The organism is Bradyrhizobium monzae, from assembly GCF_021458635.1.
In the GTDB taxonomy this organism is placed as follows: domain Bacteria; phylum Pseudomonadota; class Alphaproteobacteria; order Rhizobiales; family Xanthobacteraceae; genus Bradyrhizobium.
In genome coordinates, this window is the sequence record NZ_JAIRDQ010000001.1 from 897954 (window position 1) to 954639 (window position 56686).

The 56686-nt window shown below is 63.8% G+C and carries 53 protein-coding genes and 1 pseudogene (2 of these 54 only partly in view); 28 read left to right on the forward strand and 26 right to left on the reverse strand.

All coding sequences use genetic code 11. The features are described from left to right. On the forward strand, nucleotides 1-52 hold the end of the coding sequence (locus K3F49_RS04435) for a hypothetical protein (RefSeq protein ID WP_452100402.1). Its footprint begins 170 nt before the window's first position; only the last 52 of its 222 coding nucleotides appear in the window; its start codon lies off the left edge, out of view; it ends in the stop codon at nucleotides 50-52. A gap of 17 nt (nucleotides 53-69) precedes the next feature. Here the strand turns inward: K3F49_RS04435 and K3F49_RS04440 are convergent, their stop codons facing one another. Beyond that, nucleotides 70-2814, reverse strand: a complete 2745-nt coding sequence (locus tag K3F49_RS04440) for an EAL domain-containing protein (protein WP_234679678.1) — start codon at nucleotides 2812-2814, stop codon at nucleotides 70-72. A gap of 59 nt (nucleotides 2815-2873) precedes the next feature. Then, nucleotides 2874-4076, reverse strand: coding sequence for a FecR family protein (locus K3F49_RS04445; RefSeq protein WP_234679679.1), 1203 nt, complete (start codon nucleotides 4074-4076; stop codon nucleotides 2874-2876). Nucleotides 4077-4204: 128 nt separating this feature from the next. Here K3F49_RS04445 and K3F49_RS04450 point away from each other — a divergent pair, with 128 nt between their 5' ends. Together K3F49_RS04450 and K3F49_RS04455 are read left to right on the forward strand one after the other, a co-directional pair. Continuing rightward, entirely contained in the window at nucleotides 4205-6001 is a 1797-nt protein-coding gene (locus tag K3F49_RS04450; RefSeq protein WP_234679680.1) for a ShlB/FhaC/HecB family hemolysin secretion/activation protein, read from the forward strand. Nucleotides 6002-6143: 142 nt separating this feature from the next. After that, nucleotides 6144-6974 carry an alpha/beta fold hydrolase gene (locus tag K3F49_RS04455; protein WP_234679681.1) on the forward strand — a complete coding sequence of 277 codons (831 nt, stop codon included), beginning with the start codon at nucleotides 6144-6146 and terminating at the stop codon, nucleotides 6972-6974. Nucleotides 6975-7437: 463 nt separating this feature from the next. Here K3F49_RS04455 and K3F49_RS04460 read toward each other — a convergent pair whose 3' ends face one another. Together K3F49_RS04460 and K3F49_RS04465 are read right to left on the reverse strand one after the other, a co-directional pair. Further along, nucleotides 7438-7779: a phasin gene (locus tag K3F49_RS04460; RefSeq protein WP_194481422.1), complete on the reverse strand. Its 342-nt coding sequence runs from the start codon at nucleotides 7777-7779 to the stop codon at nucleotides 7438-7440. Between the two features lie 148 nt (nucleotides 7780-7927). Then, complete coding sequence (locus K3F49_RS04465; protein WP_234680571.1) at nucleotides 7928-8113, reverse strand: hypothetical protein; 186 nt, start codon at nucleotides 8111-8113, stop codon at nucleotides 7928-7930. 696 nt (nucleotides 8114-8809) lie between these two features. On the opposite strand from K3F49_RS04465, the gene K3F49_RS04470 reads away from it, so the two are divergent. Further along, nucleotides 8810-9166 carry a hypothetical protein gene (locus tag K3F49_RS04470; protein WP_234679682.1) on the forward strand — a complete coding sequence of 119 codons (357 nt, stop codon included), beginning with the start codon at nucleotides 8810-8812 and terminating at the stop codon, nucleotides 9164-9166. Between the two features lie 48 nt (nucleotides 9167-9214). Here K3F49_RS04470 and K3F49_RS04475 read toward each other — a convergent pair whose 3' ends face one another. Together K3F49_RS04475 and K3F49_RS04480 are read right to left on the reverse strand one after the other, a co-directional pair. Beyond that, the gene (locus K3F49_RS04475; protein ID WP_234679683.1) at nucleotides 9215-9778 is read right to left on the reverse strand and encodes a hypothetical protein; all 564 of its coding nucleotides are present in this window, start codon (nucleotides 9776-9778) and stop codon (nucleotides 9215-9217) included. A gap of 40 nt (nucleotides 9779-9818) precedes the next feature. After that, nucleotides 9819-10352: a GcrA family cell cycle regulator gene (locus K3F49_RS04480; protein ID WP_234679684.1), complete on the reverse strand. Its 534-nt coding sequence runs from the start codon at nucleotides 10350-10352 to the stop codon at nucleotides 9819-9821. A 163-nt stretch (nucleotides 10353-10515) separates the two neighbouring features. Here K3F49_RS04480 and K3F49_RS04485 point away from each other — a divergent pair, with 163 nt between their 5' ends. Together K3F49_RS04485 and K3F49_RS04490 are read left to right on the forward strand one after the other, a co-directional pair. Next, the gene (locus K3F49_RS04485; RefSeq protein WP_148753441.1) at nucleotides 10516-11124 is read left to right on the forward strand and encodes a S24 family peptidase; all 609 of its coding nucleotides are present in this window, start codon (nucleotides 10516-10518) and stop codon (nucleotides 11122-11124) included. A gap of 101 nt (nucleotides 11125-11225) precedes the next feature. Continuing rightward, nucleotides 11226-11501: a hypothetical protein gene (locus K3F49_RS04490; protein WP_234679685.1), complete on the forward strand. Its 276-nt coding sequence runs from the start codon at nucleotides 11226-11228 to the stop codon at nucleotides 11499-11501. Between the two features lie 36 nt (nucleotides 11502-11537). Here the strand turns inward: K3F49_RS04490 and K3F49_RS04495 are convergent, their stop codons facing one another. After that, complete coding sequence (locus tag K3F49_RS04495; protein WP_234679686.1) at nucleotides 11538-12512, reverse strand: quinone oxidoreductase family protein; 975 nt, start codon at nucleotides 12510-12512, stop codon at nucleotides 11538-11540. A 226-nt stretch (nucleotides 12513-12738) separates the two neighbouring features. Here K3F49_RS04495 and K3F49_RS04500 point away from each other — a divergent pair, with 226 nt between their 5' ends. The 3 genes from K3F49_RS04500 to K3F49_RS04510 all read left to right on the forward strand — a co-directional run bounded on the left by K3F49_RS04500 (nucleotide 12739) and on the right by K3F49_RS04510 (nucleotide 15420). After that, the gene (locus K3F49_RS04500) at nucleotides 12739-12939 is read left to right on the forward strand and encodes a hypothetical protein (RefSeq protein WP_234679687.1); all 201 of its coding nucleotides are present in this window, start codon (nucleotides 12739-12741) and stop codon (nucleotides 12937-12939) included. A gap of 147 nt (nucleotides 12940-13086) precedes the next feature. Beyond that, nucleotides 13087-14034, forward strand: coding sequence for an AAA family ATPase (locus K3F49_RS04505; protein ID WP_234679688.1), 948 nt, complete (start codon nucleotides 13087-13089; stop codon nucleotides 14032-14034). Between the two features lie 6 nt (nucleotides 14035-14040). Beyond that, a complete protein-coding gene (locus K3F49_RS04510; protein WP_234679689.1) occupies nucleotides 14041-15420 on the forward strand; it encodes a vWA domain-containing protein in 1380 nt (459 codons plus the stop codon). 27 nt (nucleotides 15421-15447) lie between these two features. Here K3F49_RS04510 and K3F49_RS04515 read toward each other — a convergent pair whose 3' ends face one another. Then, nucleotides 15448-15624, reverse strand: coding sequence for a hypothetical protein (locus tag K3F49_RS04515; RefSeq protein WP_234679690.1), 177 nt, complete (start codon nucleotides 15622-15624; stop codon nucleotides 15448-15450). A 352-nt stretch (nucleotides 15625-15976) separates the two neighbouring features. Here K3F49_RS04515 and K3F49_RS04520 point away from each other — a divergent pair, with 352 nt between their 5' ends. Beyond that, nucleotides 15977-16198, forward strand: a complete 222-nt coding sequence (locus tag K3F49_RS04520; protein ID WP_234679691.1) for a hypothetical protein — start codon at nucleotides 15977-15979, stop codon at nucleotides 16196-16198. Nucleotides 16199-16206: 8 nt separating this feature from the next. On the opposite strand, the gene K3F49_RS04525 is transcribed toward K3F49_RS04520, so the two are convergent. From K3F49_RS04525 to K3F49_RS04535, 3 genes are read right to left on the reverse strand one after another with little or no spacing between them, the layout of a single operon-like run. Then, the gene (locus K3F49_RS04525) at nucleotides 16207-17598 is read right to left on the reverse strand and encodes an NCS2 family permease (RefSeq protein WP_234679692.1); all 1392 of its coding nucleotides are present in this window, start codon (nucleotides 17596-17598) and stop codon (nucleotides 16207-16209) included. A 13-nt stretch (nucleotides 17599-17611) separates the two neighbouring features. Beyond that, a complete protein-coding gene (locus K3F49_RS04530) occupies nucleotides 17612-19477 on the reverse strand; it encodes an adenine deaminase (protein ID WP_234679693.1) in 1866 nt (621 codons plus the stop codon). A gap of 8 nt (nucleotides 19478-19485) precedes the next feature. After that, entirely contained in the window at nucleotides 19486-20154 is a 669-nt protein-coding gene (locus K3F49_RS04535) for a TetR/AcrR family transcriptional regulator (protein ID WP_234679694.1), read from the reverse strand. Between the two features lie 232 nt (nucleotides 20155-20386). Here K3F49_RS04535 and K3F49_RS04540 point away from each other — a divergent pair, with 232 nt between their 5' ends. Both K3F49_RS04540 and K3F49_RS04545 read left to right on the forward strand, forming a co-directional pair. After that, nucleotides 20387-21400: a formamidase gene (locus tag K3F49_RS04540; RefSeq protein WP_234679695.1), complete on the forward strand. Its 1014-nt coding sequence runs from the start codon at nucleotides 20387-20389 to the stop codon at nucleotides 21398-21400. A gap of 85 nt (nucleotides 21401-21485) precedes the next feature. Further along, a complete protein-coding gene (locus K3F49_RS04545) occupies nucleotides 21486-22805 on the forward strand; it encodes a dicarboxylate/amino acid:cation symporter (protein ID WP_234679696.1) in 1320 nt (439 codons plus the stop codon). Between the two features lie 8 nt (nucleotides 22806-22813). Here K3F49_RS04545 and K3F49_RS04550 read toward each other — a convergent pair whose 3' ends face one another. Further along, nucleotides 22814-24187, reverse strand: a complete 1374-nt coding sequence (locus K3F49_RS04550; protein WP_234679697.1) for a hypothetical protein — start codon at nucleotides 24185-24187, stop codon at nucleotides 22814-22816. A 99-nt stretch (nucleotides 24188-24286) separates the two neighbouring features. After that, on the reverse strand, nucleotides 24287-25546 hold the full coding sequence (locus K3F49_RS04555) for an allantoate amidohydrolase (RefSeq protein WP_234680572.1): 1260 nt from the start codon (nucleotides 25544-25546) through the stop codon (nucleotides 24287-24289). 405 nt (nucleotides 25547-25951) lie between these two features. Between K3F49_RS04555 and K3F49_RS04560 the strand changes: the two genes are divergently transcribed. Genes K3F49_RS04560 through K3F49_RS04585 form a run of 6 tightly spaced genes read left to right on the forward strand, consistent with a single transcriptional unit; the run spans nucleotide 25952 to nucleotide 31824 of the window. Then, nucleotides 25952-27064: a BMP family ABC transporter substrate-binding protein gene (locus tag K3F49_RS04560; RefSeq protein WP_234679698.1), complete on the forward strand. Its 1113-nt coding sequence runs from the start codon at nucleotides 25952-25954 to the stop codon at nucleotides 27062-27064. Then, complete coding sequence (locus K3F49_RS04565; protein ID WP_234679699.1) at nucleotides 27061-28173, forward strand: ABC transporter permease; 1113 nt, start codon at nucleotides 27061-27063, stop codon at nucleotides 28171-28173. The genes K3F49_RS04560 and K3F49_RS04565 overlap by 4 nt, the downstream gene beginning before the upstream one ends. Before the next feature lies 1 nt (nucleotide 28174). After that, nucleotides 28175-29101, forward strand: coding sequence for an ABC transporter permease (locus K3F49_RS04570; RefSeq protein WP_234679700.1), 927 nt, complete (start codon nucleotides 28175-28177; stop codon nucleotides 29099-29101). 11 nt (nucleotides 29102-29112) lie between these two features. Beyond that, nucleotides 29113-29796 (forward strand): biuret amidohydrolase, encoded by a 684-nt coding sequence (gene biuH / locus K3F49_RS04575; RefSeq protein ID WP_234679701.1) that lies wholly within the window; start codon nucleotides 29113-29115, stop codon nucleotides 29794-29796. Then, nucleotides 29793-31325, forward strand: coding sequence for an ABC transporter ATP-binding protein (locus K3F49_RS04580; RefSeq protein ID WP_234679702.1), 1533 nt, complete (start codon nucleotides 29793-29795; stop codon nucleotides 31323-31325). Before biuH ends, K3F49_RS04580 begins: the two co-directional genes overlap by 4 nt. 13 nt (nucleotides 31326-31338) lie before the next feature. Further along, on the forward strand, nucleotides 31339-31824 hold the full coding sequence (locus K3F49_RS04585) for a nucleoside deaminase (protein ID WP_234679703.1): 486 nt from the start codon (nucleotides 31339-31341) through the stop codon (nucleotides 31822-31824). 185 nt (nucleotides 31825-32009) lie between these two features. Here K3F49_RS04585 and K3F49_RS04590 read toward each other — a convergent pair whose 3' ends face one another. After that, nucleotides 32010-33116 carry a hypothetical protein gene (locus K3F49_RS04590; RefSeq protein ID WP_234679704.1) on the reverse strand — a complete coding sequence of 369 codons (1107 nt, stop codon included), beginning with the start codon at nucleotides 33114-33116 and terminating at the stop codon, nucleotides 32010-32012. Between the two features lie 571 nt (nucleotides 33117-33687). On the opposite strand from K3F49_RS04590, the gene K3F49_RS04595 reads away from it, so the two are divergent. The 4 genes from K3F49_RS04595 to K3F49_RS04610 all read left to right on the forward strand — a co-directional run bounded on the left by K3F49_RS04595 (nucleotide 33688) and on the right by K3F49_RS04610 (nucleotide 38394). Further along, nucleotides 33688-35259 carry an ABC transporter ATP-binding protein gene (locus tag K3F49_RS04595; protein ID WP_234679705.1) on the forward strand — a complete coding sequence of 524 codons (1572 nt, stop codon included), beginning with the start codon at nucleotides 33688-33690 and terminating at the stop codon, nucleotides 35257-35259. Further along, the gene (locus tag K3F49_RS04600) at nucleotides 35243-36334 is read left to right on the forward strand and encodes an ABC transporter permease (protein WP_234679706.1); all 1092 of its coding nucleotides are present in this window, start codon (nucleotides 35243-35245) and stop codon (nucleotides 36332-36334) included. Before K3F49_RS04595 ends, K3F49_RS04600 begins: the two co-directional genes overlap by 17 nt. Continuing rightward, on the forward strand, nucleotides 36321-37238 hold the full coding sequence (locus K3F49_RS04605) for an ABC transporter permease (protein ID WP_234679707.1): 918 nt from the start codon (nucleotides 36321-36323) through the stop codon (nucleotides 37236-37238). Before K3F49_RS04600 ends, K3F49_RS04605 begins: the two co-directional genes overlap by 14 nt. A 79-nt stretch (nucleotides 37239-37317) precedes the next feature. Further along, nucleotides 37318-38394, forward strand: coding sequence for a BMP family ABC transporter substrate-binding protein (locus K3F49_RS04610; protein ID WP_234679708.1), 1077 nt, complete (start codon nucleotides 37318-37320; stop codon nucleotides 38392-38394). A 100-nt stretch (nucleotides 38395-38494) separates the two neighbouring features. Here K3F49_RS04610 and K3F49_RS04615 read toward each other — a convergent pair whose 3' ends face one another. Further along, nucleotides 38495-39844, reverse strand: a complete 1350-nt coding sequence (locus tag K3F49_RS04615) for an 8-oxoguanine deaminase (protein ID WP_234679709.1) — start codon at nucleotides 39842-39844, stop codon at nucleotides 38495-38497. Nucleotides 39845-39997: 153 nt separating this feature from the next. Here K3F49_RS04615 and K3F49_RS04620 point away from each other — a divergent pair, with 153 nt between their 5' ends. Together K3F49_RS04620 and K3F49_RS04625 are read left to right on the forward strand one after the other, a co-directional pair. Continuing rightward, a complete protein-coding gene (locus K3F49_RS04620; RefSeq protein WP_234679710.1) occupies nucleotides 39998-40825 on the forward strand; it encodes an FAD binding domain-containing protein in 828 nt (275 codons plus the stop codon). After that, nucleotides 40822-43548 (forward strand): molybdopterin-dependent oxidoreductase, encoded by a 2727-nt coding sequence (locus tag K3F49_RS04625; RefSeq protein ID WP_234679711.1) that lies wholly within the window; start codon nucleotides 40822-40824, stop codon nucleotides 43546-43548. Before K3F49_RS04620 ends, K3F49_RS04625 begins: the two co-directional genes overlap by 4 nt. Here the strand turns inward: K3F49_RS04625 and uraD are convergent. From uraD to K3F49_RS04670, 9 genes and pseudogenes are all read right to left on the reverse strand, one after another. Next, nucleotides 43545-44432 carry a 2-oxo-4-hydroxy-4-carboxy-5-ureidoimidazoline decarboxylase gene (gene uraD / locus K3F49_RS04630; RefSeq protein ID WP_234679712.1) on the reverse strand — a complete coding sequence of 296 codons (888 nt, stop codon included), beginning with the start codon at nucleotides 44430-44432 and terminating at the stop codon, nucleotides 43545-43547. The genes K3F49_RS04625 and uraD overlap by 4 nt on opposite strands. Before the next feature lie 7 nt (nucleotides 44433-44439). After that, nucleotides 44440-45369 carry an allantoinase PuuE gene (gene puuE, locus K3F49_RS04635; protein ID WP_234679713.1) on the reverse strand — a complete coding sequence of 310 codons (930 nt, stop codon included), beginning with the start codon at nucleotides 45367-45369 and terminating at the stop codon, nucleotides 44440-44442. Further along, entirely contained in the window at nucleotides 45370-45783 is a 414-nt protein-coding gene (locus K3F49_RS04640) for a DUF3830 family protein (protein WP_027531871.1), read from the reverse strand. 97 nt (nucleotides 45784-45880) lie between these two features. Next, nucleotides 45881-46165 (reverse strand): hypothetical protein, encoded by a 285-nt coding sequence (locus K3F49_RS04645; RefSeq protein WP_234679714.1) that lies wholly within the window; start codon nucleotides 46163-46165, stop codon nucleotides 45881-45883. A gap of 969 nt (nucleotides 46166-47134) precedes the next feature. Further along, nucleotides 47135-47524 (reverse strand): hypothetical protein, encoded by a 390-nt coding sequence (locus K3F49_RS04650; RefSeq protein ID WP_234679715.1) that lies wholly within the window; start codon nucleotides 47522-47524, stop codon nucleotides 47135-47137. A 127-nt stretch (nucleotides 47525-47651) separates the two neighbouring features. Next, nucleotides 47652-48971 (reverse strand): alpha/beta hydrolase, encoded by a 1320-nt coding sequence (locus K3F49_RS04655; RefSeq protein ID WP_234679716.1) that lies wholly within the window; start codon nucleotides 48969-48971, stop codon nucleotides 47652-47654. Nucleotides 48972-49100: 129 nt separating this feature from the next. Then, a complete protein-coding gene (locus tag K3F49_RS04660) occupies nucleotides 49101-50888 on the reverse strand; it encodes a chloride channel protein (RefSeq protein ID WP_234679717.1) in 1788 nt (595 codons plus the stop codon). Between the two features lie 12 nt (nucleotides 50889-50900). Continuing rightward, entirely contained in the window at nucleotides 50901-51554 is a 654-nt protein-coding gene (locus K3F49_RS04665; RefSeq protein WP_234679718.1) for an L-fuculose-phosphate aldolase, read from the reverse strand. A gap of 193 nt (nucleotides 51555-51747) precedes the next feature. Further along, a pseudogene (locus tag K3F49_RS04670) lies at nucleotides 51748-51961 on the reverse strand (MarC family protein); the annotation flags it as partial. 104 nt (nucleotides 51962-52065) lie between these two features. On the opposite strand from K3F49_RS04670, the gene K3F49_RS04675 reads away from it, so the two are divergent. From K3F49_RS04675 to K3F49_RS04690, 4 genes are all read left to right on the forward strand, one after another. Next, the gene (locus K3F49_RS04675; RefSeq protein ID WP_234679719.1) at nucleotides 52066-52635 is read left to right on the forward strand and encodes a YciE/YciF ferroxidase family protein; all 570 of its coding nucleotides are present in this window, start codon (nucleotides 52066-52068) and stop codon (nucleotides 52633-52635) included. Nucleotides 52636-52823: 188 nt separating this feature from the next. Next, entirely contained in the window at nucleotides 52824-53207 is a 384-nt protein-coding gene (locus K3F49_RS04680; protein ID WP_234679720.1) for an Hsp20/alpha crystallin family protein, read from the forward strand. A gap of 8 nt (nucleotides 53208-53215) precedes the next feature. Further along, nucleotides 53216-55597 (forward strand): endopeptidase La, encoded by a 2382-nt coding sequence (gene lon, locus K3F49_RS04685; protein WP_234679721.1) that lies wholly within the window; start codon nucleotides 53216-53218, stop codon nucleotides 55595-55597. Nucleotides 55598-55602: 5 nt separating this feature from the next. Next, the gene (locus K3F49_RS04690; protein ID WP_234679722.1) at nucleotides 55603-55758 is read left to right on the forward strand and encodes a hypothetical protein; all 156 of its coding nucleotides are present in this window, start codon (nucleotides 55603-55605) and stop codon (nucleotides 55756-55758) included. 71 nt (nucleotides 55759-55829) lie between these two features. On the opposite strand, the gene K3F49_RS04695 is transcribed toward K3F49_RS04690, so the two are convergent. Beyond that, nucleotides 55830-56132, reverse strand: coding sequence for an HU family DNA-binding protein (locus K3F49_RS04695; protein WP_008139488.1), 303 nt, complete (start codon nucleotides 56130-56132; stop codon nucleotides 55830-55832). 281 nt (nucleotides 56133-56413) lie between these two features. Continuing rightward, nucleotides 56414-56686, reverse strand: partial view of an acetyl-CoA C-acetyltransferase gene (locus K3F49_RS04700; protein ID WP_234679723.1) — the 3' portion only. Its footprint extends 960 nt past the window's final position; the window shows 273 of its 1233 coding nt (coding positions 961-1233); the start codon falls outside the window, past its right edge — the gene reads right to left on this strand; its stop codon occupies nucleotides 56414-56416.

Here is a 56686-nt window from a genome sequence, read left to right on the forward strand (position 1 = left end):
CAGCCTGTTTGTCGCTTTCCTCTTTGGCGTAGCGGTTGCGCGCCGGCGCTAGAACCAGAGCAGGCGCGCTTAGGCAGCGCTGACAGTTTCCAGCTCGCCCGTGAGAAATTGCCTCTCGAACGCGTCGGCAGGCATCGGACGGCCGAAGAAGTAGCCCTGCCCCTCCTCGCAGCCCATGCTGACCAGGAAGTCGGCGGTCGCGCGATTCTCGATGCCTTCGGCGACAACTGTGAGACCGAGCTGCTTGCTGAGGCCGATGGTCGAGCCCACGATCGCGGCGTCGTCGGAATCTGCGAGAAGATCGAGCACGAACGAACGGTCGATCTTGAGCCCGTCGAGCGGAAACTTCTTCAGGTAGCTCAGGCTTGCATAGCCCATTCCGAAATCGTCGAACAAGATGCGGACGCCGAGTTGCTGGATTCGCTTGAATATGTCGAGCACCCGGCCCTCGTCGTGCAACAGGATGTTCTCGGTGACTTCGATCTCGAGCAGCGATGGGGTCAGCCCTGTCGTTTTCAGCAAGTCCGAAACCGAATGCGCGAGATCGCCGGAGTCGAGCTGCGACGGCGAGAGGTTGATTGCGACGCGGACAGCGTTGCCCGACAATTCCCACGCACGCGCCTGGCGGCCGGCGGTCTCCATCACCCAGTTCGCGATCCGCTCGGACAGCGCCGAGGTGTTGACCACCGGCATGAACTCTCCGGGCGACACGTAGCCGCGCACCGGATGCCGCCAGCGGATCAGCGCTTCGGCCCCGACCAGGCCGCCATCGATCAGGCGGACCTGCGGCTGATAAAACAGCTCGAACTCGCCGCGATCTGCGGCAAGCGCCAGTTCACTCTCAAGCGTCAGCCGATTCTCCAGCTCCTGCCTGATCGCATTCTCGAAGATCACGTGGCCGCCACGCCGGGTCGCCTTGGCGCGGCTCAGCGACAGATGGCCGTTGCTCAGGAGATCATCCGCGCCTTGTCCGCCCTCCGGATAGACGGCGACGCCGATGCTGATCCTGACGCGGTGCTGGCGCGTGGCTGTCACAAGCGGCGCCTCGAATGCGCGCGCAATCCGATCCGCGAACACGGCGATCGGCTCGTCGCTCCCGGCGCAATCCAGCGCAATCGCAAACTCATCGCCGCTGAGCCGGGCGACCACCGCCTTGCCATCGACCTCGGTTCGCAGACGTTCGGCGACCGCCCGCAGCACGAGGTCGCCGGCCGAATGTCCAAGCATGTTATTGATCTGCTGAAAGCCGTCGAGCCCCAGCACGAGCAGTGCGATCTCGGAGGACCGCCGCTGCGCCACGGTGATCAGGCTGGCAAGCCTCGCGTGGAGCGTATTGCGGTTGGCAAGGCCCGTCAGCGCATCATACTCGGCGAGATATCTGACGCGTTCGGCCTCGCGCTTGCGGACGGAGATGTCGCGGAGGATCGCGCCGTATTGGAAGCCCTCCGTCCCCTGCCAGCCGGAGAAGCTCGCCTCGACTGGAAAGGTTTCGCCATTCTTGCGCCGGCCCTCGAACTCGACGACCACGGCACCGCCCGGGACCAGCAGCGCCTGGCGCGCAGCGTCACGCATGGCGAAGGTTTTCGCGCCGCCTTCTGTCGGTACCGCGCAAAGCGCTTCGAACGGGCGACCGATCATCTCGGTCGGCATATAGCCAAAGATCGCGCTCGCGCCTGGATTCCAGACTGTGATCCGGTGGTCTTCGTCGGTGCAGACCAGACCATCGCCGAGCGACATCGCGATGCGGTGAAAGCGGCTTTCGGCGATGCGACCCAGCAGGCCGCGAAAATCGATCTCGTCCAGCGCGATCGCCGTCAGATAGGCGACGATCGCGATGTGAAACAGCGATGTGTCGATGACGAGCGGCCAACGTTCCTGCACAAGGACCGCGGTCAGTTCGATCCCTGCTCCGGCCGCAATCAGAATAGCGACGCGGACACCCGGCGAAAGGCGGCGCCATGAATACACCATCACCAGGCAGATCACGGCGAGACCAGCGGCCATGCCGACACTGGACGTCCAGCGCAGCATGCGGTTCTGAAGAACCGATTCTGCCGCCAAGGCCTGGAGGACGGGCCCCGGGACGATACGGCCATTTGGGACGCTGAACCGGTCGCCCAGTTCGAGTGCTGTGGCACCAACGATGATCTTCTTGCCCCTCAATTTGTCGAGCGCCGCGGACTCGCCCCTCAGCACGTCAACATAGGAAACGCTGGGAATAGTTGCCGCCCGAATGCTGAAGTCGATCAGGAAGGGCGACCGCCGATTGGCGTCCTGTCCGGCCATCACGATCGCCATCGAGGGGATCTGGGCATCGCCAAGCTTCTCGCTGACCGGATAGCGGCGAACGAGCCCGTCGGATTCGACCGCGACATTGACGACGGCCGGCCACGACTGGTTGCTAAAGGGCTTCAGGGGACGATTGATGTGAGCCGCGCCGCCATTTGGCATGGGCTGCTTGAAGGACGGCAGGATCGTCGAGCCCCCGACCTCGCGAAGCGCCGTGACGAAGGCCTCGTCGGAGGCCGGATCAGACGGGGTGCTGAAATCGATGTCGAAGGCCACGTCCTGCGCGCCGGCAGCCTCGAGCCTATGCAGGAGGTCGGCATGCAGGCTGCGTGGCCAGGGCCACACGCCGATCTGGTCGATCGAGGGCGCGTCGATCGCCACCACGACGACGTTACCGCTGGCGGAACGCGACTCCCAGGCGAACCGGAGATCGGTGAGCGCGTTGCGAAGCGAGCCGTGCCATCCCGTGGATAGCACGACTGCCAAAGCGATCACGACAAGGATATGTGGCCGATAGCGTTTCAACTCGCTCCCCCCGCACTGACGACGCTCGCCGCCAAGTGCCCCCTTATGACGGCATGGTCCTAATGGTGCTTGTACCAACCGTAGTGGTTGCCATTATTGCCGTGGTTACCGTTGCCGCTATTACCATTGCCGCTGTTGCCGCTTCCGGTCGCGCCTGTCCCGCTGCTTCCGCTTCCGGAGCTGACACTGAGCGCATCACTGGTGGACCCGGCGGTGGTCGCAACGGTCGTCGTCGCACTCGATGAGGTCGATGTGGCACTGGAAGCAGATGCGCTGCTGCTCACGGTAACCGCCGTGGCGGTGGAGCTATTGGCGGCCGTGGTCGTCGTGCTCGACCTGCTATCGCTCCAGACCGTGTCGGTGCTGGTGCCGGTATTAGCTGCGTTGCGGCCCCGTCCCGGCGCGACTGCACCGTGAGCGAGACCGTTCGTGACCTTGTGGAAGTTCAGCTTGACCTCGCCGAGCGAACTCGAGATCCGCACGACGCCGGACTTGGGCGCGTGAATATCGCTCGCTTGATGCGATTGCGTCGGCGCACCGGCCGTCCTGGTGCCCTTGTCGATCGTACCAAGCGCATGGATCGCGTGACCGTTCGCCGTATTGCGCAGCACCGACAGGCCCGACTTCGGCACCGGCACACGCTCGATCGTCGACGCGCGCGGCTTGCCTTGCTCGATCGGATTGAACGTACCGGCACCGCTCAGGCTGAGACCGGGCTTGCCGTGCTCAAAGACGGTGGCCACTTGTCCCGGCATGACTTGGGCGATCTGGCCGGTCCTGAAATCGGAGACTTCAAGCTGGCCGCGGAGCACGCCAACCTTGGTGCTGCCTGCGCCCACCGTGACGCTGAAATGCGTGCCCTTGACCACAGCAGCGAGATACGGCGTCTCGACCTCGAAATGCTTGACGTTGCGCTTCTCGACCTCGAGCAGGATCGAACCGGCCTGCTGGACGATGGTGGTCGAAAGTCCCTCCTTCTTCTCGGCCGGCACACCAACCACCGAGTTGGGAGAGATCAACATCGTCTCTTCGCCACGAACGAGCAGCACGCGCCCGTTCCGCCCGGTGCGGATAGTATCGCCCGGCTTCAAAGTCTCTTGCTGATTCAACGAGACCTGCTGGGCGCCGCTGGTCGCGAGCCAGACCTCGCCCGATGACTTGCTGACCGACCAGATGCCGTCATCCGCGGCGGATGCGGCGGACGCCGTTCCCAGTACCAGCGCGACCATCAAGGCGCGCCGAAATTCAATTCTGCCTGGCATGACAATCCTCAGTCCGTTCAGCCGGAGCCTGAGGTGTATCCGAAACCACTCAACATCCCATTAGTCGGAACGGGCAAACCTAACGGCCCCATTAACCTTTCATTGACCATAAAAAACTAAGAAAAATCATGCGGCTAACGATTCCTTACGTGCTCCGGCGCACCTCTCCGTTGAACTACGGAGAATGCCCCTCGCGAGCCATGGCGGGACGGTATTTCGCGACAGCGCTCCTGCTTTTCGGAGCGACATTTACGGGAAACTCGCAAGCGCTCGCGCAGCAGGCGAACCAGCCGGGCTTCGATCCGCGCCAGCCCGAGAAGTATTTTGAAAACCAAGCCGATCAGGAAACGCTGAGCCGGCCTCCGGTAAAGCTGCCCTCGGTCGGTCAACCGAATACCGGCGGGGACACCAGGCCGCAATTCGTGCTGCGCGGGATCAACGTCAGCGGCGCCCAGGCCATTCCCCATGACCGCATCGCCGCGGTCTACCAGCCCTACCTCGACAAGAAGGTCTCGCAAGCCGACCTCGCCGCGATCGCCGGCGCGATCAGCGAACTCTACCGCGCCGACGGCTTCCATCTCAGCCGCGCCATCGTGCCGCCACAAGACATCGGCGACGGCCGCGTCCAGATCCGCGTGATAGAAGGCGCAATCGTGCAAGCCGATCTGAAGGGCGATGGCGCCGAGCAGTTCGGCGTGAGGCCGATGCTCGGATCGGTCCTGGCCGAGCAGCCGTCGCGCCTGGCAACGCTCGAACGCCAGCTCTTCCTGATCAACGGCCGGCCGGGGATTCGCATCACCGATACCGCGCTGGAGGAGATCGGTGGTGCGACTGGTCGCTTCCGCCTCACCGTCTATCTGAAGACCTGGCACGTCTTCACCTCGTTCGGCCTGGACAATCTTGGCTCGTCGTCGGTCGGACCCTGGCAGACCTACGCGACGGGCGCGTTCAACTCCTACCTCACGCCCGGCGACACGCTCGCCGTCAACCTGTCGACCATCGCCAGCGATCCGCGCGAGCTCGGCTTCGCGCGACTGTCCTATGACGCACCGGTCGGCGTCGACGGCGTACGCCTCGGCGCCTCCGTCCTCTACAGCGCAGTCCGGCCGGGCGACGCGCGCCGCCTCGACAGCGACATCACCACGACAGAGGCGTTCGAGGTGCGGGCGAGCTCCGTGCCATTCATGTCGCAATCGTCCGGACTGACGCTCACCATGGCCGGGACCTTCAGCAACGTGTCGGAGCACGATCTGCTCGGCCCGTACTACAACGACCACATCAGGACCGCGAGCCTCACCGCCGATTACCGCCTCCAGGATGGTTTCGGCGGCACCAACTATGCAACGCTGACCTTCCGCCAGGGCCTCGATATCTTCGGCGCCTCGCAACTCAACGACGATTTGCTGTCGCGCGACGGCGCCTCCTCGAACTTCTCCGTGCTGAACCTCTGGTTCACCCGCTACCAGACCCTCAACGACGCCTGGTCGCTCAAGCTCTCCGCGGCGAGCCAGACCGCGTCGCGGCCGCTGTTCACCTCGCAGCAGTTCTATCTCGGCGGCGCAGCCTTCGGCCGCGGATATGGTGCGGCCGAGATCAGCGGCGACAACGGTCTCGCCGGCTCGCTCGAGCTGCGCTTCGACCAGAAGCTCAATTTCCGTTACTGGAGCGGCTACCAGCTCTACACTTTCGGCGACGCCGGCGCAGTCTGGAACGACTGCTACCGGCTCAGCGACGGCCTGTCGCTCACGTCGGCCGGTGCCGGCGTGCGGTTCTTCCTGCCGGAGGATTTCCAGGCGGATCTCGGCGTGGCCGTGCCCTTGAGCTATCGGGCGCCGGACAATGAGCGCCGCAGCCCGCGCTTCCTGTTCACCCTGTCGAGCGCGTTCCGGCTTTGCCCCGAGCGAGGCCGAGGCGGCTGCCTCTAGCTGCGCGATCTTCGCCTCGATGCGGCCCTTTTGGGACCCTTCTCACAGACTTGCCTAAATTTAATCCCGTATCGTGCTCACGATCGCTCGATCGGAGCGTTTTCAATAGCCATGTTCAGTCAAAAGTGATTGAGACGGAACCATGAAAAGGGTGTTTGCAATCTTGGCCTTTCTCTGCGTCCTCGCGGCGGGGCAATATGTCGTTGTCAGCAAGTTCGCGATCCGTCACGAGATGCTGTCCTTGTTCGACGCTGCGCGACAGCGGCCGATCTTGGTCGACATTGCGGTGCGGCGCGACTACGAGACCAAGGCTAATCTCGGCCTCTGGAAGCTTCCGGTCGCCATCATCAGCAATGGCAACACGGTCAAGGCCACCGAGTATTCCTTCCTCGCCAACGTGCTTGCCGCACGCGGCTATCTCGTCGCCAGCATTCAGCAGGACCTGCCGAGCGATCCGCCGCTGATGACCCGTGTCGGCCAGCAATATGTCGGCCGGCGCGAGGTGTATATGCGCTGCGAAGCCAACATCCTCTACGTGCTGAACACGTTGAAGGGGCGGCAGGAGAACGCTGATTACGATCACATCACGCTGGTCGGTCATTCCAATGGCGGCGACGTCTCGATGTATGTCGCCCAGCAGCATCCCGAACTCGTGTCGAAGGTCATCACGCTCGACAATCTAAGGGTACCCTTCGTGCTCAACGACCGCATGAAGATCCTGTCGTTCCGCTCCAAGGATCCGCATTTCCAGACCGATCCCGGCGTGCTGCCGACGCCGGAGGAAGCCAAGGCGCGCGGCATCGACATCATCCATACCGGTGCGCAGCATACCGAGATGAGCGATCGCGGGCCCGACTCGGTCAAGGAGAAGATCCAGGCGACACTTGACCGCTTCCTGCGCGACAGCGCCAGCAGCGCGCTCGCGCCGGCCGATACGACCTCCCCGATGATCATGAATCCCGGCGACTACTAACCGGGATCCTTTGCGGCAGATCAATGCAGCTCGATGCCGGCTACGATAGAAGGGCGGTACAGCATGGGAGAGGCACGTGTCCCACCACATCGAAAGGCTTGATACGCCGAGCCTTGCTACAACGAGTCTTGGCCTGCCCCCGGCGCGGGTACCCGGGTTGGTACGCCATCTCTATCGCTCGGCACGCAGGCTGCTGCGGTCGATCATCGCCCGCATCGACCTCTCGCAATTTCCGGGATCGTGCTGCGGCTGAGCTTTGCGCCGGGCGCAAACAATCCCTCGAAATGCAAATCCCTGCCGGGTGAACCGACAGGGATCAGCAGAAAGGATGACGGACGGCGAATGAGGTTCATCCGGTGGCCCATCATGGACCTGCACGCCAATTGAAATGCGTAGCGCGTCACTGCGCAAGATCAATCTGTAGGCACGCGGCCGTGCTGAGGCAAACCAGAACTTTCCCTTGTCAGGATTTGCCCTTGCCCGGTTGCATGAAGTTGCCGGTCATCTGGCGCATGTGATCGCCGGCATTGGTGAACTGGCTTCGCAGGAACTCGGACTGGATTCGCATCGCTTCCTGAAGGTCGGTTGCGTGAACCAGCTTGCGAGCGTGTTCGAATGCCGCCTTCATGTTCTGCTCGGTGAAGGCGAGCGCCTGCTTGGACACGTCCGCGCTCGCTCCGGGAACGGACGACATCGATTTGGTGGCGGCATCGAAAAACATGCCGAATGCCTTCTCCGCCTGGTCGATGGTTTTCTCAGCCAGATCGCGCAGTTCGGCCGGAACTTCGAGCTTCGGTTCGATCATGGTCGCACTCCTCCCTCTTTTTCCTGACTGATTACCACATTTGTCGCACCGCCTTCCAGCAGCCAAGCACCGGCAACGGACCCCCACTTGGCGGTCCGCTTTCCGGTCTGAAAGGTGGACAAAGCGTAATGTCGGCCCGTTGCCGGGCTCAAGACAGCGGATGCTCGGGGATGGTTTCGTCGGTGACGAGGTCTTCGACAAGCTTGATGACCTCAAAGCGCTGCCGGGGAGCGAGCTTGAGGAAGGCGCGCAGCAGGCGGAGACTTTCGACGGTACTGTTCGCGGGTGCGCCGAGCTTAAGATGCAGTTCAGCCGCGAAATTGAGGTTTTTCATCTCGCACCTATGACAGGACTCGGCCCCCAAGGGGTCGGGCATCGGGAGCCCGATCGAGAACCGCACCGTTACCGAACACCATGCGACGGCGAACTCCAGGTCGGAACACCCCAGCAGATTGGCATGCTGAGCTGCAGATCTTGAGAGACTCGGCCCGACCCGATAAGTTGCAATTATGGCAAGGAACAACCCCTCGAGCAAGCCAAACCGTAAGTCTAGCGATGCTTCGCCGACATCATGCTACGGCAATTCCGGATAACAGGAATACGCGCTGCCGTCACCCACCTGCGTCAAGAAGCAGCAATCAATCACCACACGGCCCCGATTGCTGTCAATTCGACCAACGTTTCGCGTTGTTTCCGGTGTGATCGGAAATTGACAACCACGGACTGGCGCTTCTTCAGCGTATACAGGCAGTCGTTGAGCCCGATTTCGGCCGTTGCATCGTCCACGAAATGAACGTCGATCTCGCAGCCGGTCTCCAGCGTCCCGATATGGGCCCCGGCGAAGCCGAGCGAAGCAGCAAGGGCTTTGGCCGCCCCTCGCCGGGGTTCATCGCTCCTGATATTTCCAGCTCCGTGAACCGTTGTTCAAGATCGTACGACCAAGCGGTTGTGAAACAGCCACGCAGATCACGAGCGCCACGGCTGAGGGACTGTTTGATTCGGGCGCGCGTCAGCACCAAAGGACGACGGCATGCTTTCTCGCTGCGATCTCATCAAGGGCGCCGCGGTTGCGCTTCTTACACTCTCGGCACAGGGCGCACGGGCACAGGAGACCAAAATGAACCTCTTCAAGATCGTCACGATCAAGGACGAGATCATCATCGGACTGTCGCCCGAGGAGCTGCATGCGCTCGGCGGCAATGACGCAAGCACGGTCGCGCACGCACTGGCGCAAAAGGGCGACCTTACCGTTTGGCAGTACAATGTGCATCGCGGACAGAACGGTGAGATGCAGCAGGCGCCCACGGCCAAGATCGGGCTGCTGGCCAACGCCTCGCTCCGCGTCGAGCCCTACACCACGCCCTACCAGATCATGCCACATCCGTGACAGACGACAGAGGACGCGCCGACGGTGAAAGCCGCCGGCCCGCCTCATTCAACGGCGCCGCGCCCTTGCATCCGTCGCAAAGCCGTAGACCAGCGCCAGCCGGTCGAGGCACTCGCGAAAGCGCCGGGCGAAATAGTCGTTCCAACGCTGGGTGCGGACGGCGCGTCGCTGCCCGATCTGGTCCATGGTCAGGCCGAGCACCAGTACGTCATGCACCAGCGCGGCACCGTCGGTACCGAGCTCTTGTTCGACCCGATTCAGCCGCAACACAGCCTGACACTGGCTCTCGGTAATGGGCTCGCGGGAGCGCGTGCCGTCGACATATTCGCGGGTCGGATCCATGGCCTGGGGGCCCCGCTCCGCCCGCTCCCAGTCGTTCTGGTAGGCGCGGCCACCCCGATATTGCGCCTCGTCGATCTGGTGGTGCGCGTGCAGCCGGCCGAGCGGATCGTTGCGGATCGACCGCATCGCCACGATCTTCTCGTCCGAATCGAGCGCCAGGGGATTGTCGACCTCGATCTCCGCGAATTCTGCATTGAACGGCAGGTCACGCGATCGGCGGTCGTGAAGCCCGGTCAATTTGTAAGACATGTTGCGTCTGGCGCGTGCCACTCGAAAACTCCTTGCAAACTGAATTGAGAAAGGGTGCCGGTCAGGCGGCGGAGACCAGCCTCAGCACGACGGCAGCGGCGGTACGGCCGGACACCGCTCCGGGACCGCGGGTCAGATGCGCATGCGGCGCGCAATAGCTCGAGCCGGGCTGACGCGGGTGACCGCAGAAGCTGATCTGCTCTCCCTCCCCGTCACCGCCATAGGGATAGCGGCAATCGCCTCGCTCGAGTTCGAGCAGCGTGATCAATCGCGGCCGGACGCCGACGCAGCGCAATTTGACCGGATTGGCCGGCTTTAATGCCGATGGCGGCGGAAGATTCAGGCCGGGTATTGCAACCCGCGGCGGCGACAGCGGACCGGGCTCGCCCGGCAAGGACGGCACGATCGACGGACTCGTCATCCGGTCGGGCGCGGCGAGCCCGAGCCTCTTGGCGCGACCGACTACCGCATTGCGCGTGTAAGTCGTTCCAAACCTTGCGTTAATCTCCCTTCCGATCTCCGCATATGACAGTCCCTTGAAAAAATAGTCGCGAAGCGCGTCGGAATGCTCCGACGACCAATGGCCCGGTTCCATGCTGCTGTCCTGTGATGCGCCCCGATCGCACGATCTGGAGGCGGAACACACATTCCGTTATTCCGAATACAAAGTCAAGCACGAATTCTGATATTCATAATTGCATCAATTCCGAATTTCGGATTACAAGAGGCAGGGCCAATGGGCAATCGAGGGAATCACCATGTTGGACGTTGCGATGATCGAGCGGGGCTTGGAGAAGACGGGCAAGAGCAAGGGCGGGCTGGCCGCTGCCATGGGCGTTCGCCCGGGCGCGGTGTCGGAGATCCTCGGCGGCGAACGCCTGGTGAAGGCCTCGGAAATCATTCCGATCATGGAATATCTCGAGCTGAACCTCGCGCCGATCATGGGGCGCGTCGGTGCCGGCGCCGTGATCGAGCCGGATTTCGAGCAGGTCCCGCCCGAGGGGCTCGGCGATATCGCGCTGCCTTTCCCGATCATGGAAGAGACCGTCGCCTTCGAGATCGTCGGCGATTCGATGCTGCCCAAATACGAAAGCGGCGACGTGATCGTGGTCTACAAGGACCAGCGTCATCCGCTGTCGAGCTTCTATGGCGAAGAGGCCGTGGTCCGGCTCAAAACCGGTGAACGCTATTTGAAGACCATCGAACGCGGAAAAACTCCCTCCGTCGTCAATCTCAACAGCTTCAACGCCAAGCCGATCGTCGGCGTCAAGCTCGACTGGGTCGGAGAGATCTGCCTCTCCATGCCCAAGGGCCAGCTCGAGCGATTGCGCGCCAAGTCGGCCCGCCCCCGCAAGAAGGGCCGGTAAGCCCGCGATTTCCGATTTTTGGAAATCCAGCTTGACTTAATTCCGTTTTTCGGAAATACTCTGCCGCGCACCCAGCCTTGCGGGCGCGGCAGGATCGTTTCATGCAGTATTTCGTAGTGATGATCGACTACGGGCGGCGCGGTCGCGAGGCGATCGTCGACCCCGAGATCACAAGGCGCGAGGTCATTTCCCGCGTCACCTCCGGCGAGTACCAGAACATCTCGTTCATCCACGAAGTCGCAGAGAATTCGATCGAGGACGTGACCGAGGCCATCCTGGCCGAGGCCGCCCTTCCCCAGATCCCGCCTGAAGATATCGACCTCCAGGCGATTCAGCACGATCACGCTCGCGACCTGCGCAAGCACGAAAAGGCGTGACGCAGACTCAGGCAGCCTGCGTCACTAAATCTGAGATCACACCGTCAGAACGGTCGATCCCGTGGTTTTGCGCGCGGCAAGGTCGGCGTGCGCCTTGGCAGCGTCCTTCAGCGCATAGGTCTGGTGCACTTCGATCTTGACCGCACCGGACTTGACGACGTCGAACAGCTCGTTCGCCATCGCGACCAGGCTCTCGCGCTTGGCGGCGTAAGTGAACAGGGTCGGACGGGTGACGTAGAGCGAGCCCTTCTGGGCCAGCAGGCCGAGATTGAGCGGCTCGACCGCACCGGAGGACGCACCGAACAGCGCGGCAACGCCGAGCGGCGCGAGGCAGTCCAGCGACTTCAGGAACGTGTCCTTGCCGACGGAATCATAGACCACCGGCACCTTCTTGCCTCCAGTGATCTCGTCGACGCGCTTCACGAAATCCTCGCGCGTGTAGATGATGACATGGTCGCAACCATGCGCCTTGGCGAGTTTTGCCTTCTCGTCGCTGCTGACCGTGCCTATCACGGTCGCACCGAGATGTTTTGCCCACTGGCTCAGGATCAGGCCGACGCCGCCTGCCGCCGCATGCAGCAGAAGGGTGTCGCCAGCCTTCACGCGATAGGTCTGCCGGATCAGGTACTGCGTGGTCAGCCCCTTCAGCATCATTGCAGCCGCGGTCTTGTCGTCGACACCATCGGGCAGCTTCAACAGTCGGTCGGCCGGGATCAGCCGCGCCTCGGAATAGGCGCCGAGCGGTGATGCACCATAGGCGACGCGATCGCCCGGCTTCAGATCGGTGACGCCTGGCCCGACCTCCTCGACAACGCCCGCGGCCTCGCTGCCGAGCCCGCTCGGCAATGGCGCGGGATACACGCCCGCGCGGTTGTAGATGTCGACAAAGTTGAGACCGACGGCAGTGTGGCGGATGCGCGCCTCGCCCTGCCCCGGCTTGCCGACATTGACCTCCTCCCAGACCAGGACTTCCGGACCACCGGTCTTGTGAAAACGAATGGCATGAGTCATGGGCGTTGCTCCCTTATCGTTGCGTTGATGGTCCGAGAAAGACGGATCGGCCCGAGAAATAGGCATTTTGTCCGCCTGTTACAGTACAGAGACGTAACAAGAATGTCACAGCGAACAACAAACCCACGCCGTTCCGTCTCTGTTCGAAAGAGTTGATGACGGCATCGACGCAACCGGCAGTAGCCTTTGCGCGGGGTTTGGTGGTCGCCTGCGAAGGAGAACCAAGATGCCAGCTTATGTACAGCATCATCTGGATATCGAAATCGCGCCCGTGATTTGCCCGACATGCATGGGGTTCCTGCCAATGTATGTGCGCGAGGTCGAGCCGCACTGGAGCCTTGCCAAAATCGACTTCGTCTACGAATGCGCCGATTGCGGCGCCGAGGTCCGACAGACCATCCGCAAGCCGGAGCTGCTGCGGCACTGACCGCACCATAAGTCGCCCGCTAAGTATTTGCGCTGAACGGAAAAAGCAGCCGTCAGCGCGGATCAGGCCCGTCCCAAACGAGGCTTGTTCTTTGCCGGGAACGCAGGCAGAACAAGCCTCAAGCAAGACCTTTGGGAGCGCCCTTTCGTGGCTGAACAGAAGGCCTCGACCTCGATCGAGGCAGTGGAGAGCGGCCTCGCCGCGCAGGGCTATATCGCGAGCCGGCAGATCGCGACCGCCGTCTATTTGTCGCAACAGATCGAAAAGCCGATCCTGGTCGAGGGACCGGCAGGCGTCGGCAAGACCGAGCTTGCCAAGGCGATTGCCGCCTGGCGCGGCATGAAGATGATCCGCCTGCAGTGCTACGAAGGCCTCGACGAGGCCAAGGCGCTCTATGAGTGGAAATACGCCAAGCAGCTGCTCTACACGCAAATCCTCAAGGATAAGCTCGGCGAAGTCCTTGGCGGCGCGCAGACGCTGCACGCCGCGCTCGAACAGCTTCATGATTTCGGCGACGTGTTCTTCTCCAAGGAATTCGTCGAGCCGCGTCCCCTGCTCCAGGCGCTGGAGCAGCCAGGCGGCTGCGTGCTCCTGATCGACGAGATCGACAAGTCGGACGCCGAATTCGAATCGCTGCTGCTGGAAATCCTCTCGGACTTCCAAGTCACGATCCCCGAACTCGGCACCGTCTCGGCGATCACGCCGCCGACGGTGATCCTCACCTCCAACAGTGAGCGTGACCTCGGCGACGCCTTGAAGCGGCGCTGCCTGCATCTGCATATCGGCTTCCCCGAGCAGCGGCTGGAAGAGCGCATCGTCGAGAGCCGCGTGCCGAACATCTCTCAGACCCTGCGCCGGCAGATGGTTGGCTTCATCCACGAGATCCGCTCGCTGGATTTGAAGAAGCTGCCCTCGGTCAGCGAGACGATCGACTGGGCGCGCGTTCTGGTGCTGCTGCAGGCCGCCGAGCTCGACACCGAGATCGTCAAGGACACCCTCAACGTGCTTCTGAAATACGAGGCCGACATCGAGGCTGCTCACCCCCAGATCACGACTTTCATTGCCAAGGCAGCACGATCCAACGTCTTCGGTTGACGCCCGATGCGCGAGAACCTCCATCGTTTCTTTCGGGCGGCGCGTGGGGCCGGCGTCCATGTCTCGCCCGCCGAAAGCATCGATGCGATGCGCGCCGTCGCGCAGGTCGGTCTCACCGACCGTGCCATCCTGCGCGACGCCCTCCTCCTGACCCTCGCCAAGTCGCAGGACGAGAAGCTCGCCCTCGGTGACTGCTTTGATCTGTTCTTCAGCCAGCCCGAGCCGCGACAGGATCAACCCGAGGCCGACGACAGTGACGAGGCTTCGCAGGACCCGGATCAATCACCCTCTTCAAGCTCGGCCAGCGAAGCGGGCGAAGGGCAGCCTCCCGAAGGATTGGGTCCACTTGCACAAATGCTGATGTCGCAGGATCGCAACTCGATCGCAGCGGCGATTGCCAGCGCATCCGGTGCAGCTTCGCTCTCGGACATCCGCTACTCCACCCAACGCGGCATCTTCTCCAGCCGCATCCTCGACGCCATGGGCCTTCAACGCCTGCGCGACGATCTCGACGAACTGACATCAACCAATCCAGCGCTGGCCGAGCGCCTGCGGGCCGCGCTCGATGCCCTGCGTGAGGCGGTGCGTGATACAGTCTCACAAGGGCTTGCGCTCTATGCCCGCGAGGAGGCCGAAAACCTCCGCAACGAAATCCTGCGCAACGCGCCGCTGGCCCGTATCGAGCGGCGCCAGGTCGCCGAGATGCGGGCGCTCATCCGCCAGATCGCGCGCCGCCTGCGTGAGCGCTATTCGAAGCCGCGCAAGCGTCAGCGCCGCGGTCATCTCGACGTCCGCCGCACGCTGCGCCGCAACGCCGCCTGGGGCGGCGTGCCTTTCCTCACCGCGTGGAAACGCAAGCACCGCGACCGGCCAAAGATCGTGGCGATTTGCGACGTCTCCGGCTCGGTTGCGCAAGTCTCGGATTTCTTCCTGCTCCTCATCCACTCGCTGCATGAGGTTGTGGACGACGTCCGCTCCTTCGCATTCTCGTCGCATCTGATCGAGGTCAGCGAGATCCTGGAGAAGAAGTCGCCCGAAGAAGCAATGGCCGAGATCATGTCCAAGGTCGGCTTCGGCTCGTCCGACTACGGCTCTTCGCTGGTTGACTTCGAAAAAGACTTCATGAGTGCGCTGACGCCGCAGACCACGGTGATCGTGCTCGGCGATGCCCGCAGCAACAATCTCGACCCACGTGCAGACATCCTGCGCCGCGTCTCCGAACGCTCGAAACGACTGGTCTGGCTCAACCCCGAAGGACGGCTCGCCTGGGGCTTTGGCGACTCCGAGATGCCGCGTTACGCGACCTTTTGCAGCGTGGTGCGGCAATGCGCCACCGCGCAGCAGCTCGAACGCGCGGTCTCCGATATCGTTGCGACTTACCAGTAGATCCTCAGTTCGCGGCCAACGTCAGCTTCACGCAAGCTCCACGTGCGCGACGTTGCATTCACGAAAGTGGTAGACAATTTCGTCAAGGGCGCGCTGTTCCCATTCCTGGGCTTGCGCAAGCCAGAAAACCCGACGCTCAAAATCGAGCGACGCACGCTCACGGCACAGGGATTCCTGACTGCGAATTTCCACCAGCCTGTTCATGCACTCACACTCCTTGTCGTGTGAAGCCATTCCCTAAGAACCAGCGTAGCAGAATCGCCCAGCCAGCGTCTCACCATTTCTGTGCATATCGCGACGCAGAATGAGACAGCAGCGCTTCCCGTGCACTGCGGTCGTCGCAACGCAACATCAAGTGAAGATCATCAATTAGTGATCAGCAGTCAGGACGATAATCGTGTCCGAGCGATCTTAACCATTGTGAGGCAACAGACTGCGGCAATTCGTGAAGAGAAGTTCTAAACAGCTCACCGAATTCCCGACTCATTGTCGTCGCATGGTCTTCATGCAGCGTCGCTAACAGGGGCGCTCGAACGTGACTACCGCTTGAGGCAACATGAACGACGATTTCGAATTCGATCTTTCGCCGGATCAATGGGCAGCGCTGCGCACACTTCGTAACCCCGTAGCGAACAATCGCCTCTCGAAGGCTTATCTCATCGACAGCCTCGTCAAGCTCGGTCTCGTTGTCATTGAAGAGGGCGTGCCTGCGATGACTCCCATCGGACGCAAGGTGCTGGTGCGCGGATCGTGCCGATTGCTGGACCTCGCAGCCTAACCTACGCGTCAAAAGATCTGTGCGATCACGATCGCGTATGCGACGAACACGACCCCGAGTCCCCACACCATTGCCGGAATCTGCGGCCGCCGACCGACTGCCACTTCGAGAGCGATGTAGCTCAGCGTCCCCAGCGCCATTCCGTTGATGAGATTATTGGTCAGCACGGTGACCAGCAGTGTCAGCACGATCGGAACCGCGTTGGCGAGATCGGTCATGTCGATGCGGGCAAGTCCTTGCATCATGAGCACGCCGACGAGCACCAGCGCGGGCGCGGTCGCTTGCGGCGGGATGATGACAAAGATCGGCCAGAAGAACAGCGCAAGGAAGAAGAATCCCGCGACGGTCAACGAAGTCAGGCCAGTGCGACCGCCGGCCTGCACGCCGGTGATGGATTCGATATAGGCCGTGACGACGGAGGTTCCGAGCAGCGGCCCGACGATTGAGGCCGTCGCATCGGTCGCAAACGCCGCGGTGGCATTCGGGATAGAGCCGTCTGGCTTGCGTAAATTGGCGGCCCCGGTGACGCCGATCAGCGTGCCGAGAGTCGAGAAGAATTCGGCGCACAGGAAATAGAACAGCAGCGGCAGCGCGACGACGAAATGGCTGAAGAGATAGCCGATGTCGAGCGCCATGAAGGTGCTGGTCGGCCAGCGCGGCCACGCCATGATGGCTGATGGAACTGATGTCACCATCTTTCCGTTAGCGGCTGGAACGAAGAAGCCGATCAGCGTGAGCACCGCGATCGACAGGATCAGCGCCGCCGGCACCCGGCGCACCACCAACACCGGCGTGAGCAGGAGACCGAACAGCGTCAGCAGCACCGGCGGGCTGCGCAAGGAGCCCATGGCGATATAGGTTGACGGATTCTGGACCACGAATCCGGCGCCCCGCAGCGCAATGAAGACGATGAGGGTACCGACCGCCGCCTGGATGCCGATCTTCAGTGCTTCCGGCACGTCCTTCGCGACTTTCTCGCGCAGCTTCGACAGGCTCAGGATCAGGAACAGCACGCCTGTGAAGGCGACCATGGCGAGTGCGCCCTGCCAGGGCATGCCCATCTGCTTGACGATGACATAGGTGAAGATGACGTTCGAGCCCATCGCGGGCGCCACCGCAAGCGGCAGATTGGCCCACAGTCCCATCATCACCGAGCCGACGATCGCGGCGAGCGCCGTGGCGCTGACAAGATCGGCACGGTCCATCCCGGCGTTGGACATGATCGCGGGATTCACCGCGATGATATAGGCCATCGCCGCGAACGTCGTCGCGCCGGCCATCACCTCGCGGCCGACGCTGGTGCCACGCTCGGTGAGGCCGAAAGTGCGATCAAGCAGCCCCGAGGCTGTGGGTGATGCTGGCTCGGCGGGAGCGGCTTGCGGCTTCGTCATCTCGTCCATCCCAGTCCTCCCCCTACCAGACCACCGGATGCGCTTCGCCGGTCTGCACGTTGATGAATCCAAGCGGCGCTTGCTCGCACGGTGCCACCAGCACCCAGCTCCAGGGCGCACAGGTCAGCGTCGCAAACATGAGCCTCTCCGGGAATCCCGGATACCAGCGTGGCCGGAACGTCGGCTCGTACATCCAGTCGACCTTGCGACCTTCCGCATAAAGCGCCTGCATCTCGGCATCGAGGGCTTGCGCCGAACGACAGCTCATCAGCCCGCCGACCTCGAAACGTACGGTGGCAACGAGCTCGCCCTCGCGCACCAGCGCCCAGCCGCCCTGAAGCTCGATCAACGCGTTGACCGCCTTTGCCATCGCCGCGTCGGACGAGCCGACCACCCAGATGTTGTGCTTGTCGTGCGCCACCGAGCAGGCAACTGCCGTCTCCGGCGTGCGCGGGCCACAGCCGCGCCAAAACATCTTTGCGACACGCCCATCGCCGGAAAAGCGATCGACGATGGCGAATTTGGTGATGGCCTCGCTCTCGTCGCGCTGCACGGCACCGTCGCGCACCGGCAGCTCGAGGGTGTAGAATTCGGGATGCCAATGGAACGGACGGATCACCGCCGCCTTCATCGTGGTGCGGCCGGGCGCGGCCGACAGTTCGAAATCCTGAGGCTTGATCGAGCGCTGGATGTTGACCGTCTTGGTTGCCCAATCCGGCCACTGGATTTCAGGCACCTGACCAAGATAGCGCTTGCCTTCGGAGACCTGTGTGCCATCGGCCCACACTTCGGCAATCGTAAGCTTGGCGACGTCCGAGAGCAGCACGACATCGCCGAAACGCCCTGGAGCCAGACTCCCGACGAACGGCGTGATGCGCATGTGCCGCGCCGGGTTGATGGTGAGACACTGGATTGCGATTTCAGGCGCAAGACCGGCCTCGATCGCGACCCGCGCATTATGATCACTCGCGCCAAGCTCGAGCGTGTGGCTGGCACTGCGGTCATCGGTCGTGAAGGCGATCTGCGACCAGTCCTGCAGACCCTTCGCGAGCAGCCATTTCACGATCTCATCCATCGCGTAGACACGCAACTCGACGAACAGGCCGCGGGTGAGCTTGTCCCAGGTCTCCTCCGGCGTCTGCACTTCATGATCGGAGGCGAGCCCCGCCGCGGCAAACGCGTTGATGGAGGGCAGATCCCGCAGGCCGGAGGCGTGGCCTTCGACGACGCCGCGCGCTGCGAACGTCGCCTCGATCATGCCCCAGAGCCGCTTGTAGGAGGGATTGTCGGGATTCCACACCGCCGGCCAATCCATGACTTCGTCGAGACCGGTGACCATCAGGCTTTCGCCCATGAAGCGCGCCTGCTCGTCGTGGCCATACCAGCCGCCGCCCCATTCGTAGGCGGTCGGCGGCACCGCCGATCCCGGCTGCGGAAATATCTTGAGCGGCGAACCGCGGCGGCGTGCCTCGAACCAGAATTCGAGATTGCGCGCGCCGTTGACGTTGGAGAACTCGTGGCTCGCCTCGCAGGTCCAGGTATTGCCATGCGGCAGCACCAGCGCCGCCTCCCATTCCGGCGTCAGATGCGAGCTCTCGATGTGCTTGTGCACCTCGCCGAAGCCGGGGACGGCCGCAAGATCCGGCCGATGCACCCGCTCGCGGACCTCGCCGGGATAGCTACCGGCCGGCCCGACCCAGGCGATGCGTCGTCCTTTGAAGACGATCTCCTGGTCCTCGCTCCAGGTGCGGCTGTGCACATCGAGCAACCGGCCGACCCGCAACGAGCGATCCGCCGGGCGCCGTCCGAGCGCCGTCAGCACCAGGTCCTGCCGGATGCGGACTTCGTCGGGCGCGTTGATCAGGAGGTCGTCGGGGATCGCATTCATGGCTTGCCTCACTCTACGCCGGTGCTTTCGCGCGCAGTGGTTCGCTTCTGCGGCGATTTGCCAGCCTTGCCGCTACGCGCCGCAGCGGCGTCGCGCTGACGGACATCATTCAAAAGGGTCGTGAGCGCCCACTCGACCGTGTCGGCGATCTCGGCGCTGGACATGCCAAAGTCCTCACGCATCGCATTCCAGGCCAGCACGTTGTTGAGATAGGACGCGAGCGCCTCCGCCTGCCGGACCTGCTTTGCGGGGAGATGCCGCACCAGCGGCGCCATTGCCTTGCGATGCTGGTCAATCAGGTGCCGCCGGAAGCCGGCGCGCACCCGGCGGCCCGCTCGCGTCATCGCAATGGCACGCGCCAGATGCGGATGACGGTCGAACCGCTTGCACAGCTTGCGGAAAATATTCGGCAGCTCATCGGGCGACCTGAAGGGAATGTAGCCGAAGACGTTGTCCTCGATCCACTCGCCGGCCGCCGCAAACAGCTCAGCGCGGGTCTTGAAATGCCGATAGATGGTTCGCTCGGCCACCTTTGCGCGCTTGGCTACGGCGGCCATGGAAATGTCGTCGGCCGCCTCGTCCTCCAGCGTCTCGACAAAAGCCGCGACGATGCGCTGCCGCGTCATCTCGGCATATTCGTCGCGAAGGTTGGCGATATGTCGCTTTGCTGTACTCATGTCATAAGTCTGACATCCGGCAAATTGGAGGGTCAAGCCGAGAGTTGAGGCAGGCCGCGCCGCAACAATGGGCGTCCGTGTACTCTGGGGCCCGGCACCCAAGCGCGCACGACTGTTGCCTGCCGCCTGAAAAATGGACTTTTGCGCGTTGCCAAAATCGGGTTTGCTCCGCCGAGAACTGCGCGCAACGGCGTCGCGCGGACGGCAAGGGAGCCGACGGAGGGAGCTGATCATGAACGGGCTTGGCGGGCTGAACAAATCGCCTGAGGGCGTGGTCATCGGACTGGTTCAATTGCAGTTGCCGATCGTCGCGACCAAGGCCGATCTCGCCAGGCAGACCGAGCGTATCGTCTGGATGGTCGGCAAGGCGCGCCGCAATCTCTCCACCATGGACCTGGTGGTGTTCCCCGAATACTCGCTGCACGGCCTCTCGATGGACACCAATCCCGAGATCATGTGCCGGCTCGACGGGCCCGAGGTCGCGGCATTCAAGAAAGCCTGCATCGACAACAAGATCTGGGGCTGCTTCTCCATCATGGAGTTCAACCCGCACGGTAATCCCTACAACTCGGGCCTGATCATCGACGACCATGGAGAGATCAAGCTCTATTACCGCAAGCTTCACCCCTGGATTCCGGTCGAGCCGTGGGAGCCGGGCGACATCGGCATTCCCGTGATCGAGGGCCCGAACGGCGCGAAGATCGCGCTCATCATCTGCCATGACGGCATGTTCCCGGAGATGGCGAGGGAATGCGCCTACAAGGGCGCGGAGATCATGATCCGGACCGCCGGCTACACGGCGCCGATCCGTGACGCCTGGCGCTTCACCAACCAGGCCAATTCGTTCCAGAACCTGATGGTCACCGCGAATGTCTGCATGTGCGGCTCGGACGGCTCGTTCGATTCCATGGGCGAAGGCATGATCGTCAATTTCGACGGCAGCGTGCTGGCGCACGGCACTACCGGTCGCGCCGACGAGATCATCACCGCCGAGGTCCGGCCCGACCTCGTGCGCGAGGCCCGCATCAACTGGGGCGTCGAGAACAACATCTACCAGCTCTGGCACCGCGGCTACGTCGCGGTGAAGGGTGGCGCAATGGACTGCCCCTACACCTTCATGCAGGACATGGTCGCCGGCACCTACCGGCTGCCATGGGAAGACCAGATCAAGGTCACCGACGGCACCTCCTGCGGCTTCCCGGCACCAACACGGATGTTTGGGAGGACGGCAAAAGCAGCGGAATAGGCCGTTTTTGGCTCAAACCGCGACAATCTGGCACGGTAGTTGCTACTTTTGACGATCAAGGCGTCGTCAAAACGGGGGAGTTACCATGTCGACCATTGCCGCGGCCCCGGCCGCAGAGCGCAAGCCACTCTACGCCTCGCTGTTCGTCCAGGTCCTGGCGGCGCTGATCCTCGGCATCATCCTCGGCGTGGTCGCCCCGGACTTCGCCATCAGCCTCAAGATCCTCAGCGACGCCTTCCTGAAGCTGATCTCGATGATCGTGGCGCCGATCGTGTTCTGCGTCGTAGTGCACGGCATTGCCGGCGCCGGCGATCTCAAGAAGGTCGGACGCGTCGGCGTCAAGGCGCTGCTTTATTTCGAGACGATGACGACGGTGGCGCTCGTGGTCGGCCTCATCCTGGCTTACGCCTTCGGTCCTGGCCACGGCATGAACATCGATCCCTCGACGCTCGATGCCAAGGCGCTCAACACCTACGCCGACAACGCCCACAAGCTGCAGGGGGCCGGCATCGGCGCCTTCCTGCTCAACGTGATTCCGTCCACCTCCTTCGACGCGCTGTCGCGCAACGACGTGCTCCAGGTGCTGTTCTTCGCCGTGCTGTTCGGCGTCGGCCTCGCACTGGTCGGCGGCGAAAAAGGCGCGCTCGTCACCTCGATCATCGATGCGGCCTCCACCGTGCTGTTCCGTGTCATGGGACTTATTGTTCGGGTTGCTCCGCTCGGAGTACTCGGCGCGGTCGCCTACACCGTCGGCAAATATGGCGTCGGCTCGCTGAAGCAGCTCGTCTCGCTGGTCATGCTGTTCTATGTCTCCGTTGGCATCTTCGTGCTGGGCGTGCTCGGTAGCGTGATGGCGCTCGCTGGAATCAACATCCTCAAGTTCCTCTCCTACTTGCGCGAAGAGCTGACCATCGTGCTTGCGACCGCCTCGTCCGACGCGGTGCTTCCCCAGATCATGAAGAAGCTTGAGCGCATGGGTGTGAAGGATTCCGTCGTCGGACTGGTGATCCCGACCGGCTATTCCTTCAACCTCGACGCCTTCTCAATCTATCTGACGCTTGCCGTCGTCTTCATCGCTCAGGCCACCAACACGCCGCTGTCGTTCGGCGATCTCCTGCTGGTGCTGGGGGTCTCCCTGATCACGTCAAAGGGCGCGCACGGCGTACCGGGCTCGGCGATCGTGATCCTCGCCGCGACGCTGAACGCGGTGCCGAGCATTCCGGCGATCGGCCTCGTGCTGGTATTGTCGGTCGACTGGTTCATCGGCATGGCTCGCGCAGTCGGCAACCTCATCGGCAATTGCGTGGCGACAGTCGTCGTCGCCGCATGGGAAGGTGACCTCGACCGCGCCAAGGCGGCCAAGGTCCTCGAGGGCGGCGAGCTGGTGGATGTGACGGCGGGATAGCGCCGGGGTCAATCGTTCCACCGGAGGAGCGGCGTCCCATACGCCCTCCTCCAGACCGACAGGAAGCGCGGAAACCAGGAATGGGCCACCGCGCCTTTGTAGGCCCACGTGCGATATTTCAGGCCCTGCTCGGAGATCAGCTCCTGATAGCCGCCATGGACCTCGGTCGCGGTGCGAATGTCCTTCAATATTCCTTGCGCGCAGGCCCGGTAGGTATCGCTCCCCGCGGACTCGTCAAAGTCCAGCATGCGGTCCGCGAACTCGACGTTGAACGTCGGCCAGGACGAGCGCCCCTGATAGGCCGGCGCCGCGATCTTATGGATCATCTTGTTCCGCGGATTATCCGCCGACACCAGGAAGTGGAATGTGCTGGGGATGCGGAAGCGCGGCTCGGCAATGATCAAGTCCGTCGTGACCGCAAACAAGGCGCGCTCGCTCACATCGCTCATATCCCAGAAGCCGCGATGTACGCTGACGAAATCCAGCGCGACCAGGGACACCGGCGTGCCAGCCGGTCCATCCAGCGAGTGTCTGATATAGCCGTCCTTGCCAAACAGGCGGAGCAGGTCGCGCTTATACTGCCCGAGGTCGCGCCCAAGTAGCCGCTTCAGCTCGTTCTCGTCGACCACACCGAGCTGCACGCCCCACACGAAGGTTGTGTAGACGCAGGCATTGGTGACAAAACGCCGGCGCTCGGCGCGGGTGTCCGTTGCCGCAGAGCGAGGCCCGCCGGCATCGCACAGCAAATATCCGGCGCCGTCGGCCTCGAACGGCTCGAGCTCGCTTGCGAGTCTCAGGATTGCGCGCTTCAGATCGCCGCCATATTCGGCCAGCAACAAACGGCCGGCATGCGCGCATTGCGACATCGCCAGATGGGACGACGTACGCTCCTCGGCGGAGAGCATCTGCCGGAGGCCAGCGAGAATGCCGAGCAGCGTATCCGAAGGACGCGAGAAATAGTTCACGCCGAGATACCGGCCGCGCCCCGCAGGAACGATGGTCGTCGTGACGACATCGGCGCGAACCGCCTCCAGCAACAGGCGCACGCTCTTTTCGAGCAGGCGCGCCCGGCGCACGGCGTCCTGCGCATCCATAATGGTTTCGGGGTCGAGGACGTCGGGATAAAACCAGGCGAAGTCGCGCGGGTAATAGGCGGAGGCGTGCGGCGCGCCCGTGACGAGGAACGCCTCGGTCACCGAAAAGGCGCTGTCCATCGAATGCCGGTAAAGGTCCTCGATGGCCGACAGCGAATGATGCGACTGTCTCAGGAAACGATCACCGAGAAAATTGACCGCCTGAAGCGCATTCGCGACAAGGGTCGCGGCTGGGCCCTGGTAAAACCGGTTCTCTCGGTGCGTCGGAAGGGAAATATCGCTGTTCATCTGTATCGGTCGGCTGATGTCTGGTGATCCCGGTGCCGGGCAGTCGCTATTTTAGCCCTGCCAGATTCGTATCTCTAGCCGGTGACTTGCGGGACAGGCTTATCCCTCCCGCGGCCTGAAATTCTCGATCACCCGCAGCAGCACCCGCGCGCCGGCATCGGCGTCCGTGAGCTCCACATGCTCGTCCGGATGATGGCTGATGCCGCCGCGGCAGCGGACGAAGATCATGCCGACATCGGCAATATCGATCATCGCCATGCCGTCGTGCCCTGCTCCGCTCGGCAGCTCGAAGGCGGAAAAACCTTCGGAGGCGATTGCGTGCGCGATCTGATCCTTCAGCCAGGGCGCACAAGGTGCAGTGCGGTTCTCATGAGTGACGTCGAGCTGAAGCGCCAGTTGCCGGCGCTTTGCGATCGCTTCGATCTGGCGGACGACGTCGGCGACCGCGCGCTTGCGATGCATATCGGTCGGCGCGCGCATGTCGATGGTGAAGGATACTTCGCCCGGAATGACATTGGTCGCGCCCGGCCTCGCCTGGATATAGCCGACGGTGCCGACCAGGCCCCCCTCGTCGGTCCGGCAAAACTGCTCGATCGCGCCAATGCATTCGGCAGCACCGCTGAGCGCATCACGGCGCAGCGCCATCGGCACGGTGCCGGCGTGACCGGCCATGCCGGTGAGCCCCGCCGCCAGCCGCGTCGCGCCCGCAATCGCGGTGACGACACCGACGGGGAGATTATGCGCTTCGAGCACCGGCCCCTGCTCGATGTGCAATTCAAGATAGGCCAGTAATTCGCGCCGGGCCCGCGCAGCCGCACCGATATGATCGGGGTCCAGGCCAAATGTGACGAGCGCATCGCGCATCGACACGCCGTCGCGATCACGCGTGTTCAAAACGCTCTCGTCGAAAGTGCCCGCGACTGCGCGGCTGCCGAGCAGGGTCGAGGCAAAGCGCACGCCCTCCTCGTCGGCGAAGCCGACCACCTCGATCGCAAACGGCAGGCGCTTGCCGCGGCGGTTGAGCTCGGCGACGCAGGCAATCGCCGTGATCACGCCCAGCGGCCCATCCCATTTGCCGGCGTCACGCACCGTGTCGTAGTGCGAGCCGAGCATCAGGCAGGGTGCGCCCGGCCGCTCGCCTTCGTAACGGCCGCAGACATTGCCGATCGCATCGAGATGCGCGCTCATGCCGGCCTCGCGCATCCAGCCGAGGATGAGGTCCGACGCCGCCCGCAGCTCCTTCGTGAGATAGATACGGGTGAGCTTGCCGTCTTCTTCCGAGATCGCCGCGAGCTCGCTAATCCGACGCACGATCTCCTCGCCGAGCGATGCATGTTGAACGGCGGTCAGGGCAGCCATCTCGGTCAAGCTTTCCATCCTGGAGACCGCGCGGGCGGTCGCAATCCCAATCGATACAAGTTCGGTGCCAGCGAATTCAGGCGGCCGGCGCCACTTCGAGTCAGCGCGTGGTTAGCATGAATGCTGGTGGTCAGCCGACCGCCCCCGTCCCCTTCATGCACACGTGAGAGCCAGTTAAGACTGCTTAACTACATTGCATACAACGCGATAATATTGCTCATAATTTAATCTGCCGATTTTCTGATCAAGACTTCTTCGCCGGATATATCTGATATTTTCAATGCCTTATAAATGAATGCCTGCCGTACAGCCTCTGGCACGAAGCTTGCGACCTCCTATCCCGGGCTCCGCCAGACCGGCGCAGCCGCGAGATTAAGGCGGTCCAGCCGCCAAGGGGAGCAAGCAATGGATTTTGGCAGGATTTCACGACGTCATGTGTTGCAGGGCGGTGCCGCCCTCACCCTCGGCGCGGCGGCCGGCGTCCGCCCGGCCTTCGCAGCTGACACCACCATCGGCTTCATCTATGTCGGCTCGCGCGACGACTACGGCTACAACCAGGCACACGCGCAGGGCGCGGCGGCGCTGAAGAAGATTCCTGGACTGAAAATCGTCGAGGAAGAGAAGGTGCCGGAGACCGACGCGGTCGAGAAGACGATCGAGTCCATGATCAACCTCGACGGCGCCACCCTGCTCTTCCCGACCTCGTTCGGCTACTACAATCCGCACATGATCAAGATGGCCGCCAAGTACCCGAAGCTGCGCTTCGAGCACTGCGGTGGCCTCTGGTCGGACAAGGATCCGAAGAACGCCGGCAGCTACTTTGGTTATATCGACGAGGCGCAGTACATCTCGGGCATCGTCGCAGGCCTGACGTCGAAGAGCGGCAAGCTCGGCTTCGTCGCAGCCAAGCCAATTCCCCAAGTGCTGCGCAACATCAACGCCTTTGCGCTGGGCGCCAAATCCGTCAATCCGAAGGCCACCACGCAAGTGATCTTCACCGGTGACTGGTCGATGCCGGTCAAGGAGGCCGAGGCCACCAACAGCTTGATCGACCAGGGTGTGGACGTGCTGACCTGTCACGTCGACGGCCCCAAGACCATGGTCGAGAACGCCGCGCGCCGTGGTGCCTTCGTCTGCGGCTATCACACCAACCAGTCGGCGCTGGCGCCCAAGGCATATCTCACCGGCGCGGAGTGGAATTGGGAAGCGCTCTATCCGAAGTTCGTCAAGATGATCGCCGCCGGCGAAGGCATCCCGAATTTCTACCGCGGCGGTCTCAAGGAAGAGATCGTCAAGGTCTCGGCCTATGGCGAATCCGTCTCGGCCGAAGCGGGCAAGGCGGCAGACGAGGCCAAAGCCAAATTCCTGTCCGCGGACGGATTTGCCATCTTCAAGGGCGGCTTGGTCGACAACAAGGGCAAGACCGTCATCGCGGCCGGCACCGATCGCGGTCAGAAGGATCCCGAACTCGAGAAGATGGACTATCTCGTCGAGGGCGTGATCGGAGCGACTTCGTGACATCGGAAGCAGCGGATTCTGCCGAGGCGGTCGGGGCGGTTGCCCCGGCCGCCGACCCCGGCTTTCTCCAACGCCACGGCGGCACGATCGAATATGTCCTGATCCCGGGCGCGGCGCTCGCCGGCGCGCTCCTGGTCTTCGGCATCTTCGTCATGCTGTTCGGCAAGAACCCGCTGGACCTCTATTTCTACATGTACTACGGCGCCTTCGGCACCTGGTTCTCCTGGCAGAATACGCTGACGCGTGCCGCACCCCTCATCCTCACCGCACTTTGCACCGCACTGCCCGCGCAACTCGGCATGGTCGTCATCGGCGGCGAAGGCGCGCTGCTGATCGGTGCACTGTCGGCAACGAGCGCCGCACTGCTGCTTCAGGGCATGCCGCCGCTCGTCGTGCAGATTGCCATGGTCATCGCCGGCGTCATCGGCGGCGGATTGTGGATCATGCTGGCAGGCGCGCTTCGGCAGTATCGCGGCGTCAACGAGACGATCTCGAGCCTGTTGCTCGTCTACATCGCGCTCGCGATCCTCAATCATCTCGTCGAAGGCATGATGCGCGATCCGGCGAGCCTCAACAAGCCGTCGACCCGCGAGATCGGCGCCGCCAACATGATCGGCTCGATCCCCGGCACCGACGTGCATTGGGGCCTCGTCTTCGGCCTGATCGCCGCCATCGCCGCCTACATCCTGATCTATCACACCGTGTTCGGCTTCGCTGCGCGCGTCGCCGGCGGCAACATCCGCGCCGCGAAGATCGTCGGCCTCGGCGTCAGCAAACTCATTCTCACCATCTGCTTCCTCGCCGGCGGCGCCGCGGGTCTTGCGGGCATGGTCGAGGTTGCCGCCGTGCAGGGGCGCACCAACGCCAATCTCGCGGCCGGCTATGGCTTCACCGGCATCCTGGTTGCCTTCCTGGCGCGGCAAAATCCGCTTGCGATCATTCCTGTCGCGATCCTGCTCGGTGGCATCAGCGCCAGCGGCGGTCTGTTGCAACGCCGCCTCGGACTGCCTGACGCATCCGTGCTGGTGCTCCAGGGCATCATCTTCGTCTTCGTGCTCGCCAGCGATGCGCTTTACGGCCGCATCCGCTTTCTGAAGGGAAAACCCTGAGATGGCAGACGGATCGATCGGACTCTGGACCGTCCCGCTCGCCGTGCTCGGCGGCGCCATTCGCGTCTCCACGCCATTCCTGTTCGTGAGCCTCGGCGAATGCATCACCGAGCGCTCGGGGCGTATCAATCTCGGCCTGGAAGGCACGCTGGTGATGGGCGCGATGAGCGCCTACGGCATCTCCTATCTGACGGGATCGCCCTGGCTCGGCGTGTTCGCCGCCGGCATCACCGGCGCCCTGCTGGGCGCGCTACACGCCGGCATCTGCTCGCTGCCCCGTGTCAACGACGTCGCGGTCGGCATCGCCCTGATGCTGTTCGGCACCGGGCTTGCCTTCTACCTCGGCAAGCCGCTGATCGAGCCGACCGCGCCGCGGCTGCCCGCGATCGATTTCGGCTGGTGGAGCGACATCCCGCAGCTCCGCGCCGCGCTGCGCGTCAACGTGCTCTTCCTGATCGGCATCGCACTTGCACCGATCCTCTATTGGGCCTTCCGCACCACACGCTGGGGCTTGCTCATTCGCACCGCCGGCGAGAGCTCGGACGCCGCACGCGCGATGGGCCACTCCGTGCTCCTGATCCGCCTGCGCGCCACCATGGTCGGCGGCTTCCTTGCTGGCATCGGCGGCTCGTTCCTGTCGCTGTTCTATCCCGGAAGCTGGAACGAGGGCCTCTCCTCCGGCCAAGGAATCACGGCGGTGGCGCTCGTGATCTTCGCGCGCTGGGATCCTCTGCTCTGCCTGTGGGCCTCGCTCGCCTTCGGCGGCGCCGCGGCGCTCGGACCGGCGCTGCAATCCGTCGGCGTTACTTCCGGCTATCACCTCTTCAACGCCGCGCCCTACATCCTGACGCTGGCGATCATGATCATCACCTGCTCGCCGAAACGCACGTTGACCGGAGCCCCGGCCGAATTGTCGATCACCCGCTAGAGACCGAGATCATGCCCGAGCGCACTATCAAGTCCGAGCCCTACGCCTGGCCCTACAATGGCGACCTCCGCCCGCAAAACACCGCGCTCATCATCATCGACATGCAGACCGATTTCTGTGGGGTCGGCGGCTATGTCGACAAGATGGGCTACGACCTCTCGCTGACGCGAGCGCCGATCGAGCCGATCAAGAGACTGCTCGCCGCCATGCGAAGCCAAGGGTTTCACATCATCCATACCCGCGAAGGCCACCGCCCCGATCTCTCCGATCTTCCCGCCAACAAGCGCTGGCGCTCGCGCCAGATTGGCGCGGGCATCGGTGATCCCGGCCCGTGCGGCCGCATCCTGGTGCGCGGCGAGCCCGGCTGGGACATCATCGAGGAGCTGGCGCCGTTGCCAGGTGAACCGATTATCGACAAGCCCGGCAAGGGCTCGTTCTGCGCCACCGACCTCGAATTGATCCTGCGCGTGCGCGGGATCGAGAACATCGTCCTCACAGGCATCACCACCGACGTCTGCGTCCACACCACGATGCGCGAGGCCAACGACCGCGGTTTCGAATGCGTGCTGCTGCACGATTGCTGCGGAGCGACCGACAAGAGCAACCACGACCATGCGCTGAAGATGATCAAGATGCAGGGCGGCGTGTTCGGCGCCGTCTCGACGTCGGATGCCTTCATCGGAGCGATTTCGTGATCATCGGCGAACCGCCCCCGCCCTCCGGCGCCTTCGGCGTTGATGCCATCGCCATGACCATGCGCTTCGGCGATTTCCTGGCGCTGGACAATGTCGAGCTGAAGGTGCGGCCCGGCTCGTTCCATGCGTTGCTCGGCGAGAACGGCGCCGGCAAATCGACTCTCGTCAAATGCATCATGGGCTATTACCACGCGACCGAGGGCGACATCCTCGTCGGCGGCCGCGAGCAGGCGATCGCCAATCCGAAGGACGCGCATGCGCTCGGCCTCGGCATGGTCTACCAGCATTTTACGCTGGTGCCGGCCATGACAGTCGCCGAAAATCTCGTGCTGGCGCGCGACGACGTGCCGGCCGTGGTGAACTGGCCGAAGGAGATGAAGGAGCTCGACACGTTCCTCGCCCGCATGCCCTTCAAGGTGCCGCTCTCCGCAAAAGTCTCCGACATCTCGGCCGGCGAGCGGCAAAAATGCGAGATCCTGAAGCAGCTCTATCTGAAGCGTCGCTTCCTGATCCTTGATGAGCCGACCTCGGTGCTGACACCGGCCGAAGCCGACGAGGTGCTCGGCATGCTCCGCGACATGGTCGTCAAGGGCGAGCTGACCATCCTGATGATCACGCACAAGTTCCGCGAGGTCATGGCCTTCGCCGATGAGGTGACGATCCTGCGCCGTGGCAAGCTCGCCGGCGCCGGCAAGGTCGCCGAGCTGACACCGGACGCGATGGCGCGCACCATGATCGGCGCCGAGGAGTTGACCGTGCAGCCGCCGCGCACGGGCGAAGCCGGACAGGCGCGGTTGGAGCTCGCAAAGGTCCGCGCACTCGACGATGCTGGCTCCATCGCCGTGCATGACGTCTCCCTCACCGTGCGTGCCGGCGAGATCGTCGGCATCGCCGGCGTCTCCGGCAACGGCCAGCGCCAGCTGGTCGAAGTCCTGGCCGGCCAGCGCGAAGCGGAGGGCGGTGAAATCCGCGTCGCCGGCGATCCCTATCACGCCAGCCGCGAAGAGATGCGGCGCCACAAGATGTCGCTCCTGCCCGAGGAACCGCTGAAGAACGCCTGCGTCGGCGGCATGAGCGTCGCCGACAACATCGCCTTCCGCGAGTTCGATCGCGCCCCCTTCGCCGGTGGCGGCTGGTGGCTCAATCGCGGCGCCTTCCGCGACGACGCGAAGAAGAAGATCGGCCAGTACAGGATCAAGACCCGCACGCCGGATACCCCGATCTCGGCGCTATCTGGAGGCAATGTACAGCGCGCCGTGCTCGCCCGCGAGCTCGGCAGTGAGGTCGAGGTGCTGATAGCAGCCAACCCCTGCTTCGGCCTCGACTTCGCGGCCGTGGCGCAGATCCACGCCGAGATCATGGCCGCGCGCAATCGCGGCGCCGCGGTGCTGCTCGTCAGCGAGGATCTCGACGAATTGCTCGAACTGTCCGACAGGCTGGTGGTGATGTTCCACGGCGAATTCGTGTATGAAGCACGGACCAGCGAAGCCGATCTCACCGAGGTCGGCCGGCACATGGCGGGGCACTGACCGCGGAGGCGGGATGGACGGCGCAAGCGAACGCGACGAATACTTTTTGCGCTTGTCCCTCGCGGTCGCGCGCCGTTCCCTCACGCACGGCAATCATCCCTTCGGCTGCATCGTCGTCGATGCCGACGGCAAGGTGCTGATCGAGACCGAGAACGGCTATATGCCGGATCACGACGGCACCGCGCATGCCGAGCGTCTGGCCGCCACGGAAGCGTGCCGCACGCTCAGCCGCGAGGTGCTGGCGACGGCGACGCTCTATTCCTCGGCCGAGCCCTGCGCGATGTGCGCCGGCGCGATCTACTGGGCCGGCATCGGCCGCGTGGTCTACGGCCTCAGCGAGCACCGCCTGCGCGCCGTCACCGGCAATCATCCGGAGAACCCAACGCTCGACCTGCCCTGTCGTGAGGTGTTTGCGAGCGGCCAGCGGCCGACAGAGGTGCTTGGTCCGCTGCTCGAAGACGAAGCCGAAGCGCTGCACGACGGCGTGTGGACGAAGTAGGTATCCAGCAAACAGTACAAGGGTGGGCAAAGGCGCCCTTGCGCCGTGCCCACCATCTGACTTCAACATCAGTAGAAGTCGTGGGCACGCTTCGCTTTGCCCACCCTTGTATTAGCGCGATTCTCTCCCCAAACACGAATGGCGCTACGCATCGCTGCGCAGCGCCACTCGAGCCCTGTAACCGATCAGAACTTCACAGTGATACCACCGTACACCGTGGACTCGGTGCAGCTCTTGGTGCTCTGGCCGGTCGCGGCGATCGTGCAGACCCCGGGCATGGCGTTGTGGTCGAGGCCGAACTTGTTCTGCCAGTAGCGATAGGCAACCCAGAGATCGACGAAGTGCGAGTACTTGTCACCCCAGGCCGCCTTCGAAGCGTCGAAGGTCAGACGGATTGGTTCGCTGTTCAGCTCGGTCTTCGAGGCGGTCGAGAACCGGCCGATGCCCGAGAGCGCAGGAAGGCCATTCGAGTCGCCCTTCGGCCCGTACCAGCCGGCGCGGCCGCTGATCGACCAGAACTGCATGTTCGGCGGCAGGAAGCCGAGGTCCATGTAGTAGTTGATTTCGACGGCCCAGGTCGGGTTGTAGCTGACATTGCCATCGGAGTTACAGGTAACGCCCGCGACGCCCGCACCGAACAGACCGCACTGGGTGAAGGCGTTGTGGTTCTGGAATTCCCAGTACATCAACGGAGCGACGTTGACATAGCCCTTGTAGGGCAGATCGAAGGCGAACTGAAGACCGGCGACGACGTCACGCTTGGCGGGCGCGAGGAAGGTGTTCTCGGTGTTGGCGTCCATACCGACTTCGAACGAGATGTTGTGCAACGGACCCATCGTGAAGGTCTTGGTGTTGAACAACTCATTCCAGCCGAGGGTCGAGCGGAACAGGCCGTAAATCTCGGTCGCGCCGGCGCAGTCGGCGGCGGCGCCGGTGATCGTTACGCCCGGTGCGGTACAGGGCGAAGCAGGGTCGTTGTGCCCCGACTTGAACATCGAGATGGTGAAGAAGTTGGTGCCGTAGGCCCAGAGGTCGAAGTGGGTGAAGGAGTAGACCTGCTTGGCGGTGGTGCCGTTGATGCTGCCGTTGGGATTGACGCTCCACATGCCGGGATCGGTGCCCTTCGGCATCCAGGAGAACGACACGCGGTTGTCGATCACCAGGAAGAACGGGAGGTCAGGCGCCTTCTTGGCCGCCTTGACCTGCATATCCGCCGCGTGAGCCCAGCCACCGATGGCCAGCGTAGCAAGTGACAGCGCCGTTGCTGCAATTGCCTTGAAACGAAACGACATCCTGAATACCCCCAAGCTTGGACACGTGAAAATGAATGTCCCTTGGGTGCGACACTTGCGCCGAAGTCCTGAGGTGAGAAGCCTCAACTTTTTTCAAGGCATGCCGCTTGTTTCGGCAGCGCGCCGCGTTTCACTGCGGAATGTTGGAGAGTTTGATGCCGCACCATCAGCGGCCGGCAACAATGTCTTGCCGAACATTCCCGTTTGATTCTGTTTGCATTTTGCGTCGACGCGACAACCCAAGCGTGGCTGTCGACGACGGCCGTCGTGGTCACGACGAAATGCATACGAGCGATGGCGCGACTTTGCTCAACTTCACGTCAAGCCTGCATAGTGGGTTCCGATTTGGCTTGAACCGTCACAAATTTGCAACAGCCGCCGCGTGCAGCGCGCGGCCGCAGGAGCCATGCAAGCGCTGTTGGGAACGCCTGGCGCCTGGAAACGACCGCGACTCGCGTGACCGGCCTCCTGCCGCAGCGTTGAGCAAGGGATGACGCATTTTCACACCTTACGCGGCGGTTCAAACTAGCCCACTATTGAGGCACTTCATCCCACGCAAGCGTACCAGCGAATGTTAGATTCGACGCCTAACGACCTGCATTCCGGCGAGTCACCGTTGCTTCAAACGGTGGGGCTCACCAAACGCTATGGGGATTTCCTCGCCAACGATTCCATCGACATCGACATCTGGCCGAAGGAAATCCACGCCTTGCTCGGCGAGAACGGCGCCGGCAAGTCGACCTTGGTGAAGGCGATCTATGGGCTGATCCAGCCCTCTGCCGGCGAGCTCCGCTGGCAGGGCGATCGAATCGTGTTGTCCGGCCCCTCGGAAGCGCGCAGCCGCGGCATCGGCATGGTGTTCCAGCACTTCTCGCTATTCGACAATCTCACCGTGGCCGAGAATGTCGCCCTCGGTCTCGATGGCAAGGAATCCTTCAAGGACATGTCGGCGCGGCTGGAGCAGGTGTCGAAGACCTATGGCCTGCCGCTCGATCCCAAGCGCGAGGTCTGGCAACTGTCCGTCGGCGAACGCCAGCGCATCGAGATCGTCCGCGCGCTGATGCAAGACCCGAAATTCCTGATCCTGGACGAGCCGACTGCGGTGCTGACGCCACAGGAGGCCGACCAGCTCTTCATCGTGCTGGAGCGGCTCAAGGCCGAAGGCCGCGCCATCCTCTACATCAGCCACAAGCTCGAGGAGGTGAAGCGGCTCTGCGATACCGCCACCATCCTGCGCGGCGGCAAGAAGATCCAGACCTGCAATCCTCGGCTCGAGACCGCCGCCTCGCTCGCACGCATGATGGTCGGCGGCGAGATCAAGCAAGTGAAGGCGGCCGCAGGCCGGCAGACCACCATACCACGGCTGGTCGTCAACGATCTTTCGCTCGCCCCCGACGAGGCGCACGGCGTGCGGCTCGAGCACATCTCCTTCGAGCTGAAGGGCGGCGAAATCCTCGGCATCGCCGGCGTGGCCGGCAACGGCCAGGACGAGTTGTTCGCCGCGCTGTCCGGCGAGCGGCTGTCGAAGGACCCCGGCACGGTGGTGATCGAAGGCATCGCCGCTGGCCACCTCTCGATCACCAAGCGGCGCAAGCTCGGCGCCGCCTTCGTGCCGGAGGAGCGGCTCGGCCACGGTACCGCCCCGCGCATGAAGCTGTCGGAGAATGCCCTGCTCACCGGACACGCCGCCAGCGGCATGGTCAATCATGGATTCATCGACACCGCCGCCACGCTAAAGACCGTGGACAAGGCGACCGAGACTTTCGACGTACGCAAGGCCAAGCGCGATCCGGAAGCAGCATCCCTCTCGGGCGGCAATCTGCAGAAATTCATCGTCGGCCGCGAGATCCTGCGCAACCCGGCGGTGCTGGTGGTGAGCCAGCCGACCTGGGGCGTCGACGCGGGTGCTGCCGCCGTCATCCGCCAGGCGTTGCTTGATCTCGCAACCGCGGGCGCCGCAGTGCTGGTCACCAGCCAGGATCTCGACGAGCTCGCCGAAATCGCCGACCGTATCGCCGTGATGTTCCACGGTCGTCTGTCGGAGCCGCTCGCCACGCGCGACGCAACGCGCGAAAAGCTCGGCCTGTTGATGGGCGGCAGCAGCCTGGAGCCGAAGGAGGCCGCGCATGCAGTTGGTGCTTGAGAAGCGCGCCGAGCGCTCCAACACGATCGCCCTGGTCTCGCCGCTGATCGCGATTGGCCTCACGATCGTGACCATGACCATCCTGTTCGCGATCCTCGGCAAGAATCCGCTGCTCGCCCTGCAAGCCTATTTCATCGCGCCCCTGACTGACGGCTATTCGCTGCAGGAGATCGCGGTGAAGGCGACACCGCTGGTGATGATCGCGATCGGGCTGTCGCTCTGCTATCTCGCCAACGCCTGGAACATCGGCGCAGAGGGGCAATTCCTGATCGGCGCCGTCGCCGGAAGCTGGCTCGCGGTGAAAACGCAAGGCACCGACGCCGGCGCCTGGGTGCTGCCGGCGATGCTCGTGCTGGCCGCAGCCGCGGGCGCGCTCTATGCGCTGATCCCGGCGATCTGCAAGGTGAAGTTCGGCGCCAGTGAAATCCTCACCAGCCTGATGCTGGTCTATGTCGCCGACCTCCTGCTCGACTACCTCGTCCGCGGTCCCTGGCGCGACCCGAACGGCTTCAACTTCCCGACCACGGCGGAGTTCGATTCCGTCGCAACGGTGCCGCTGCTGCTCGAGGGCGGCCGGCTGCATCTCGGCTCGATCATCGCCCTGCTCGTCGTTGCGGCGGCTGCGATCCTGCTTGGGCGAACCATCAAGGGATTCGAGATTCGCGTCGTCGGTGCCGCGCCGCGCGCGGCACGGTTCGGCGGCTTCAACGCCAATCAGTTGATCATCCTGACCTTCGCGGTGTCGGGCGCACTGGCCGGCCTCGCCGGCATCATCGAGGTCGCGGGTCCCGTCGGGCATCTCCAGCCCGGCATCTCGCCCGGCTACGGTTTCACCGCGATCATCGTCGCGTTCCTCGGCCGGTTGAATCCGATTGGAATATTAATTGCAGGCCTTTTTCTCGCACTGACCTTTATCGGCGGCGAGCAGGCGCAGATCGCAATGAAGATCCCGTTGGACGTCACCAAGGTCTTCCAGGGCATCCTGCTGTTCTACGTGCTCGCCTGCGATTCCCTCATTCTCTACCGCTTCAAGCTGGTCTTCCCGAACCGTCAGGTGGCCCGTGGAGCTGGTTGAAGCCATCATCCTGTCGGTGCTCGCCGCCTCGACGCCGCTCCTGATCGCGGCGACCGGCGAGCTCGTCACCGAGCGCGCCGGTGTGCTCAACCTCGGTGTCGAGGGCATGATGATCGTCGGTGCGGCCTGCGGCTTTGGCGGCGCATGGCTGACCGGCTCGATTCTGATCGGCGCACTGTTCGGCATCATCGCGGGAACACTGATGTCGCTGGTCTTCGCGCTGATGGCGCTGGGCCTCGCCGTCAACCAGGTTGCAACCGGCTTGGCGCTGACTATCCTCGGCGTCGGCTTGTCTGGCCTGATCGGGGCCGGCTTCGTCGGCGAGCGCATCACGCCGGCGGCCCATCTCAACATTCCCGGCCTCACCGACATTCCGCTGGTCGGCCGCGTGCTGTTCGGCGAGGACGCCTTCGTCTATTTCTCCATCGCACTCATCATCGGCGTCTGGTGGTTCCTGTACCGTACGCGCGCGGGATTGATCCTGCGTGCCTGCGGCGACAACCATGTCTCCGCGCATGCGCTCGGCTATCCCGTGCTGCGCATTCGCACCCTCGCCGTGATGTTTGGCGGCGCCTGCGCTGGCCTCGCCGGCGCCTATCTGCCGCTCGCCTATACCCCGTTCTTCATTCCCGGCATGACTGCCGGCCGCGGCTGGATCGCGCTGGCGCTGGTCGTGTTCGCATCCTGGCGTCCGGGCCGGCTGGTGATCGGCGCCTATCTGTTCGGCGCAGTGACGATCCTGCAACTGCATGCGCAAGGCTGGGGTGTCGGCATTCCCTCGCAATTCATGTCGGCGCTGCCGTATCTCGCGACCGTCATCGTGCTGGTTCTGCTCTCCCGCGCGCGTACCGGCGGCTCGACCGCGCCGGCCGCGCTCGGCACCGTGTTCGTACCTGACCGCTAGTGTGTTGATTTCCGTGACGTGCGCGATGGGGCGCACACGTCGCGGATCGTGGCTTTCCCCTGATGTTTGGAGATTGATGATGAGGAAATCACTTCTTGCGCTGGCTGCCGGCCTTCTGCTTGCCGGGAGCGTCAGCGCAGCGTCCGCCGCCGACAAGCTGAAAGTTGGCTTCATCTACCTCGGCCCGATCGGCGATCTCGGTTGGACCTATCAGCACGAGCTGGCGCGCCAGGCGCTGGTGAAAGAACTCGGCGACAAGATCGAGACCACCTATCTCGAAAACGTGCCGGAGGGTCCCGACGCCGAGCGCGCCATCGAGCAGCTGGTGCGCGCCGGCAACAAGCTGATCTTCACGACGTCGTTCGGTTACATGGACCCGACGCTGAAGGTCGCCAAGAAATATCCGAACGTGCATTTCGAGCACGCCACCGGCTACAAGCGCGACAAGAACATGTCGACCTATTCGTCGAAATGGTATCAGGGCCGCTACATTCAAGGCCTGATCGCGGCCAAGATGTCGAAGTCCGGCGTGCTCGGCTATATCGGCTCGTTCCCGATTCCGGAGGTCGTCTCCGGCATCAACGCGACGATGATCGCGGCGCAGACCATCAACCCGAACATCAAGGTCAAGATCATCTGGGCCAACACCTGGTTCGATCCGGGCAAGGAGGCCGACGCCGCCAAGGCGCTGATCGACCAGGGCGCCGACGTCATCATGCAGCACACGGATTCGCCCGCGGCGATGCAGATCGCCAGCGAACGCGGCAAGCTCGCCTTCGGCCAGGACTCCGAGATGATCAAGTTCGGGCCCAAGACCCAGCTGACCTCGATCCTCGACACTTGGGGCCCCTACTACATCGAACGCGTCAAGGCCGAGCTCGACGGCACCTGGAAGTCCGAGGACAGCTGGGGCGGTCTCGACAGCCACATGTTCGCGATGGCGCCTTATACCAACATGCCTGACGACGTGAAGAAGATCGCCGAGGATGCCCAGGCGGCAATCACCGCGGGCAAGCTGCACCCGTTCAAATGCCCGGTGATTGGGCAGGACGGCAAGGAGATCGAGTGCAAGGGCGGCGCCAATCTCGCCGACGGCCAGATCCTCGGCATGAATTTCTACGTCAAGGGCATCGACGACAAGCTGCCGGGCAAGTAGCACGCTTCTTGCATTACCTAAATCACCTGCTCCTCCCGGAGGAGGTTCGGAGGGGGTGGCCAGAAGCACCCGGCACTTGTGGTCGCCCCCTCTTTCTATTTTACCCCGCGTGAATCGCCCGCGCTGCGGAACTGTGCCGGCGGATGAGGTCCGGAACGTCGAGTCCCGGGATCGCGCCGTCCACCACGGCCCAATTCCCCGCCACCATCACCCGATCAGCCCGATGCGCCCCGCACAGCACCAGCGCGGCCAGGGGATCGCCATGACCGGAGAAGCGCAGCTCGTCCAGCCTGAACAGCGCGAGGTCGGCGGCCTTGCCAACCGCGATCTCACCGAGCTCGGGACGGCCGACACACGCCGCCGAGCCCCTGGTGGCCCAGCGCAGCGCATCCTTGTGGCTGACCTTGGTCACGCCGTAGCGAGCCCGTTGCAGCAGGAACGCGGCACGCACCTCCTGCATCAGATTCGATCCATCGTTGGAGGCCGAGCCGTCGACGCCGAGCCCGATGCCAACGCCGGCCTCTTCCATCTCGCACACTGGACAGCAGCCCGAGGCCAGCAATTGATTGCTGCACGCACAATGACTGATGGTCGTCTTCGCCTTGCCGAGGCGCTTCATCTCGTCGGCATTGAAGAAGATGCCATGTGCGAGCCAAGTCCGCGCATTAAGCCAGCCGCATTGCTCGAGATAATCGAGCGGACGGCAGCCAAACATCTGCTGGCAGAATCTGTTCTCGTCCTCGGTCTCGGCGAGATGGGTGTGCAGGCGCACGTCGAGCTTGTCGGCGAGATCGGCGGTGGCGCGCATCAGCGACGTCGTCACCGAGAACGGCGAGCACGGCGCCAGCGCAATCTGCACCATCGCATCGGCACCGCGCTGGTGATGCTTTGCCACGCCGCGCGCGCTGTCGGCGAGGATGGTGTCCTCGTCCTGCACGACGCTGTCCGGCGGCAAGCCGCCATCGCGCTGCGACAGGTTCATCGAGCCGCGCGTCAGCAGCACGCGCATGCCGAGACGCCTTGCGACGCCGACCTCGATGTCGACGGACTCTTCGAGCCCCGCCGGGAAGACATAATGATGATCGGTCGTGGTGGTGCAACCCGACAACAGCAGCTCGGACATCGCAACGGTGACGCCGAGCTCGAGCGCCTCCGGCGTCAGCCTCGCCCACACCGGATAGAGCGCCTGCAGCCAGGGAAACAGCTCGCGGTCCATCGCCGCGGGCAGCGCCCGCGTCAGCGTCTGATAGAAATGATGATGGGTGTTGATCAGGCCCGGCAGCACGGCGTGTGCGCTCGCATCGAACACCGTGACATCGGCGGTCGCCGGCGTGCGGCCGGCCGGCACGAGTTCAACGATACGGCCATCTTTAACGACAATGCCGCGCCCGGCACCGTCGGCGAGGATGGCCAGCGGATCCCTGATCCAGATCGGCTTTGCGTCGCTCATGATCCCGTTTCTCCTCGCCTTCGTTAACAAATGGCCTGCAAGGCAAGGGCCATCCCGAGAGCGTTATTGCTGCGACTTGTTGTTGCCACTTGGCGCTGGTCTTGCAAGACTTTCCCTTAGGCAAATTCACCCGGCGTAGGCGTTGTCGCAGCCATGGACTTGAATACCATCACAGCGGTCGCTCATCCGCAAACGCGCGCCCAATTGCTCGCTTGGACGCCAGGTGATGCTTGGCTCGCGGGCGGCACGTGGCTGTTCTCGGAGCCGCAAGTCCACCTTACGCGGCTGATCGATCTCACCGATCTGAAATGGCCGGCGCTGGCGATCACGGAGGGCCATCTCAGCATCGCCGCCACCTGCACGATCTCGCAACTCGATGCGCTCAGCTGCCCGGCCGACTGGCTCGCAGCACCGCTGATCGGCCAATGCTGCCGCGCCTTTCTCGCCTCCTTCAAGATCTGGAAGACGGCGACGGTGGGTGGCAATCTCTGCATGTCGCTGCCGGCAGGACCTATGATCTCGCTCACCGCAGCGCTCGACGGCATCTGCACGATCTGGAAAGCCGGCGGCGGCGAGCAGAGGATTCCCGTCGCCGAATTCGTCACGGGCAACCAGCGCAACCGACTGTCGCCGCGCGACCTGCTGCGGCAGATCGACATTCCACTTGCCGCGCTGAAGCGTCGCTCTGCGTTTCGCCAGATCTCGCTCGCGCCGGTCGGTCGCTCCGCCGCCCTCCTGATCGGAAGCCTTGACGACGCCGGCGGGCTGAAGCTGACCGTGACCGCATCGACCGTGCGCCCTATCCAATTGTCGTTTCCAAAGCCGCCCGACGCGAGCGCGCTTCGCACAGCCATCACCGAGGAGATCACCGACGATCTCTATCACACCGACATTCATGGCAAGCCGCTCTGGCGCAAGCACATGACGCTGCGGCTCGCAGAGGAGATCCGCGCCGAACTCCTGGGTGCAACGCCGCCATGAGCTTCGAGGTCAATGGCACGAACTTTCCGCAAACGCCGCGTGCCGGCCAGTGCCTGCGCACGTTCCTGCGCGAGCTTGGCCATTTCGGGGTGAAGAAGGGCTGCGACGCCGGCGACTGCGGCGCTTGCACCGTACTGCTCGACGGCGAGCCCGTGCATAGCTGCCTGATCCCCGCGTTTCGCGCGGAGGGGCACGCGATCACGACGATCGAAGGGCTCGGCGGCGAACATGGCGCGCACCCGATGCAGCAGGCCTTCCTGGACGCGCAGGGATTCCAGTGCGGCTTCTGCACGGCCGGCATGATCCTCACCTGCGCCTCGCTGAACCAGGCGCAGCGGACCGACCTCGGCGCCGCGCTGAAGGGCAATATCTGCCGCTGCACCGGCTATCGCGCGATCGAGGATGCGATCCACGGCAAGACCAATGTCGAGGCGACCGTCGAGGCCGGCGGCGCGTTCGGCCGCAGCCTGCCGGCGCCCGCGGGCCCGGACGTCGTCCGCGGCACGGCGCGCTATACGTTCGACACGGCAATCGACAATCTGCTGCATATCAAGCTGCTGCGCTCGCCGCATGCGCACGCAAGAATCGTCGCGATCGACCGATCGGCGGCGATGGCCGTGCCCGGCGTGCACGCGGTCCTGACGCATGAGGATGCGCCTTCGGTGCTGTTCTCGACGGCGCGGCACGAGAAGGACTGGATGGACCCTGAGGACACCCGCATCCTCGACGACGTCGTTCGATTCATCGGCCAGAAGGTCGCCGCCATCGTCGCCGAGAGCGAAGGCGCTGCCGAGGAGGCCTGCCGCCGGCTGAAGGTTGATTACGAGATTGTGCCCGCGCTGATCGATCCAGAGCAGGCCATGATGCCGGGCGCGCCGCTCGTGCATCCCGATCGGTCCAGCGCGAACCGCGTTGCCGACGCGCAGCGCAATCTCGTCGCGGAGACGCATGGTGAGTTTGGCGATGTCGCCTCCGCACTCGCCACATCGGCCGTCACCTTTGAAGCCACCTTTCACAGTCACCGGGTGCAGCACGCGGCGCTGGAGACCCATGGCGGCCTTGCCTGGCTCGACGATGCAGGCGTGCTCAACGTCCGCACCTCGACACAGGTGCCGTTCCTGACCCGGCGCGCGCTCGCGGACATCTTCCAGCTTCCCATGGACAAGGTCCGCGTGTTCTGCGAGCGCGTCGGCGGCGGCTTTGGCGGCAAGCAGGAAATGTTCGTCGAGGACATTCTGGCACTCGCCGCGCTGAAGACCGGCAGGCCGGTCAAGCTCGAGCTCACCCGTGAGGAACAGTTCATCGCGACCTCGACGCGGCACCCGATGCGGGTCCAGATCAAGGCCGGCGCCGATGCCGACGGCAGGCTCACCGCGCTGCAGCTCGACGTGCTCTCCAATACAGGCGCTTACGGCAATCACGGCGGCCCCGTGATGTTCCACGCACTTTCGGAGTCCATCGCGGTCTACAATTGCCCGAACAAGCGGGTCGACGGCTTCGTCGTCTACACAAATACGGTGCCGGCCGGCGCATTTCGCGGTTACGGCCTGCCGCAGACATTGATCGCGGTGGAGGCTGCGATCGACGAGCTCGCCAGGCAACTCGGCATCAGCCCTTACGAGATGCGCCGCCGCAATATCGTCAGGCTCGGCGATCCCATGCTGTCGCCGCCCGAATCCGACTATCACGACGTGCTCTACGGCTCCTACGGGCTCGACCAGTGCATCGACCTCGTCGAGCGCGCCATGCAAGCGGATACTCCCCAGCCTGCGCTGTCGCCGGAATGGCTGACCGGCGATGGCGTCGCGCTGACCATGATCGACACGGTGCCGCCCGCCGGCCACATCGCCGATGCCATGATCGCGCTCAACGATGACGGCGGCTTCGATCTCACCGTCGGCACCGCCGAGTTCGGCAACGGCACCAGCACCGTGCACCGGCAGATCGCTGCAACGGTGCTCGCAACCACCGTCGACAGAATCCGCCTGCGCCAATCCGACACGGCCCATGGCGGCCACGACACCGGCGCCTATGGCAGCACCGGCACGTTCGTGGCCGGCAAGGCGACGCAGGCCGCCGCCGTTCAGCTTGCGACCGAATTGAAGGCGGCCGCCGCCAACGCATGGCTTTGCGATGCCGGGACTTGCGCGATCGAGGGTGAATTCGTCGTCAGCGGCGTGCGGCGAATGTCCTTTACCGAGTTGGCGACGCTCGCGCGCGAGACGGGTCGTCCGCTCGTGGCGTACGGCAATTCCGAGGGCACGCCGAGATCCGTCGGCTTCAACGTGCAGGGCTTCCGCATTGCCGTGAACAAGGGAACCGGCGAGATCAGGATTCTCAGGAGCGTGCAGGCCGCCGATGCGGGCGTCGTCGCCAACCCCATGCAGTGCCGCGGCCAGATTGAGGGCGGCGTTGCGCAGGCCCTCGGTGCGGCGCTCTACGAGGAGATGGTGATCGATGCGAATGGCCGCGTCACCAATCCCAAATTCCGCGACTACCATCTGCCGTCCTTCGCGGACGTGCCGCGCACCGAGGTGCTGTTCGCCGAGACATCCGACACGATCGGACCGCTGGGTGCGAAGTCGATGAGCGAGAGCCCGTACAATCCAGTTGCTGCCGCACTCGGCAATGCAATCGCGGATGCCACCGGCATCCGCTTCACCGCACCACCCTTCAAGCCGGACCGGCTGTTTCCGGCGCTGCACGACAAGTTCGGCGATTAACTGCCGCGGTAGGTCGAATAGCTCCAGGGCGTCACCAGCAGCGGCACGTGATAGTGGCTCTCCGGTTCGCTGATCGCGAAGCGCAGCGGAATCTCGTCCAGGAACGGCGGATCGGGGAGTTGCACGTTGCGCTCGGAATAATATTTGGCGACGCTGAACCGGAGCTCGTAGCGGCCGATCGGCAGCGGGCGGCCACCGATCAGCGGTTGGTCGGTACGGCCGTCGGCGTTGGTGGCAGTGCGTGCGATGACGCGGTTCTCGCCGAGCACGGCGAGCTCGACCAGCTCCACCGCGATTCCCGCCGCGGGCTTACCGGCGTGATTGTCCAGCACATGGGTCGAGAGACGGCCGTGAACTTTCAGTTTATCCTCGGCGATCACCAGCTGATCGAGCCGCAGCGCCGAGATGCGACCGATCTCCTCGATCGCGCGACGCGTCTCGGTCTTGGCAATGTTGCGCAACCGCGTCTCGAAATCGCTTAGCACGGAATCCTTGGTGTGACGGCGCACGCAGACGATGTAGGGGATTCCGAACTTTTCGCGGTAGGCGCTGTTGACGCGTTCGAACGCCGAATATTCGGCCTCCGACAGCCGGTCAAGGCCGGCGCTGTTCTGCTCGTCGGTCGATTCCGCCGTCAGGCCCGCTGCGCGCTGGGTTTTGTTGGCAAGATCGGGATGCGCGCGGATCAGCGCCATCTGCACATCGGGTTCGGCAGCCTGTATCGCCGCCATCAGCGCAGCATGAAGCTGGTTGATGCCGGCAAACGGCCGCTGCACCGCGAGTTGCTCGGCGATCCAGGGCGAATATTCGACGACATTGGCGAGCGCGGCGACGAAGTCGGCCTGGCTTGCAGCGTTGAGAGCAGCGAGCGAGATTTGGGTCATCGTGGCTTCACCCGATCTCGAACGCATCGAGATTCGCGTGCCTGTCGTGCCAATGCTGCGCGATCTGCAGCCGCGTCGGCACCCAGACGCGCTCGTGCTTGCCGATATAGTCGAGGAAGCGGATCAGGCCCGCCGCGCGACCCGGCCGGCCGGCGAGACGGCAGTGCAGTCCCACCGACATCATCTTCGGCGCGGTCTCGCCCTCGGCATAGAGCACGTCGAACGCATCTTTCAGATAGGTGTAGAACTGCTCGCCCTCGGCAAAGCCCTGCGGATTGATGAAGCGCATGTCGTTGGCATCGAGCGTGTAGGGAATGACGAGCTGCTTGCCGTTCGCGCCCTTGACCCAATAAGGCAGATCGTCGGCATAGGAATCGCAGAGATAGAGGAAGCCCCCCTCCTCCATCAGCAGACGGTTGGTGTTGATCGAGGAGCGCCCGGTGTACCAGCCGAGCGGCCGCGAACCGGTGGCCTCGGTATGGACGCGGATCGATTCGGCAATCTCGGCGCGCTCCTGCGCTTCCGTCATGTCCTTGTGCTCGATCCATTTCAGGCTGTGGCTCGCGATGTCCCAGCCGGACTCCTTCATCGCAGCGACGATCTCAGGATTGCGCTTCAGCGCGGTGGCGACACCGAACACGGTGGTCGGCCACTTCCGCTCATCGAACATCCGCCACAGCCGCCAGAAGCCAGCGCGTGAGCCATATTCGAACATGGATTCGATATTGGCGTGACGCTGGCCGGGCCAGGGCTGCGCGCCCAGCACGTCGGACAGGAACGCCTCCGACGCGCGGTCGCCGTGCAAAATGTTGTTCTCGCCGCCTTCCTCGAAATTGACGACGAACTGCACCGCGACCCGCGCGTTACCGGGCCATTGCGGATGCGGCGGATTGCGGCCGTAACCGCGGAGATCGCGCGGGTAGCTGCTATCAGTCACTCAGACTTCCTCGAAGCGGATCGGCAGCGCGCCCTTCCACAGCACGCTCTTGCCCAGCGTCGCGAGATTCTCGAGGCCCGAGGTCACCGTGATGAAGTGATTGCCGGCGAGTTGGCCCATCTTGCTGGCGAAGTGCACGCCGCCGTAAGCCATCAGGATCTCGGTCTCGCTGATGCCGCCGGGATAGAGGATGATCTGCCCGGGCGCGGGATAGCTGGTATGGTTCTCGTAGCCGACGCCAAAGTCGAGATCGCCGAGCGGCATCCAGACGCCTTCGCCGCTCCAGCGCACATGGATGATGTGGCTCTCGAACGGCAGCGCCTTGCGGAATGCCGCGACGGTCTTGGGCGCCGCCTGCTCCTCGAAGCGGGCATCGAAAGTGAAATCGCCGGCGCGGATAACGAGTTTGCTCATCTCATCTCTCTGGATCGGGGGCCAAGGGATTGGTGGCCCCACGGGAACTTGCAAGCAAAGAGCATTCCAGCGGGCTTCGCGCAAGTGGCGCTGCCCCTCACCTGCGGTCGTAAGACCAGCCGAACAGGCCGCTCCGCCGCACCTCCGGCTCGGGCTCTGCGACGGCAGCCGGCGGTGGCGCCTCCTTCAGTTCCGCCTGCGGCGCGATCGGTGGCGGCGCCGGCAGGTTCTCGCATTTCATGGAATAGACCAGCTTGCCGTCCGCGGTGCGTCCGATCGGCGCGCAGGGGTCGGAATGCGCCCCCGAGGTTTTTGGAGCAGGCTTCACCTGCGCCACAGCCGGCGAGGCGATCAAAAGCAGGATCAGCAGATATTTCGACATCGTTGTCGCGCCCGAAACCTATTGGCCCTATTCAACCGGATTGCGAGGGGCAAGTCCATCGGGCCCGGCTGAGCGATTGCCGAATATTTAGCCGGCGATGGTGCACGGCCTCTCTCTCGTGTCCCGGACGCGCTACAACGCGCGGTGCCGGCGGGTGGCGAGCTGCTTCCTACCGTCATTGCGAGCGCAGCGAAGCAATCCAGAATCCCTCCGCGGAACGACTCTGGATTGCTTCGCTGCGCTCGCAATGACGGAGTATGAAGCGACGACTTCGCTCTTCCGGTTCGCATTTCGAATCTCAGACACGCCTTCGCATCCTCGCGGCTTCTTTCGCCCGAGCTTTGCTTGATCTTTCCACCCTCTTGTCCAAGAGGGCGCAGGGAAGACCGGGTGCTGACCTCGCACCCGCGGTCCGCTGCGCGAAATGTAGCGCAGGAAAACCGCACAGCAGCATACAGGTGGCGCCAATCACTCGGCCTTCCCTGCGCGATGGTTTGACGGCTTATGCCGTGCTCTCCCGGGAGCCGAGTTCCTTCTGGCCTCCCTCGCCTCGCAGATGAGCGATGCGGTTGACCCGGTTGGGCGCTCCACACCTCCGCGACAGGCTTGACCGTAGCGACGACGGTCGGGACCACACGGTTTTGCCGTACGCGCGTTCGTCTGATGCCACAGGGTCTCGCGGCAGTGTGCACGCGCCGCAAGAATGTTGGCGAGACGAACTTCACAGCGCCGCTCATCCGCACGCGGTTTCGGGCTCACAGGGACTACCCGCCCTGCCCGCACCCCTCGTGCCGACGCTGCCGCGTCCACCGCAAGCCCGGCTCTCGATCAGTGACGACGTACGATCGCCCTCCAGGTCGAGCCGGGATGAGCGACACATACGTCATTTCCGAATTTCGGTAAAGCGAAATATTTTTGCAGAGAGGGATTGACGGCCCGCCCCGGTGTTTTGCCCGTCGAGGCAACCCGTCAGTACGGATTGTAGTAGCGCGGTCCGCCGTAGTAGCCGTAGCCGGGACCATAATAGCGCGGGCCGCCGCCATAGTAGTAGTTGTCGTAATATTCCTGGCGCCGGCTCTCGGCGATCGCGCCGCCGATCAGACCGGCCGCAACGCCCATGAAGGCAAGGCCCGCAGCGCTCGGCCCACGCCGGTAGTAGTGACGACGCCGGGCGGAGCTGAAGTCGGTCGCATTGGATGAACCTTGCCCCGCCACCGCGGGCGCGGCATTGGTCGGTGTCGGCGACGCGGCGGCCGACGGCGATAGGGACGCCACGACCAGCGCGAGACTGGCGAACGCGGCCAGCGCGGCCAGCGCGGTGCTGCGGCCTACTCTCGAGTTCACGGAACTGTCACTCATCTCGTCGTCCTCTGCTGTCGCCCAAAAAACGAGATATGGAAACAAACATAATGCGCAAAGCACTGAAATGGTTTCGTGATCGCGGCAATCTGCCACGCTTTGCCGGAATCGACAGCGCGCGCGACCTCTAGGCCCGATAACTCCAGTACTTCCGGAGTGAATCACCTGCGGCCTGGAGGTCGAAGCGCTGGTCGGGCGCGAGTTGCTGCGCGATCAGGTTGAACATGTCGTTCAGGATCGAACGCTTCTCGCCGAAATAGGAGTGGTGCAGGCCGACCAGGCTGGTGTCGACCAGCGACGCATCGATCGTGTCGATGCCGTCGACGACCGTCAGGGCATCGCCGGCCTCACCCGCCCGTGGATAGCCATGCACGAATTTCGAGGCGAGCAGCGCAACATCGCGCGAGGAGGCATAGAGCGTGACGCGCGCAGCGCAGCCCTTGAATTTCGCGGCGAGCTGGACGAAGCGATCGCGGTCGATGTCGGGCGCAGCAAAGATGATCTGACCGAGCTTTGCGGCGCCGGCCGGCAACTGCCACGACGTGACGCGTTCGAGCGTGTTGATCACCGCGCGGTTGCCCATGCTGTGGGCGATGATGTGCACCTTGCCGGCCCCGACCTCGCCGAGCGCCAGCTGGAGGAACGCCTCGAAATGATCGCGCGACCAGTCGATCGTGCTCTCGTCCACGGTGTACTTCTTGGTGTCCGCCGCCGACGCCCAGCTATAGAGCAACGTCCGGCCGGCGAATTTCAGATCCACTGCAAGCTGCCCGGCCCGCCGCGCCGCATCCTCGAACGTCACGTTGTAGCCGTGCACGAAGATCAGGACGTCGTGCTCCCCCGCCGCGGCAAGCGAGTCCTTCAGGCTGGTGACAAAGGCGTCCCGGGCGAGCGCGCCGACGCTCTTGAGGATCACGTGCTTTTCCGGATTGGGCGAGAATTCGAGATGCCACCAGCTGGGACTGGTGAGCTCGCCAAGGTTGCGTCCGCGCGTGGGTACGCTGACCTCCGCGATCCCGAAGACAAGCTCTCCGCGCGCACCGCGAAAATAGTTCGCCGGTGTATCGTCGCCCCGGGCGCGATCGGTGCCGTAGAAGACAGGGATGGTGACAACACCGGTTGCCTCATCGGTGGTCGGCCTGACGGTATCAGGAACGACAGGCGCCGTGACTCGGCCGCGCCGTGTCACGGTCTCCCTGGCGGTAACGGGCGCCGCCATGTCTGCCACCACGCGCTCGACCAGGTCCATGGCCGGCGGCTCAGCGAGCAGGCGCACGACCAGCAGGTCGAGCGACTGGCGAAGCTTGTCCGGATCTTCGCCTTGGCCGGCGCGAGCGGCAAGCTCCTGCAATTCCTCGGCGTAAGGGGGCCATTTGTCGCCCAGCAGATCCTTCAACCGGGGCCCGAGTTCGAGCAAGGCAAGCAACAGGCGAAGCGTGTCCGACATCGCACGTCCCTCGTCGCTGAGTGCGGCCCGGACGCTCGCCCTGCCGTCTGCCCCTAGCCTAGAGGTTGTGGACGATCTGGCAAGTCCGCTCAGCGTGCCAGCGGCAACTTGCCCGGGTGCGCGTGCGGTTTACGACAGCGCCCCCAGCACGCCGCGCGTGGCCTTGTCGATCTCCTCGACATAGCGGCGGCGGGCAAAGTTCTCGGTCAGGAACCCGACCACCTTGCGGCTGTCGGTGGAATCAACCACCGCCAGCATCTCGGCCTCCGCTTCGTCGAACACCGCCATCGCGCTCTTCACGTTCATCTCCGGGATCAGCACGATCTCGGTCAGGCGCGCGAGCTCGATGATTTGGATCTCGTCGGCGATGGTGTCGAGGTCGCTGGCAAACAAATCGGGCAGCAGGACGAGGCCGACATATTCGTCAGTATTGTTGACGATGACGATGCCGGGCCGCGATCCCAACGCGAATTCCGCCCTCGTGGCAGCGATGGTGGTGGTCGACGGCACCTTGCCGACGTCGGAGCGCATCAGCCGCTCGACGGTGAGGTTGCGCAGCCAGCCGACGTCGTTGGCGCTGCGGATGGTCTCGCCGCGCAGATGCAGGCGCCAGGTCGAGAAGGAATGGCCGAACATGAAGCGGACGCAGATCGAGGTGACGATGCAGCCGGCCAGCACCACGGCGGTGACGTCGACATTGCGGGTCATCTCGAGCACGAGGAACGACATGGTCAGGGGACCGCCGACGATGGCGACGCCGAGCGTGGCCATGCCTGTCAGCATCGCCACCAGCGGATCGATCACGAAGTTCGGGCTGATCAAGAGCAGCACCGCGGAGAAGAACTTTCCGATCAGGCTGCCGACGAACAGCGAGGCGAAAAATAGTCCGCCGCGGAAGCCCGAGGCCAGCGAGATCAGGCAGGCCGTTACCTTCAGCGCGATGATGATCGCGATCAGGCCGATGGTCATGTCGTGGAAGAGATCGAGCACCATGGCGCCGTGCCCGGCCGCGAGCACTTGCGGCGTGACGATGGCGAAGCCGCCGACGATGAGGCCGCCGATCACCGGGCGCAGCCAGACCGGCAGCCATTTGAACAGCCGCTCGAACATCGAGGACGAACGCATCACGGCGATGCCGACGCCGCTGGTGATGAGCGCGAGCACGATCAATGCGAGATATTGCTCGACGCCGACCGCGCTCACCTTGGGGATTTCGATCGAGTAAGGCGCGCCGCCGAGCCATTGCGCCGTCAGCGCGCCGGCAAGCGAGGCCGCCAGGATCGGCGCGGCGCTGCCGACCGAATAGACGCCGACGATCAGCTCGCAGGCGTAGAACGCACCGGTGATCGGCGCGCCGAAAGCCGCCGCGATCGCCGCCGCCGCGCCGCAACCCACGATCAGGCGGAGGTCGTTGCGGCGGAGATTGAAGAACTTTCCGAACAGCGAGGCGATGCCCGACCCGATCTGGGTGTAGCCAGCCTCCAAGCCGACCGAGGCGCCGCAGCCGTTCGAGATCAGCGTCTGGCTCGATACCACCACGCTGTCGCGCATCGACAGATTGCCGCCGCGCAGCGCGTTGGCCTCGATCGGGTCGACCGCGCTGGAGATCTTCCACCGTCGCCGCCACCACTCCATGATGCCGAGCACCAGGCCGCCCAGCGCCGGCGCGATCATCGCCGCCCAGGGGTTGATATGGGTGTTGGCCGAGAGGCGCACGTCGATCGGAATGCCGTAGATCACGACATGGGCAATCTGCGCGATCTCGGCCATCAGTGTCACGATCGCGCCGGCCAGCGTGCCGATCACGAGCGACAGCGGGATCAGGTAGAACTCGTTGCTGCGCAGCAGCGCGCGCAGCCGAACCATGGTGCGGTTGGTGCCCTTGCCGTCGACGAAATATCTGATCCGCGCGAACACCGCTTGCGAGCCCTACCCTTCCGACAGGCCGTAGCCGGCCATGCGCTGGCGGACCCGTTCAATCTCGTCGCTCGAGAGCAGCGGCGGTTTGCCGATCTGGAGGCAGCCGTGATATTGCCGCGCCAGCGTCTCGACCTCGACGGCGAGCCACATCGCCTTGTCGAGCGTCTTGCCGACCGCGATCATGCCGTGATGGTCGAGCAGGCACGCGAGCCGGCCGACCAGCGCGCGCACCGCGTGCTCGGACAGCTCCGCCGTGCCGAAGGTGGCATAGGGCGCGCAGCGAATGCTGTCGCCGCCGGCGGCCGCGATCATGTAGTGCACGGGCGGGATCTCCATGCCCATGATCGCCAAAATGGTGCAATAGGTCGGATGGGCATGGACGACGGCGTCGACGTCGGCGCGCGCCTTCAGGATGTCCAGATGGAAGCGCCACTCGCTGGATGGCTTCTGCTCTGGGGCGTGCGAGCCGTCCATCGCCATGAACACGATCTGGTCCGGCGTCATGGCGTCATAGGGCAGGCTGGTGGGCGTGATCAGGAGCCCAGCCCCGTGCCGTACGCTGATATTGCCTGACGTGCCCTGGTTGATGCCGAGCGCGTTCATGCGGCGGCAGGCGTCGATGATGGCTTGTCGCTTTGCGAGCTCGTCCGCTGTCATCGACATCCCGATTTTGTCTCGACCTTCTTATCGATCTCGTTGGCGATGGGCGCTTGTTAGACCCGAAGTACGTCAAAGCAATATGGCAGTGCAAGCGAAAGCGGACCTGTTCAGGCGCCGTCGCACCGGCGGGCCCGCCACACCACGAATTGTATCGTAAAATCAATGGATTAACAGATCGTCACAGCCCGATAAAACTCTAGGACAGGCTGGCCCGGACGGCGGCAATCCCGTTGATCACGAACTGCACCGAATAGGCCGCGAGCAGCATGCCGAGCACGCGCGAGCACGGCATTTCCGGTCCGGCCCAGCGTCCGCGCGATCAGGTGCGCAGAGATGAAGCAGAACATGCAGATCAGGCAGACGGCGAGGACGACCGCGATGATGATCGCGAGCCTCGCCCCGTAGCCGGCGGCTCGCGGGAGCCTTCGCGAGGAACATTTGCTGATCCAGGCTCTTGATCGCGTGAGGATTGAGGAAGGGCATGCCTTCCCGTGTCGCCTCAAGAGGAGGACTTATGGCTAAGACAGCAAAGAAACGTGCGAACAAGAAAAAGGCCGCAGCGCGCCGCCCACGTCAGGCGCCCAAGATGCTGAGCGACCTGTTTCTGGAAACATTGAAGGACATCTATTTCGCCGAGAACAAGATCATCAAGACGCTCCCGAAGATGGCCAAGGCCGCGCATTCGAAGGACCTTGCCGCCGCCTTCAACAAGCATCTGCGCGAGACCCAGGGCCAGGTCAAACGGCTGGACCAGATCTTCAAGATGCTGGGCAAGCCTGCGCGCGGCAAGCCGTGCGAGGCGATCAACGGCATCACCGACGAGGGCGCCGAGATCATGAAGGACTTCAGGAACGCCCCTGCCCTCGACGCCGGCCTGCTCGCGGCAGCGCAGGCGGTCGAGCACTATGAGATCTCCCGTTACGGCACGTTGCGCACCTGGGCCGAGGAGCTCGGCATGCCTGACGCGGCAAGGCTGCTTCAGGCGACGCTGGACGAGGAAGAGGCAACGGACCACACGCTGACCGAGCTCGCCACTTCGGTCATCAACCTCGAAGCGGAACAAGGGTACCGCGAAGCCGCCTGATCCCAACCATCCCGCCCAATTGTTGCCTCCGGCGCCGCGGATCATCTCCGCGGCGTCGATGCGTCTGAGCGCAAGGGCCTCCCCTCCTTCGAGGGGCCAGGCATGCTCCAAGCGCGCGATGCTGGAATTTGCTGGAACCATCACCATATCCCCGTTTTCCAACCGCAGCGCCTTCCCCGAGTTTTGCCATGCAACCGAAAAATCCCTTCGACTGGATGCTGTCCGAAGCCCTGGACCAGCTGACCCGCGGCGAACGGCTGCGCCGGCAGTTCGGCCGTCAGGAAGCCTGCTGGGAGCCGCCGATCGACGTGCTCGAGACCGAGCATGAGCTTTTGATCCTGGTCGCGCTTCCCGGCGTCAACCCGGACAATGTCGAGACGGTGATCCAGGACGGCGTGCTCATCATCTCCGGCCAGCGCACGCTCCCGCCGGAGCTTCGCAACGCCCGCATCCACCGGCTCGAGCTGCCGCAGGGGCGCTTCGAGCGCCGCATTGCATTGCCCCTTGGCCGCTACGCCATCAGCCGCTTCGTGATGGACGGCTGCGTCGCACTGCGCCTCGCCAAATCCTGAGGTCGATCATGGCCACCGAACAGATGAATACCGCACAGACCAATCCTGACGTGAATATCCCCGAAGACGCGCTGATCATCATCCCCGTGCGCGAGATGGTGCTGTTTCCCGGCGCCATCGCGCCGATCGCGATCGCGCGGCCGAAGTCGGTCGCCGCCGCGCAGCAAGCGCTGCGCGAGCAGCGGCCGATCGGCATCGTCCTGCAGCGCAGCCCCGAGACCGAGGAGCCCGGCCCGGACGATCTCTATCGCGTTGCGACCATCGCCAACATCGTGCGCTACATCACCGCGCCCGACGGCACCCATCACATCGTCTGTCAGGGCGTGCAGCGCGCGCGCATCATCGACTTCCTGCCGGGGACGCCGTTCCCGGCCGCGCGCATCCAGCAGATCCCCGAGCCGACCACGTCCTCGCCCGAGATCGAGGCACGGGCGCTGAACCTGCAGCGGCAGGCGATCGAGGCGATCGAGCTGCTGCCGCAGGCCCCGCCCGAGCTGGTCGCGATGTTCCAGAGCACCACCGCGCCCGGCGCGCTGGCGGATCTGGCGACCTCGTTCATGGACATCAAGCCGCAGGACAAGCAGGAGGTGCTGGAGACCATCGACCTCGCTCTGCGCGTCGAGAAGGTGTCGAAGCATCTGGCCGAGCGGCTGGAGGTGCTGCGTATCTCCAACGAGATCGGCCAGAAGACCAAGGCCTCCTTCGACGAGCGGCAGCGCGAGGCGATCCTGCGCGAGCAGATGGCGACCATTCAACGCCAATTGGGCGAAGGCGACGGCAAGGCTGCCGAGGTCGCCGAGCTGACGGCTGCCATCGCCAAGGCCAACATGCCGCCGGAGGCGGATGCGCACGCGAAGAAGGAGCTGCGCCGCTACGAGCGCATGCCCGAGGCCGCCGGTGAATCCGGCATGGTCCGCACCTATCTCGACTGGCTGATCGAGCTGCCGTGGGCGCTGCCCGCGGAGAAGCCGATCGACATCAAGGAAGCGCGCCGCATCCTGGATGCCGATCATTTCGGGCTGGAGAAGATCAAGAGCCGGATCATCGAATATCTGGCGGTGCGCAAGCTGGCGCCGCAGGGCAAGGCGCCGATCCTGTGCTTCGTCGGCCCGCCCGGCGTCGGCAAGACCTCGCTCGGCCAATCCATCGCGCGTGCGATGGATCGCCCCTTCGTGCGCGTCAGCCTGGGCGGCGTGCATGACGAGGCCGAGATCCGCGGCCACCGGCGCACCTATATCGGCGCGCTGCCCGGCAACATCATCCAGGGCATCAAGAAGGCCGGCAGCCGCAACTGCGTCATGATGCTGGACGAGATCGACAAGATGGGCCGTGGCGTGCAGGGCGATCCCTCGGCCGCCATGCTGGAGGTGCTCGACCCCGAGCAGAACGGGACGTTCCGGGACAATTATCTGGGCGTGCCCTTCGACCTGTCGCGCGTGGTGTTCATCGCGACCGCCAACATGCTGGACCAGATTCCGGGTCCGCTGCTGGACCGGATGGAGCTGATCAGCCTCGCCGGCTACACCGAGGAGGAGAAGCTGGAGATCGCCAAGCGCTACCTGGTGCGACGGCAGCTCGAGGCCAACGGCCTGACTGCCGAGCAGGCCGAGATCGAGCCGGAGGCGCTGAAGCTGGTCGTCAAGGGTTACACCCGCGAGGCCGGCGTGCGTAACCTCGAGCGCGAGATCGGCAAGCTGTTCCGCCATGCCGCAGTGCAGGTCGCCGAAGGCACGGTTGCGAAGGTCGTGGTGACGCCGAGCGACATTGGCACCGTGCTGGGCCAGCCGCGCTTCGAAGGCGAGATCGCGCAGCGCACCAGCATTCCCGGCGTGGCCACCGGCCTTGCCTGGACGCCGGTCGGCGGCGACATCCTCTTCATCGAGGCCTCGCGCGTGCCCGGCCGCGGCGGGATGATCCTGACCGGCCAGCTCGGCGACGTCATGCGCGAGAGCGTGCAGGCAGCGATGACCCTGGTGAAGAGCAAAGCCACGCAGCTCGGCATCGATCCCCAGGTGTTCGAGAAGAGCGACATACACGTTCACGTGCCGGCGGGTGCAACCCCGAAGGACGGACCGAGCGCGGGTGTGGCGATGTTCACGGCGCTTACGTCACTGCTCACCAATCGCACGGTACGCAGCGACACGGCGATGACCGGCGAGATCTCTCTGCGCGGGCTGGTGCTGCCGGTCGGCGGCATCAAGGAGAAGGTGGTGGCTGCGGCCGCCGCCGGCCTCAAGCGGGTGATGCTGCCGGCGCGCAACAAGCGGGACTACGACGACATCCCGAAGAGCGCGCGGGACAAGCTTGAATTCATCTGGCTGGAGCGCGTCGACGAGGCCATCGCCGCAGCGCTCGAGCCGGCGGAAGCCAAGATCGAAGCGGCGGAGTGAATGCGATGAAGAAACTGCTGGAAGAAGCGAAGCGATCGCGGACAACGCAGAAAGTGCGCCAGCTGCTCGATCGTGCCATCGACCGGGTGCGCGATGCACTTGCAGGACCGGAGCCACGGCTTCAACCGATCCCGGTTCGGGCCAGGCGCCGCAAGGGCTGATCCCCTCCGTATCGGCCCCTGCAGTCACACAGTACAAAAGGCCCCCTCTCATCGAGGGGGCCTTTGCGTTATCAGGCCACAGCGTCCTTGGCAGCCTTGACCGGGCGGGCGCGGACGATCTTCCGGGCCGGCTTGGCCTTGAACATCATCTCTTCACCCGTGAACGGGTTGGTGCCCTTGCGCGCCTTGGTCGCGGGCTTCTTGATGACCACGAACTTGGCGAAGCCCGGCACCAGGAACAGGCCGTTCTTCTTGAGCTCCTTGTGACCGACGTCGGTCAGCGTCTCCATGACGCTCTTGACGTCACGCTTGGAAAGCTCGGTGGCGGTCGCAATCTTTTCGATCAACTGCGATTTCGACATTTGGGCTGGCATCGTGTCTCCTCTGATTCGTTGCCGGTTGCATATTAGACCAACCGGCGAAGGCCTATAGCCTTCTGCACAGTTTTGTCGCGGTTTTACGGGCTTTTTTGGCCCCCTGTGGCAAAAACCCCTGCATTTTAGCGGCTTCCGGAGCGGAAGGCACCTCTGGCAGCGGTTTTTGCCTTGTTTCAAAGGCCCGCAAGCAGCCTTGCTAAAGCTGATTCGATGCTTTCGACAAGCGACGACCGGCCTCTTTGCGGGAGACCGGTCACGATTCACCCTGAAAAATAAGGCTAGATGCGCTCGATGATGACCGCCGGAGCCATGCCTCCCGCGGCGCACATGGTGACGAGACCACGCTTGAGGTCGCGCCGTTCGAGCTCGTCGAGCACGGTGCCGATCAGGATCGAGCCGGTCGCGCCGATGGGATGGCCGAGCGCGATCGAGCCGCCATTGACGTTGACCTTGGCGCGGTCGAGCTTGAGATCGCGGATGTATTTTTCCGCGACGACCGCAAAGGCCTCGTTGATCTCGAACAGATCAATGTCGTCGATGGTGAGTCCGGC

Excerpts from the sequence above, each read along its gene's own strand:
- K3F49_RS04445 (WP_234679679.1), bottom strand. The coding sequence starts at position 4,076 with ATGCCAGGCAGAATTGAATTTCGGCGCGCCTTGATGGTCGCGCTGGTA.
- K3F49_RS04450 (WP_234679680.1), top strand. The coding sequence starts at position 4,205 with ATGCGGCTAACGATTCCTTACGTGCTCCGGCGCACCTCTCCGTTGAAC.
- K3F49_RS04455 (WP_234679681.1), top strand. The coding sequence starts at position 6,144 with ATGAAAAGGGTGTTTGCAATCTTGGCCTTTCTCTGCGTCCTCGCGGCG.
- K3F49_RS04460 (WP_194481422.1), bottom strand. The coding sequence starts at position 7,779 with ATGATCGAACCGAAGCTCGAAGTTCCGGCCGAACTGCGCGATCTGGCT.
- K3F49_RS04465 (WP_234680571.1), bottom strand. The coding sequence starts at position 8,113 with ATGAAAAACCTCAATTTCGCGGCTGAACTGCATCTTAAGCTCGGCGCA.
- K3F49_RS04470 (WP_234679682.1), top strand. The coding sequence starts at position 8,810 with ATGCTTTCTCGCTGCGATCTCATCAAGGGCGCCGCGGTTGCGCTTCTT.
- K3F49_RS04480 (WP_234679684.1), bottom strand. The coding sequence starts at position 10,352 with ATGGAACCGGGCCATTGGTCGTCGGAGCATTCCGACGCGCTTCGCGAC.
- K3F49_RS04485 (WP_148753441.1), top strand. The coding sequence starts at position 10,516 with ATGTTGGACGTTGCGATGATCGAGCGGGGCTTGGAGAAGACGGGCAAG.
- K3F49_RS04490 (WP_234679685.1), top strand. The coding sequence starts at position 11,226 with ATGCAGTATTTCGTAGTGATGATCGACTACGGGCGGCGCGGTCGCGAG.
- K3F49_RS04495 (WP_234679686.1), bottom strand. The coding sequence starts at position 12,512 with ATGACTCATGCCATTCGTTTTCACAAGACCGGTGGTCCGGAAGTCCTG.
- K3F49_RS04500 (WP_234679687.1), top strand. The coding sequence starts at position 12,739 with ATGCCAGCTTATGTACAGCATCATCTGGATATCGAAATCGCGCCCGTG.
- K3F49_RS04510 (WP_234679689.1), top strand. The coding sequence starts at position 14,041 with ATGCGCGAGAACCTCCATCGTTTCTTTCGGGCGGCGCGTGGGGCCGGC.
- K3F49_RS04515 (WP_234679690.1), bottom strand. The coding sequence starts at position 15,624 with ATGAACAGGCTGGTGGAAATTCGCAGTCAGGAATCCCTGTGCCGTGAG.
- K3F49_RS04520 (WP_234679691.1), top strand. The coding sequence starts at position 15,977 with ATGAACGACGATTTCGAATTCGATCTTTCGCCGGATCAATGGGCAGCG.
- K3F49_RS04525 (WP_234679692.1), bottom strand. The coding sequence starts at position 17,598 with ATGGACGAGATGACGAAGCCGCAAGCCGCTCCCGCCGAGCCAGCATCA.
- K3F49_RS04530 (WP_234679693.1), bottom strand. The coding sequence starts at position 19,477 with ATGAATGCGATCCCCGACGACCTCCTGATCAACGCGCCCGACGAAGTC.
- K3F49_RS04535 (WP_234679694.1), bottom strand. The coding sequence starts at position 20,154 with ATGAGTACAGCAAAGCGACATATCGCCAACCTTCGCGACGAATATGCC.
- K3F49_RS04540 (WP_234679695.1), top strand. The coding sequence starts at position 20,387 with ATGAACGGGCTTGGCGGGCTGAACAAATCGCCTGAGGGCGTGGTCATC.
- K3F49_RS04545 (WP_234679696.1), top strand. The coding sequence starts at position 21,486 with ATGTCGACCATTGCCGCGGCCCCGGCCGCAGAGCGCAAGCCACTCTAC.
- K3F49_RS04550 (WP_234679697.1), bottom strand. The coding sequence starts at position 24,187 with ATGAACAGCGATATTTCCCTTCCGACGCACCGAGAGAACCGGTTTTAC.
- K3F49_RS04555 (WP_234680572.1), bottom strand. The coding sequence starts at position 25,546 with ATGGCTGCCCTGACCGCCGTTCAACATGCATCGCTCGGCGAGGAGATC.
- K3F49_RS04560 (WP_234679698.1), top strand. The coding sequence starts at position 25,952 with ATGGATTTTGGCAGGATTTCACGACGTCATGTGTTGCAGGGCGGTGCC.
- K3F49_RS04570 (WP_234679700.1), top strand. The coding sequence starts at position 28,175 with ATGGCAGACGGATCGATCGGACTCTGGACCGTCCCGCTCGCCGTGCTC.
- biuH (WP_234679701.1), top strand. The coding sequence starts at position 29,113 with ATGCCCGAGCGCACTATCAAGTCCGAGCCCTACGCCTGGCCCTACAAT.
- K3F49_RS04585 (WP_234679703.1), top strand. The coding sequence starts at position 31,339 with ATGGACGGCGCAAGCGAACGCGACGAATACTTTTTGCGCTTGTCCCTC.
- K3F49_RS04590 (WP_234679704.1), bottom strand. The coding sequence starts at position 33,116 with ATGTCGTTTCGTTTCAAGGCAATTGCAGCAACGGCGCTGTCACTTGCT.
- K3F49_RS04595 (WP_234679705.1), top strand. The coding sequence starts at position 33,688 with ATGTTAGATTCGACGCCTAACGACCTGCATTCCGGCGAGTCACCGTTG.
- K3F49_RS04600 (WP_234679706.1), top strand. The coding sequence starts at position 35,243 with ATGCAGTTGGTGCTTGAGAAGCGCGCCGAGCGCTCCAACACGATCGCC.
- K3F49_RS04610 (WP_234679708.1), top strand. The coding sequence starts at position 37,318 with ATGAGGAAATCACTTCTTGCGCTGGCTGCCGGCCTTCTGCTTGCCGGG.
- K3F49_RS04615 (WP_234679709.1), bottom strand. The coding sequence starts at position 39,844 with ATGAGCGACGCAAAGCCGATCTGGATCAGGGATCCGCTGGCCATCCTC.
- K3F49_RS04620 (WP_234679710.1), top strand. The coding sequence starts at position 39,998 with ATGGACTTGAATACCATCACAGCGGTCGCTCATCCGCAAACGCGCGCC.
- K3F49_RS04625 (WP_234679711.1), top strand. The coding sequence starts at position 40,822 with ATGAGCTTCGAGGTCAATGGCACGAACTTTCCGCAAACGCCGCGTGCC.
- uraD (WP_234679712.1), bottom strand. The coding sequence starts at position 44,432 with ATGACCCAAATCTCGCTCGCTGCTCTCAACGCTGCAAGCCAGGCCGAC.
- K3F49_RS04640 (WP_027531871.1), bottom strand. The coding sequence starts at position 45,783 with ATGAGCAAACTCGTTATCCGCGCCGGCGATTTCACTTTCGATGCCCGC.
- K3F49_RS04645 (WP_234679714.1), bottom strand. The coding sequence starts at position 46,165 with ATGTCGAAATATCTGCTGATCCTGCTTTTGATCGCCTCGCCGGCTGTG.
- K3F49_RS04650 (WP_234679715.1), bottom strand. The coding sequence starts at position 47,524 with ATGAGTGACAGTTCCGTGAACTCGAGAGTAGGCCGCAGCACCGCGCTG.
- K3F49_RS04655 (WP_234679716.1), bottom strand. The coding sequence starts at position 48,971 with ATGTCGGACACGCTTCGCCTGTTGCTTGCCTTGCTCGAACTCGGGCCC.
- K3F49_RS04665 (WP_234679718.1), bottom strand. The coding sequence starts at position 51,554 with ATGTCGATGACAGCGGACGAGCTCGCAAAGCGACAAGCCATCATCGAC.
- K3F49_RS04675 (WP_234679719.1), top strand. The coding sequence starts at position 52,066 with ATGGCTAAGACAGCAAAGAAACGTGCGAACAAGAAAAAGGCCGCAGCG.
- K3F49_RS04680 (WP_234679720.1), top strand. The coding sequence starts at position 52,824 with ATGCAACCGAAAAATCCCTTCGACTGGATGCTGTCCGAAGCCCTGGAC.
- lon (WP_234679721.1), top strand. The coding sequence starts at position 53,216 with ATGGCCACCGAACAGATGAATACCGCACAGACCAATCCTGACGTGAAT.
- K3F49_RS04690 (WP_234679722.1), top strand. The coding sequence starts at position 55,603 with ATGAAGAAACTGCTGGAAGAAGCGAAGCGATCGCGGACAACGCAGAAA.
- K3F49_RS04695 (WP_008139488.1), bottom strand. The coding sequence starts at position 56,132 with ATGCCAGCCCAAATGTCGAAATCGCAGTTGATCGAAAAGATTGCGACC.